Raw genomic sequence first — 56903 nt, 5'->3', positions numbered from 1 at the left:
ACGATTGGAGAACACATCCTTGATCGCACACACGTAAAGCTTTCCCTCGCCGGTGTGGTGTTCGGTGATATCGCTGAGCCACAATCGATTTGGTGCATCAGCGGTAAAATCGCGGCCCACCAAATCGTCGTGAACGGGTGGACCGGATTTGCCGTTCTTTCCGCGTTTGCGCTTGCCGAACGCGCTCCACCAGCCATTGCCCGAACAGATCCGCCACGCCGTCCGCTCGGCCATGGCCTGGCCGGCGTCGCGGGCCTCATCAACGAGGTAGCGGTAGCCGAATTCCGGATCGTCACGGTGCGCATCGAATAAGGCGTTGGCGCGGTAGGCCTCGACGAGTTCGGCGGCGGCGACCGGCTGGGTCAACCAGCGGTAATACGGTTGGCGAGCGAGCTTGAGGACCCGGCACGTCACCGCCACGGGAATCCCGTCGGCGGCGAGCTCTTTCACGAGCGGGTAGAGCCTTTTCCCGGAAGGTTGGCCTGCGACAAGTAGGCCGCGGCCCGGCGCAGGACTTCGTTTTCCTGCTCCAAGAGCCTGATCCGGCGCCGAGCATCGCGCAGCTCACCGGACTCTCCGGTGGTCTTGCCGGGCTTGGTGCCCTCGTCGATGTCGGCCTGGCGCATCCACTTGGTCAGCGTCATCGGGTGGACACCAAAGTCGGTCGCGATCTGCTCGATCGTCACGCCGTCTTCACGGTTGCGGGCGACCCGGACGACATCGTCGCGGAACTCCTGGGGGTAAGGCCTGGGCACAAACACATCCTTCCAGCCTGCCCCTGCTGGGCAAGCCAACTCAGATGTCACCTATTCGTGCAGCAGACCCAATCCCTGTTGCGCGTCGACCTGATCATCCTCGACGAACTCGGATTCGCACCCCTCGACGACACCGCCACCCAGTTGCTGTTCCGCCTCGTCGCCGGCGCCTACGAACGCCGCTCACTAGCCATCGGCTCACACTGGCCCTTCGAACAATGGGGGCGCTTCCTGCCGGAACAGACCACCGCCGTCAGCATTCTCGACCGCCTGCTGCACCACGCCACCGTCGTCATCACCGACGGCGACTCCTAGCGCATGAAAGACGCCCAACACCGAAAGGACAACACCAAGACAACCTCAGAACTACCGCACGGGGTGGATACTTTCATCTGGCCACCAGCGGATACATCTACTTGGCCATTGACACGGCGGTCTTCGCGGGGAGTCGAGCCGAACCGTAGCTCCCGGTAAGGTCAGGAGCAGTTGTCGCAGACCCTTATTCCTTTCGCGGAGATCGCGATGGGTAGTTCGAGAAAGCAAATGTCGCATAGAGCGCGCTGTCGGGGACATGAACATGCCCGGCAGCGAACACATTTGGGCTCACGACATTTTTGGCACAGGTCCGCCGATGTTAAGTCTTCGTCGCACTCCGGGCAGTTCAGTTCGTACGTGTCGTAGTCGTACCGCGTGCGCTGGGCTTGTTCAACGATCGCGAACACAAGACCACCTTCAACAGTGACATCAATACGCACCGCGGTGAAAGCAGATCCGGAGCGATACCGAATGCCATCGCCGCCTGAGAACCGATACGACCCATCGGTCCGCAATGCATGTTCCGCTGCAGATGCGATCGCTGGCTGAATGGTTCCCCGGCCCGGGTTGTATGGCTCGCCAGTCGTCGCACCGAACCACACGCGCCCTTCGAGATCAGTCAGGAGAACTAACCGGTCACCCGACTGGCTCAACGCGCGAGCCAGGCACGCGGTTGCTGATGCGGCAGTATTGAGATATAGGTCGACGCAAGCCTGAGACGTCACTCCCGACGCGAAAGCGCTACTCGCGGTTTCTTCGTCTATCAGCACATCGGCGGCGAAAGCATCGGCGATTGATTCTTCTGCGTACTTGCTAGTCTGTTCGCCGAGCGCGGGTGCGACGTCGAAGCACCACTCTTCGTCGAAGGCGAGTAGGTGGTGAGCAACCTCGTGGAGCAGGGTGAAGTTGTCGCGGCGGGAACCCAGAGGGCGCCAACGAATAGTCGGTGGCTCGGGGTCGTAAGTGGCATCGATCTGACACAACCGAACTCTCGGCCGCGGGTCCTCAATAAAGACAACATCTTCCATCCGTGCGACAGCCGCACGGGCGTCTAAATGGGCCACTTCTGCGGCTTCTGGATACCGGTTCTGGAACAGCATCCTCAAGCGTGGCAATGCCCAGTCGATCGTCGCCGAGCTTTTTCCAAATGCGGTCATTGCTGTAAAGGTGGGTCTTCGTTCAAGAGATCTTGAACAGCTTGGTCCACTCTGGCCTCGACAGATACATCCCTGGAGCTTATCCGCGCCGCGCGTTGTGCTGCCTCCCAGACTTCGGCACGTGAAGTTGCTTCATCCACGTGGCGTCGAGCAGCTAGCTCGACTATCTGCGCCTTGTGCCGTGGATGATCGATTGCAGCCACCTCAATCCCGGCCAGCGGACCGATCAGGGAGCCGGGTGCAACGTCATGCCGCCGCGCGATTGCGAGAACGAGATCAGCCGGCACTACCCGCTTGCCATCGAACAATGCGCGCGCGGAGGCCGGGGCAACTGAGGTTTGTGTGGCGATTTCGCGCATTGTTATGCCTTGCTCGACGAGGGCATCGGGAGAGAACGGGCTTCGTCCGATTCTCGGCTCGGTCCACTCGATATCGCTCAAAGCGACGACGAAATCGCACACTGTTGCAAGAGCGTCTTCGGAGGTGGCATCGTCTCGTGCCCCGACAAGTTCGACGCCGGACGGGATGTCACCTTCGCCGCGAATTGCGGTGTGGAGGCCTCGAATCACTTTGTCCGAAATGGTCATTGGACGAATTCGGTGGGAGAGGAGAGCGTTCGACACACCGGCCTCCGCTTCCGGCCAGACGTTGAAATCGGCGGCCAACCCATCAACTTGGAGACGAAAGCAGGGTGCAGATGCGGCCAGGTGAACATCGGTCACCGGCCAGATCAATACGTAACCCTGTCGAACAGCCGCAATGAGTGCGAGCCCAAGCTCTTCACCATCCCATGCGACCATCCACAGATCACCGACGCTTGGCATCGATGTATCTGCCTTGGCAGCTTCGATGACTGCTACGTCTTTCTCGGTTAACTGCGGCAACAGGCTCAAAGGCGCCACTATTGCCCCTTCCGGCCGAGCAAATCGGTCATCTCCCAGAACCTTGCGAGATCCGCTGCCTCAGCTTCGGGCAGCAGGCCAAGGTACACGAAGTGTGGCGTGCCCCAAAACTTGCGTGAGATCGGGCGTTGGAATCGGTCTTGCCAGAATCCGTCCTTGGTGAAACTCAGGGCAGCATTTGCCGGTGACGCGACTGTTCTGGCGTCCTTCTCGGGATTGGTAGTCCGCCCAAGGGTCATCGCAACCCGTTCCAGTCGCTCGACGACCGCGCATGGCCGAGAGTTGCCCCCGTGCACGTCACTGTTGATGGAAGTCGACGGCGACGCTCGGTACGCTTCTCCTGGTTGAGGGTCGCCATCTGGCACGAGGGCCACGCTATCGGAAGTGTGTGACAGTTCAAGCGACCGCCGCCCCGCCCTCCGGAGGGCGCCGGTTGCGCAAACAATCTGCGACGCTCCGCGTGGCCAGGTATTTCCCGCCGTTAGTCATTCTCCTGGGATGCCCGATCCGCGGCGTGGTAGCAATCACGGTCGACGTGTCTATCGAAGGTTTCAATTGTCCGCGGATACCGAGATCAATTCCGCAAACACCCGAAACCTGTCGGATCCCCCTTTCATAATGGGACGGTCGTACCCGCCGACGGTTGCCGCGCGTGGGTCGCATGGGGTGAACGTACTTAGCTAAGGGGGAGCGTTGATGTTGGCTGACCAACAGTCGGACGAAGGAGTCTTGGTTCGCAAGGCGGTCAACCTCTTCACCTTCCTTGGGCGCACGCAACAGCTGTTGGTCAAGCCGGTGCGTACGGTCGACGCCTTCGAGGAAGCGGTCTGGTTCAGCAACCTGACACATCATTTGGCAGTCCGCAGCAGTCACGCTAGTGCAGATCTCGAAGCCGAAGACCCATTGTTGGAGGTTGACCGAGTGCCTCGGGTCGATCCGCCAAGCCCACCCGAATGGCTGATCGAGTGGGTCTGTGGTCGGTTCGACGACGTCGGCCAGGAACCCTCATTGCGCGAGCAAATCTTCACGGACGTGCCTGAGAAGTGGCTACCGCCAGTGACAGACGAAGACAGTGAGTCCTCGGACGACGAACACGATCAGCGTCGCGTACTCCTCGAGGACGTGCCGAAGGTCGCGCAGGCGTTTGCTGAGTGGATGCCGGTCTGGCGCGCGTGGGCGGAACGTGAGCGGGCGGATGCGGCGGCGCGAGACCTGTACAAGGACCTTTTCGCGATCTATCTGAAGTCGACTGATCACAGCGACGAGTTCGAACTTGTCGTCGGCGTCGGGTGCCTCGCATGGCGGCCGGACGACCACGAACAGTTCCAGCGACACGTTGCAACCGCGCAGATTGCAATAACGTTCGACGAAGCATCGGGAAGGCTCAGCGTCCGCCAGGTTCCCTCACCCCAGTCCGTGGTCATCGAACTCGACATGCTCGACCCGAGCCTGGTCTCGTCCCCAGCCGCCATCGACGAGATCAGGGAGATCGCCGGTGAGTATGCGGGACATGTCCTTGATGTGGCGGCCGTCGGCGACATCTGCCGGCGCCTCATCTTTCGGCTCGACCCGGACGCGGTATACGACGACGACCTACAGGCTCCAACTGGTGTCGCACCGCGGGGAGCGTTCGCGCCAGCGCTGATCCTTCGTCGGCGCACCAATCGCGGGCTCGTCCAGATCTATGAGCAGATCGTCGCGCAGATCCTCGCGACCAACGACGTTCCCACCGGAGTGCTGCCCCTTGTCGACCCCGACCGTCAACCGGAGTCGTCACGATCGACCAGGAAGACTTCCTGCCGCTACCCGTCAATGAGGCGCAGCGTCGCATCATCGATCGGGTCGACAAGACCGCGCAAACCGTGGTGCAAGGCCCACCCGGGACCGGCAAGACGCATACCGCCGCGGCGCTCGTTTCGCATCTCCTGGCGCAAGGCAAGCGGGTACTGATCACCGCACATACCGACCGGGCGCTCCGCGAGGTCCGTGCCAAGCTGCCCCGCGAGATCCAATCACTCGCCGTGTCGGTAATTGGCCAATCCCGATCGGATATGGCCGACTTGCGAACGGCTGTGGAAAATATCTCTCGTCGAGCTGACGAGTTCGAGCCCGACGAATCTCAGAAGGTTGTCGACCAACACTTCGCGAGACTCGACGCGCTTCGCCGACGACGAGCCGAAACCCATTCCCGGCTATTGGCGGTGCGCCAGCTGGAAGTCGAAACCCGCACCTGTTGGCGACGGTTGAAAGTCCGGCCACTCGCGACGGTTGAAAAGTAGGCCACCCAATCAGATTGGATGGGTGATCTCCTTGGAAGACTGGGCGTTGATCCGGCATCTTCACCGCAGCGAGGGTTTGTCGCAGCGGGCTATTGCACGCCAGCTCGGCATCGCGCGTGACACGGTGGCCGGGGCGCTGGCCAGCGATGGTCCACCGAAGTACGAGCGGGCCTCGACGCCGTCGGGGATCAGCGAGGTGGAGCCGCGGATGCGGGCGTTGTTGTCGGCCTACCCGCAGATGCCGGCGACGGTGCTCGCCGAGCGGGTCGGGTGGACGGGTTCGATCTCGTGGTTTCGAGAGCGGGTCCGAGCGATCCGCCCGGAGTATCTGCCTGCCGATCCGGTTGATCGCCTTGACCATCCACCGGGGCGAGGGATTCAGTGTGATCTGTGGTTCCCGGCACCTAGGATCGCGGTCGGGTTCGGTCAAGAGGCGATGCTGCCGGTGCTGGTGATGGTCGCGGCGTTTTCCCGGTTCATCGCCGCGGTGATGCTGCCCTCGCGTTCGACCATGGATCTGGTGGCCGGGATGTGGCAGCTATTGTCGGGCAGCTTCGCAGCGGTGCCGCACGAGTTGTGGTGGGACAACGAGGCTGGGATCGGGCGCCGCGGCCGATTGACCGATCCGGTCACCGCGTTGATGGGCACGCTGGGTGCGCGGCTGGTGCAACTCAAACCCTATGATCCCGAATCCAAGGGGATCGTGGAGCGAGCCAACCGCTATCTGGAGACCTCGTTTCTGCCGGGGCGCAGCTTCACTTCGCCGGCGGACTTCAACAGTCAACTGGGCCAATGGCTTCCGACCGCCAACGCCCGTCGGGTGCGGGTCCTCGATGGTCGTCCGGTCGACTTCCTCGACGCCGATCGAGCCCAGATGCTGACGTTGCCACCGGTGGCGCCGGTCACCGAGACGGTGACCTCGGTGCGGTTGGGGCGCGACTACTACGTGCGGGTGGCCGGCAACGACTACTCCGTAGACCCGCATGCGATCGGCCAACTCGTCGATGTGACCACCACCCTGACCCAGGTGGTGGTGACCCGAGCCGGGCGCGTACTGGCGGCTCATGACCGCTGCTGGGCAGCACGACAAACGCTGACCGATCCCACCCACGTCGCGACTGCCGCAGTGTTGCGTCGACAGTTCCAAACTGGCCCACCAGCGGTGGGCGGTGATCACCTGGTGCGTGATCTGGCCGATTACGACCGCGCGTTCGGTGTCGACTTCGCCAGCACCACAGTCAGTTCCGATGGCGAGGTGGCGTGATCATGGCCGAGGATCCGATCAAATCCGTCCTGCATTACGCCCAGGCCCTCAAGGCGCCGCGTATCCGTGAATCCGCTGCCCGACTGGCTGAGCAAGCCCGCGACGCCAACTGGACTCACGAGGAGTATCTGGCGGCGGTGCTATCCCGGGAGGTCGCCGCCCGCGAGGCCTCCGGTGCGGCGACCCGCATCCGCTCGGCAGGATTTCCGACACGCAAATCGTTGGAGGACTTCAACTTCGATCACCAACCGGCCTTGAACCGGGACATGCTCGCCCACCTAGGCACGGGTGCGTTCCTGACCAAGTCCCGCAACGTGGTGCTGCTCGGCCCACCCGGCACTGGTAAGACCCACCTCGCCATCGGATTGGCCATCAAAGCCGCCCAGGCCGGACATCGCATCGCGTTCGCCACCGCCGTGGACTGGGTCGCTCGCCTTAAGGCCGCCCACAACGCGGGGCGGCTGCCAGCCGAGTTGGTCAAGCTGCGCCGCATCGGTCTGCTCGTCGTCGACGAGGTCGGCTACATCCCCTTCGAACAAGACGCCGCCAACCTGTTCTTTCAACTGGTCTCCAGCCGCTACGAACACGCCTCGCTGATTCTGACCTCGAACCTGCCCTTCGCCCGCTGGGGAGACGTGTTCGGAGACCAAGTCGTCGCTGCGGCGATGATCGACCGCATCGTCCACCACGCCGACGTCCTGACCCTCAAAGGCTCCAGCTACCGACTCAAGGACACCGGAATCGACACCTTGCCCTCCGCCAGAGCCGACAACACGGCACAATAACCACCAACCACGTGGCCTACTTTTCACCGTCGCCCGTGGCCTAGTTTTCGACCGTCGTCAACAGCACCGATGGACCAGAAGAGGGAACGCTCGCAGCAATCGCGTACCGCCACCTGCAAGACGAGCCCCGATTCGATTGGATTCGGGACTTCGACATCGACCCGGATGGGCGCGGCGTGACTGTGTCGAACGCCGAGATCCGTCTTGGCGGCAGATCCTGGTCGATCAGGACGTCATCACCCATGAGGTGGAAGCGGCGGATCGTCTACCCGACTTGGTCCTCGTGCCGACGTCGGACTCGTTCACGACGATGGTGCTACAGGAACGTCAGGCGAACGCGGCCAAGGAGCAATATGGCGCGCTGCTCACCCATGAGTCATTTGATTTTGTCCGGTCCCTCGATCCTGCATTGCGAGACCAGCTGCGGGAACGAGTGTCCGATCTCGCGGAGCGAGCCACTGCACTCGAGCAGCGCCATGAGACGTGGATGAACGAAGCCCTGCGCGACGTCCGAAGTGGAAGGCAGCAGACCTGGATCACGCGGTCGCAACAGGTGAGTACCTTGGCGGCCAACGCAGCCGCCATCATCGATCGCCTTGGACCGACGACCACGGTCACGGTCTCTGGCGACATCAGCGTGCACCAGCATGTAGCGAAAAGCCTTCTTGCTCACGTCGAGGCAGGCGGGAAGATCAAGGTTCAGGCAGACGGAACGCCGAAGCTGGGTGCATTCACTTCGAAGACTGTCAAGCAAGCCGACGGCTTCTTCAAGGATGTGAAGGTAAACGGTGTGCCTGCCGCCACCGTGGAACAACTTGCCGCTGTAATCAATTGGGTCGAGGCGAGTCGCACCATCTCCGCGATGGACCAAGCATGGCCGGTATCGGTGGAGATTCCCGCTGAGGACACGTTCGGAGAACAGGTTCAGTGGCATCGCACCGAGATCGATCAACTGAATAAGGTGCTGGCACTGGGCCGGCAACTCGACATCGAGCGAGCGTGGTTCCAACAGCACTCGTTACCCGTTCCGAATTGGAACGACCTCGACGAGATTCGTCGCTATGCCACCCTGGTCGAAGCGGCGAAGGCTACTGACGAAGCCGCCGCGGCATCACATCCAATCGACCAACTGGTCCGCCAGATCAGTGAAGGCCGACCGCGGCCCAACCTCGTCCCCATCACCGCTGAAATCGTACGCGCCATCGGCGAGCGAGACCTCGAAGGATACAACGTAGCCCGGGCTCGGCTTGAGCATTTGCATCAAGTGGCGGAATCGGTTTCAGAGCGGAACCGCATTCACACGGCATTCACGGAATCTGCTCCACGACTGGCAGCCGCGATCGTAGCCGACCCGGGGGCATCGGAGTGGGACGAACATCTCGCCCTTTACGAAGAAGCGTGGCGTTGGGAGATGACGGGGCGCTGGGTACTTGCGCAGGATGACGAGGACGTCAACGCCTTGAAGGTCAAGCTCACCGACACTGATCGCCAGATCCGGAACGAGGTGGAGCGCCTTGCTGCCGAACGGGCGTGGGCGCACGCTGTCGCACCAGGCCGGCTGACCGGCAGTGCGCGCGCAAATCTCACTCAGTACGCCCAACTCGTTGCATCACTCGGCAAGGGGACCGGCAAGTACGCAGCGAAGAAGCGCGCGGAGATCGCCGAGGCGATGGATCGTTGCCGCTCTTCTGTTCCCGTGTGGATCATGCCCATCTACCGCATCGCAGAGCAGGTTCGAGTCCAGCCCAATCTCTACGACGTCGTCATCGTCGATGAGGCGTCACAGGCCGGTCTGGAAGCCTCGTTCCTTCAGTATCTGGCGCCGAAGATCGTCGTGATCGGAGATGACAAGCAGGTGTCGCCATCGGCAGTGGGCGTCGACCAGCAGCAGCTTCGCGATCTCGCCAACCAGTACCTCGCGACCGACCCATACCGGGCATCGTGGCTGGACCCGAAGCGGAGCTATTTCGACGAGGCCTCAATGAGATTCGGCGGCAGGATCACGCTCGTCGAACACCGGCGGTGCGTCCCCGAGATCATCGGGTTCTCCAACCGAGTTGCCTATGAACCCGAAGGCATTCGTCTGGTTCCCGTTCGTCAGTCGGGGCTGAACGATTGGATCCCATTCGAGTCGTCCATCTCGCGGACGGGTACGAAGCCGATAACAAGACGAACCCTGTCGAGGCCGACGCCATCGTCGATCAGATCAGGAAATGCTTGGCAGAGCCGCAATACGACGGCAAGACATTTGGTGTTATTTCGCTGCTGGGGAAGGAACAGGCACGGCTAGTCGAGCACAAGCTCCTCGATGCTGTATCACCGGAAGAGTGGACAGCCCGCGAGCTACGCTGTGGTGATGCCTCGGACTTCCAAGGCTCCGAACGCGACATCATGTTTCTCTCGATGGTCAAGGCCCCCTCCGAGACGCGGGAGGATGTTGGCGCTCACTGCTACCCAATACGTCCAACGCTTCAACGTCGCAGCGTCGCGTGCCAAGGACCAGATGTGGGTGTACCACTCGATGGCCCGGGAAACCCTGACTAATACCGAAGACATGCGGTACCAGCTTCTCGATTACTGCTATGGCGTGGCCAATAGGGCGCGGAGCGATCGCGATGGTGTCGTGGCAGCTGCGGTGCCTGAGAACGTGCCCGTCGCTCCTTTCGAGTCGCTCTTCGAACAGCGGGTGTACAACCGCATCGTTGACCGTGGTTACACGGTCGAACCTCAGTACCATTCGCTTGGCTACAACATCGACCTCGTCATCATCGGCGCCAAGGGGAAACTGGCCGTCGAATGCGACGGTGACTTCTGGCACGGACCCGACGCATATGAGTCCGACCTCGCGCGGCAGCGTGAACTGGAACGATGCGGTTGGGAGTTCTTCCGCATTCGAGAGTCAGTCTTCTATGCGGATATGGGGGCGTCGCTTCGGAAGCTGTGGGACACGCTTGACGAACTCGATATCCGAACTGCAGACTGGATCGATCCCAGTTTCGACGATGACGTATCGGACGAACTCGCCGACGCGATCGACGACCTTCCGATCGACGAAGCCCTCGCTGACGTTCCCGATGTGGACGGCGTCCTCGGTGAGCTGAATTCGCTAATAGACCAGGACGTGTTGAGTGCAGCAACAGATTCGGCGGATATAGATAACGCTAGTTCCACTGAGTCCGACCCGGAGTCTCGCCCGTCGACTGGCGGGCGACATCGCGCCGGCGAGTCAGTTGTCGAGCTCGAAATGTCTGAGGTTGGGGTGGAAGGCAATGAGGCGAGGACTGGTCTACATAGTCCGGCCGAATCACTAGCTTCAATTGCCGAGAGCCAGTTCGACGTTGGCGATCCCGTAAGTTGCGATCACGATGCCCGTCTCCACGGAGCAACCCTCCGTCCCTACGTGGCGTTTGGCGAGAAGCTCCCCCGGTGAACCAGTCCTCCCTGAGCGACATGGAGGAGCACATCGTCCGAATCGTGGCCGCAGAGGGACCAGTGTTGGGACACCGAATTCACAACGCCTATCGAGATGCTTACGGCGGTCAACGAGTTGGTAGGGAGATCGCTCGGCTCCTCAACCGCGCCATCTCAATTGCGGAGCATCACGGCCACATCGTGTCGGACAACCCATTGCACGACGCGGGCCTGAAGCCGCGGACGTTCCGCCTACCTAGCCAGCCCGGAGTCGTTCCCCGTGAGTTGGGTCCGAGGAGCCTCGATTTGATACCCCCGGCTGAACTGGTGCATCACCTAACGGATCTCTCGCTGGACCCCGATCTGCAGTCAGAGGAGGAGCTATTCCGAGCGGTATTGGACCGGCTGGGCCTCGTCCGTCTCACCGAGAATGCCCGGTCCGTGCTGGCGGCTGCGGCCGCGTTAGTTTCCGATGCGAATCGGGAGTCGTCCACAGCTACGCCAACATGAGCCGCCTGCGACACTCGATGGCTTGGTGGGACAGGGCCAAAAGGCAAGCCCTAGCGTCGGCTCGCAGGGGACGCGTATGACCGCTCTGATCGCGTGGCTCGACGCATCGAGTGAAGATCAGCGGCGCATGCGGGAGATCGTCAACCTATTCAGCGAGCGTGAGAGCCGTGACGAACTGGGCATCGGACAGGTTCGCGACGCGCTGAGCGACGCGCTGTGGCCCGGTACCTCAACCCTGTTCACTCGAGCTCGGTACTTCCTGTTCATCCCGTGGTGCTTCCGCGCCGCGGCAGAAGCACGGAACGACATCGACAAGGCTGCCGCGCTCGCAGACAGGAACGAACGCCATTTGATCGCTGCGCTGAAGGCAGCCAACGAGACGGAAGGCGTCATTGGCGGCAACGTCGGAATGGCGGTGAAGAACCTGCCGTCCGCACTGTATTGGGGCGGGATGCGCACGCATGGCATCCTCAACGACCCCACAATGAGCAGGGATGACGCGATCGCTGCCGAGGTGGACCGCGCCCATTCTCGTCGCCCGGTAGTGGTTGAGTACCAGGATGACGTGGCGGCCTGGCACGGCGGTGGGTTTCATCCCACGTTGCCCCCGGTCCCCGATGGATTCCCGACCGAGGTACCAACAGGGTTCGCGATGTCCCTCAGCGAAGCCGCTTGGCTTCGCGACCGAATGCTCGCGAGCTCTCCTGACACCCTGCTCGACTTCGCGCTCCAGCATCGCCCGGACGTTAACAGTGATGTCCCATGGGAGGACTCAGTACTCAAATCGGCCGAAGGGGAACGGGCCAGCGTGCTCGACGATGCGCGACGGTTCTCCATCCTCATGAACAGTGCCGCCCTGATGTACAACTTATTACTGGCGGAAGCCTACGAGCGCGAAGGCTTCGACCGTGTGGAGTCTCCGGTCGACGACTACCGCAGCCGGCTCGATCGCTGGGCCGCGCAGCCCAATCTGGAGCGTGACATCTCCACGTGGGATCGTGGTGCCTTCTGGTGTCGCGTGCTCGAGCGAAACCCCAACGTCAACCTTCGGTCACGTCGCTTCATCGACGATTGGCTGGATCTACTCAACACCGCGAGCCTCTCTGACCTGGCTCACAACGAATCGGTAAGAACGTTCATCATTCGACGCGAGCGCGAGCACAAGCGAACGCAAGCCAGACTGACGAACAAGCGGCTTCTACAGGCGTGGCTCGGTGCATCGGGCAGTCGTGCACTCGTATACCGCTGGACTCAGATGCGCCAGGTGCTCCACGACATCCACGATGGACTGGAGCGTGCGGATGCTTGAGCCGGACGGTCGAGCCGCACTGACCGAGCAACTTCGGCCCCCGAGCGGATTCCAACTCGCGCATGCGGTGGCAACGACCTTCACGCTCGACTTGACCACGGCGCTATCGGTGCCGCTCGCTTTCGCCGCACACCGCGTGCGGGAGAGCCGGGATCCGATCGCGATCCTGGATGCCGTCCGACGGGCAGCCGACAAGATTGACGTCTTCGCTCAGGCCGGACAAGTCTTCGAGCCGCGCGTCTCCTCCGACTTGTTCGCCTTGCTCGAGCCAATGATCCATCCTGCTATCGCACCCCGTCGGGGCATGCTATTCCACCCGAAGGTCTGGGTGCTGGAGTATGCCGACGGCGATGCGCGAAGCTACCGGATGCTTTGCGCCAGCCGCAATTTGACCAATGGCCGCAGCTGGGACCTCGTTGTGCGGCTCGACGGCATCGCAACCGACGACGCTACGGAACAGAGCGCGCCGCTGGCCGAGTTCGTCCGGGCGCTGCCCGCGATGGCCGTGGTGCCGCTGCCGGGTCTCCGTGAGGCGCGAATCCGGGAGCTTGCGGACACCGTAGCCAGGATCGAGTGGGAATGTCCGAGTGACGTGCGAACAGTACGATTCCATCCATATGGAATTCGCGGCGTAACGCCGGAACCGCTACACGCGCTCTTCGACGGCGTGCGTCATGGGATCATCTCGCCCTTCCTGAGTGACGAGGGAATCCGCCGGATCATTCCGTCACGGTCGCAATCGATCGTCGTACTCGCGCGTCGGGAGCAACTCGAACGACTCGATAGCCGAACACTCGAGCGCATCGACGCGCTGATTCTCGACGATGCAGCCAATGACTGCGATGCTGCGCCAGAAGGGGATCCACAGGACAAGGAATCGGGGGATACGGCGGCCGCGTCTCCACAGGCGGACCCCATGGCGGGGTTGCATGCAAAAGCGTATGTCCTTGACCGGCGTAGCGGATCGCACCTATTCGTCGGATCGGCGAACGCGACCGAAGCGGCGTTTGCAGGCAACGTCGAGATGCTGGTGGAGTTTGAAGGCCCGCAGCCGAAGCTGGGCGTCGTTGCACTACTCGGGGAGGAATCACGTTTGCGTGCGATGACAATCCCGTTCGAACCGCAAGGTGACGCCGAGATTCCGCCGGATGAGGTGGCTGATCACGCGCTCGAGCAGGCATTACGGTCGCTCGCCGCGCGCCGATATTTTGCCCGCGTCGTTGCGGGGGAGGAGTATCCCAATACCCCCGACGGCGACGCTGATGAGCGTCAAACCGCCTACCACATCGTGCTTTCCGCAGACGGGTCCACCAACATTCCGCCAGAGTTAAACGCGCGGGTGACACTGCTGACGCGTCCCGCCAAGGCCAGCGCAGTGCCGGGTGAGCCCGTGGTCTTCGAGCGATTGGCACTCACTGATATCACGCCGTTCATCGTCTTAAGGATCGCAGACGGACGGGGCGTCACTCGGTCGACGGTCGTCACAGCGGCTCTGGAAGGCGACATTCCGGGCCGGCAAGACGCTGTGATCGCCCGACAGCTCGCCGACCGCTCTGCATTCATGCGACTGCTTGCTCTGCTCCTCGCGTTCGATGACGGAGACGGTGTGTTCCATTTCGACCCGTCCGGCGCGTTGCCTGCTGGCTGGGCCGAAGACGGTAGCGGCCTCTTCGAAACTCTCGTAAGAGCTATCGGCGTCGAACACGGTGGTCTCGCCGATGTGCGACGCATCATCGAACACGTGAGGGCTTCAGACGGCCGCCGCCCCGAGGGTGCGCCGTCGGTACTACCCGACGGGTTCAATGAGTTGTGGGAATCAGTCTGGGCCGCATACTCCACCAGGTTAAAAGCAGGTGTTCGATGAATGTGCCCGACGTCGACCGCATCCTCGCGGGGCTCAAGGGATTCCAGCGCGATGCCGTCGAGCACATCGTTGACCGGCTTTACCGAGCACCAAATTCGAGCGGTCGATTCCTGGTAGCCGACGAAACAGGCCTGGGGAAAAGCGTCGTCGCGCGCGGCGTCATCGCATCTACCATCGCTCAACTGCAGAACGCGGCGCACATCGACCGAATCGACGTGGTCTACATCTGCTCAAGCACCGACCTTGCCAAGCAGAACCTCCGCCGCCTCAACGTGACAGGTGACCCGCTGATCGGCATCACAAGCAGGCTCACAATGCTTGCACTCGAGACCACGCGGCTTGCGTCCGATTCGACACTGTCAGGCAAGAAGGTCAACCTCGTATCCTTCACCCCCGGAACCTCGTTCGAGATGGGATGGCAGACAGGTTCGGCGCCGGAGCGACAGCTGCTGCACATCATGCTGAATGGTGCGACAGGCTCGGATCCCGAGTTGGAGCGGGCGTCGGCATTGTTCTTTCAGGGTGGAGTCGCCTCGGTGGATCGCTTCGAGGCCGGCATCGCGGGGATGAGGGCGAAGCTGGGGGCCACTGGGCTAGACGAAGTCATCCAGCGCGAATTCACCGAACTCATCCAAAATTGCGGCTTGCGTGAGCATTTCTACCTCACCCGCGAGCGGCTGCGTGGGCTTTCTGCTCTGCCGCCTGACCTGCGGCGTGAGGTGAACCACCTCATATCAGGCCTACGTGGAGCACTTGCGCAGGCGAGCGTCGAGTCGCTCGAGCCTGACCTGGTGATCCTCGACGAGTTCCAAAGGTTCAGGCATCTGATCGATCCGAACAGCGGCAGCGCCGCGAGCGAACTAGCCCACCATCTCTTCAATTATCGCGATGCGAAGGTGCTGTTGCTGTCGGCGACGCCGTACAAGCCCTACACCACGGTGGCTGGCGACAGCGATGACGACCACTACCGGGATTTCATGACGACTCTTGAGTTCCTAGCCGACGGCGATAGCACTGCGTTGAATCGAATCCGCGCGGGGTTCCGCAACTACCGCCAGGCGATCATCGAAGGTTCCGACGCGGTAACCGAAGCTCTCGAACTTCGTGACGCGTTGCTACCGTTCATGAGTCGATCCGAGCGGCCGCCCCTCGAAGAGGGCCGGGACTTGCACGTCCGCCGCATCGTCAGCAGTGTTCCAACGCCCGACGATTTGCGCGAGTATGCGTCGCTTCAGAGCTTTGCGCGGGAGATCGACTCGCCCGTGAGCCTGGACTACTGGAAGTCCATTCCGTACTTCGCCAGCTTCATGGAGGGCTACCGGCCAGGCGAGCGTGCCCGAATACAATTCGAGACCGGTGCGGCGACTCCAGAGTTGACCTCAACGATCGGTCGACTTCGATCCATCGATCCGCAGGCTGTCAGGAACTATCAGGAACTCGATTACGCCAACGCGCGGCTGCGTGAATTCGCGGCCGAGACGGTCGAGAATGACTGGTGGAAACTCCTGTGGGTACCGCCGTCGATGCCCTACTTGAACCCGGCCGGTGTGTTCTCGCAGTTCTCGGACGGTTCGATGACGAAGCGGCTCATCTTCTCAGCCTGGTCGAGCGTTCCTACCTCCGTGGCGAGCCTGCTGAGCTACGAGGCAGAGCGTCGGATGGTCGCAGGGTCGGGCCTGACGGAAAACACTGCCGATGCTCGGAGAGCCATATCATCACGGTTCGACTACGTGCTCCGAGATGGCAAGGCGGCAGCCATGTCCACTCTTGCGTTGTTCTGGCCACATCCGACGTTGGCCGAAGTTGGTGACCCGCTCACTTTTTTGCATGACGGTCCGCAGTTGTTGGAGGCCGACGTTGTGAGGATGCGGGTCGATGACCGCATCCGGTCCGCCGTCGTGCCGCCGGATGATGATCGATCGGACGCCGCTTGGGTTGCGTACTTCGCCTGGCCGGGCAGCTGGCCAATAGGCCCTCAGCGGCGTTCTGATGCCGCCGCGTACTGGCTTGCGGGGCACGGAGGTGCGACCAAGGATTCGGAAATCGCCGACTCCGGCGGGGCGTTGCGGGAGCACGCCAAAGCGGCACTCGAGCAGCCACCGTCACCGCACTGGCATGAAGACCTAGCGCTACTAGCGCTTCACAGTCCGGGGAACATCGCTTATCGAGCGCTTCTCCGAATCTGCGATGAGATCGACGATGACCTTCGAATAGACCTGTGGCGCAGCGCAGCCCGGCTAGCCAACGGCATTCGAACGCTCTTCAACCGCATGGACGTCATGTTCCTCCTCGATCAGATCTACGGAAAGGAGCAGCCCTACTGGCGGTCAGTGCTGCAGTACTGCGCGGATGGCAATTTGCAGTCAGTACTTGACGAATACTGCTTCCAACTCAAGCTCGAGTTTGCTGGGTCCGGTATCGACGCTGCTGCACTTGCTCAGATCGCAGATCGCGCCATCGAGGCCCTGACGCTGCGCACTTCGCGGTACACCGCGCGGGCCACGGAAGAGCAATTTGCGAGGATCCCGATCACGGTCCGTTTTGCGCTGAGATATGGCGGTGCTGTCGGAGACGCCGAGAGTGTGCGGGCACCGGAAGTCCGCAGTGCCTTTAACAGCCCGTTCTGGCCCTTTGTCCTTGCGTCGACGAGTGTTGGGCAGGAGGGCATCGACTTCCATTGGTGGAGCCACTCCGTCGTGCATTGGAACCTCCCGTCGAATCCTGTCGACTTCGAACAGCGCGAGGGCCGCGTCAATCGCTTCGGCGGTCATGCGGTTCGCAAGAACGTCGCGTCAGCGCATGGTCGGACTGCACTTGCGGCGACACGACCTGGGAAACACCCGTGGCAGAACGCCTTTGATGCTGCCGTTGACCATCCAGAGCTCGGTGAGTTCTCACCGTGGTGGATCTATCCGGGCGACGCTCGAGTCGAGCGGCTCATCGTCCACTTTCCCCTCAGCCGTGAAGACGCCCAGTACGAGCGGCTCAGGGATTCACTCACGCTCTATCGGATGATGCTCGGTCAACCACGACAGGAGGACATGATGGAGCTCCTCCGGCAGCGCGGGATCATTGAAAGTCACGTGGCCCAGCTTGACCTAAGGCCTCCATCGCGCAGTTGAAGGCAACGAATTTTGCGATGGACAACGCACTCACGGTGCGAGCCTCCGGTGCTGAGCCGGACTTGCGACGACGTCTAAGTGCGGTCTATGGCGTGGGGCGAGCGTCTTGATAACGCCACTGGCCGTCGGTCAGGATGCCTACGCTCGCAGAAGCGTGTGACACTGGAAGGGGGTCCTGGTGTGGGTTGAATCTGAAGACGGGATCGGCGACCTGCTTCGCTGCGAGGTTTCGCCAGTAGCGGGAGGTAGCGCCTTTGAGCCCGGAGCGATAAACATCGGCTGGTGGGCGAGACGGGGGATCCGGGTAGGCCCAGACGCGATGGGGCGTGAAGACCTGTTCGCGAGGGCAGCTAAGGCGCGTGAATCCGGTAAGGACGAACACTTCATCGACCTCTTCTGGCACATCCTCGCATGGGGAGTGGTAGGTAATTTTCGCAATGCGTCCCAGATCGTGCAAAAAGCGATTGACGAGGGCCCGGCGCATCTCCTGGCGGCGCTGCGGCCGGCGGCTGAATCAAGTTACCTCGGTGACATTGAGGGCGGGTATCGGGCGTTCATCGACAACCCAATCAGCCGGTTCAACTACGCATTCTTCAGCAAATTTCTCTACTTCACGGGCAGTCGCTTGTCACGGGATGCCCGCTGCCTCATTTTTGACGACCGCGTCGCGTCCGCCCTCCTCGCGATCACCGGTGAGTCCTATGTTCCAGGCGGGCGACGACCGTGGAATGCGTACGCAAAGTACTGCCGTGATGTACATGGATGGTCGAATCGGTACGGAGTCGAGGCCGACGAAATTGAATGGCGCCTGTACAAACTGGGACAGCTGATCGGCTTTCGAGCTAACTGGCTCGCCGCCGAGGTTTCGTTGTACCGCGAAGGCCTTACGCCAGTGACATTCGATTCGATCGTTGAGCGGGTGGCTCATCGCCGGAGTGCACCTTGAGCGAGTACTGTGACCCGAGCAAATTTCGCTAGATCGGTTGGGAGAGAACGGCATACGTAGCCAACGTCTCTTGAGGCAGAGGTCGGCGAAGACAACCCGCGGTGCGCCGGCGATCATCACTATGTGGAGCCCGGGGCGTCTACCGCGGAGTCCACATTGAGTTAACGCAAGCCATTTACATGATTTTCCCCACAGTTCAAACATGTTGTGCAATAGTGGGATTGAGCAGATATCAACGACTTCCAATGAATGAGGCTGGGTCCGCTACAAACGCGGGATGATCCAACCAACCCACTCCGCGTCTACCGCCGATACGGCCCGTGCGTGCTCCAGCCATTCATGTGGGGCCCAAGTTCATCATGGCTGGCGGAAGTGACACGGAGGAGGCGGAGCGGCCCGCTTAGCGGATCGACGTGGTCGGCATGCTGTCGAATCCACGCCGCCCATTCGGTGGCTTCCGTTCGTGCTGGATCGTCGACTTCTTCCGTTCGCGACTCGATGTCGTCGGCATACATTCGCATTGCCGCCGCAGCTTGGCGACGGTCAAGCTGCTCACCCAGTTGAGCAGCGTTGCGGTCGTACGCGACTTTGACGAAGGCCTCCTTCTTGGCTTCCTCCCAGCGGACCTCGCGGATCGCGTGGCGGCGCTGCTCCTCCTTGCGAGACCACTCCGATTCCGCCTCGGCAATTTCGAGTGCGCGGATCAACGTCGGCAACTGGTCCTCTATCGGCGAACCAGGCTCGTCGCGTATCGACAGGAGCGTCTGGTCGTCCCACTTTTTCGACAATCTCACTTCCAGCTTGGCTGACGGCTCGAAGTGCCTGTTAGCGATGGTCCGAGTTGTACTTGTGTAATAGTCCGTCTCCGTGACGAAGGCTGTCACGCGTCTTCCACGCTCGTCTAGCTCCCGGATCGAGACGACTAACTCTTGCGACGGAAGCCGGACGATCAGATCGGGATCGGGCAGGTTTCGTCCGTATCCTTCGTTGCGTGGTCGGCCGGTTACCTTCCACCCAACTGTTATCGAGGCCGTAACCAGCGCCTGCAAAAACCGGGCGGCGCGCCCGACCTCGGCCTTTGAGACAAGCGCCTTCTTGTCTCGAAATGCCGCAACCGCCGGGTGCGGGTTGCGGAGCTGTCCGGGGACAGCGAAAGTGCGCAATGAAGTTAGGACCGCGAAGTCCGGCTCCAGGTAGATCGTGACACCGAAGACAGGGTCCATGCGCGTCGGCTCGTGTGCCAGGCGTTGGCCAACAGGGAGCGCACCTGACAACCGGAGGTTGTTACACAGCTTCGCGACCTCATCAGCAGTAACCCCCGTCCCGACGTCGAGCCGTCCGCCTGCCGCAATTACCCTGCCCAGCAGCTCAACCGCCCGCTCGCGAAGTTGCGCCTGCTCGCGTTCCTTCTGCGCCTTGGTTTCCGCTTCACGACGAGCCCGGTCCCGCTCAACCTCGACCCGCCGCGCCTCGGCCTCGAGCATCCGGGTGCCCTCCGGGGTGATGCTCGCATTCCACGTCGCGCTCTTGCCCGTCACGCGCACCAGGCCGCGATTATGCAGACTCCGCGCCGACACACGATATGAAGTGCCCTCGTACACACCGTTCTTACATCCGCCCGATACCCACCGCAAGAGGTCGAACTGGGCCACAGTCAGGCGAGGCGCGGCATTGGCCACAGCTACTTCCTTTCAAGTTCGGGGTTTGAAGGTGGTGAAGTCGAGATAGCTCCCACCTGCTACGCACGCGCTACGCAAGGTACCGGCGGAGCGAGTGGAGTCCGGCCCCCGGCCGGAAGCCCCGCTTTCGCAGCCGCGGGACGCCAGCCGTGGCCGAAGGTCTGCCGGGTGATCGGCTTGTCCAACAGCGTTAATACCAGCCCACCGGACTCGGCGGGCCGAACGCCGGCCCGCCGCCGTGACCAGCTGGCGGTCGACGTTCACGGTGCGATCGAGGACCAAGGCCGCGAAGTGAAGCGTTGTCGCATCGTCCCCATCGGCTCGCCTGCCCACTCCGACATAACGCACAACGTACGTCTATGAGGCGAAAGGCTCGGTTGACCGGAGACGCAACTTGTCAGCCGGCTTCCTCGCGAGCGGCAGCGGTCGCGGCGCCCGTCGAGCGCGTGTGCATGGGGACAGAACCTTCTCTCGGATGAAGTTTGCGCCGAGCAGTTCACATTGAGTTCACGCGGGCCGATTTTGCGGATGAAACCGCACGTCAAACGTGGTGCGCGATACTGGGATTGAACCAGTGACCTCTTCCGTGTCAGGGAAGCGCTCTCCCGCTGAGCTAATCGCGCTGGGGGATCGAAATCGGAGGTGGAGACGGGAATCGAACCCGTGTGCACGGCTTTGCAGGCCGTTGCCTCACCACTCGGCCACTCCACCGCTGGGATTGATGCCATTTGCACCTTCGAGCGGATGACGGGATTCGAACCCGCGACCCTCACCTTGGCAAGGTGATGCGCTACCAACTGCGCTACATCCGCGCGCAACGGGCGAGATCGTCGCCCGGTGCGAAGCACGACGATAGTCCAGTGAGCGTGCCCACACAAATTCCTTGCTCAGAGCGTGTCGAAGAGGGCCCGGGACCGGCCCTCGAACACCTGGGCCACCCGCCCCATGTGGCGGTCATGCTAGTGTTCGACGTCGTTCGCCTCTCGGCGCCGGTCCCGTGGCTCAGTGGAAGAGCGTCCGCTTCACACGCGGAAGGTCGCTGGTTCGATCCCAGCCGGGACCACACCTCCAAACTTCCCTCTGAGGCCCGGTCGCAAGCTGACCAACCCCGGGTCACGAATTCATACCTGACCGCGACACTCGGCAGTTGCACCCGAAATCGAGCCTGCTCACCGCATAACCTGTCAGGCGCTTGGGCGGATTGTGGGCACCGCGGGGCCGAGGAGTGCGGACGTGAGCGAACTGGACCGGCGGAGGTTTCTGGTCGCCGTGGCCGCATCCGTCGCGGCGGCAACGATGCCGATGGCGCACGCCGACGTGCTCGGCTCGGCGCCCAATCCAGGTGCCCCGCTGCCGCCCGACCTGTTGCCGCCGCCCGACCCCGGTTCGCGGCTACCACTGCCGCGAGGCACGGTCCTGAAGCAACTTCCCGGAAACGGTGACCTGTTGGCATGGACCGTCGATGACGGCGCCGACACCGCGGTCGTGCGGGCCTACACACAGTTCGCCAAGGACACCGGCGTGCGGCTCACCTACTTCGTCACCGCCGGCTATCGCTCCTGGACCGACAACGCGGCGCAACTCAGACCGCTCGTCGAATCCGGGCAGATTCAGTTGGCCAATCACACCTGGACCCATCCGGATCTCACGAGGCTCGCGCCGAGCCAGATCGCGGGCGAACTGAAAGGCACTGACGCCTTCCTGCGCAACACCTATGGCGTGGACGCCGCTCCGTACTTCCGTCCGCCATACGGCCACCACAACGCCGCCGTCGATGCGGTCGCCGCCGATCTGGGCTATCAGAATCCCACCCTGTGGAGCGGCGACCTCCGAGACTCCGCCCTGCTTCCCGAGGACGTCATCGTCCGGCTCGCCTACCAGTACTTCGCGCCGCAGACCATTGTGATCGGCCACCTCAACCACGCTCCCATCACGCACGTCTACGGACAGCTGGTCGACATCATCCGGGCGCGCCGGCTGCGCACTGTAACCCTCAACGACGTCTTTCTGCGCTCCGAGATGCCGCGTAGCACAACACGATTGAGCGGTTAATACGCACACCGTTGCGCACCTGATTCGGCACGGGTTGACTGGACGCAGGGGTATCACCCCGACACAGAAAGACGAATCCGATGATTGAAATGTTGCCGGATATGCCGGAGGGAGTCACCGGTATCCGCGTGTCGGGCCGACTGCGCGGCGACGAGCTTCGCGAGATCAAGCCCAGCCTGCAGGAGCGGCTGGACACCGGCGAGGTGAGGATCGTCGAGGTCATCCCGTCGGACTACGAGGGCTTCGGGCCTGGCGGATTGATCGAGGACCTCAAGCTCGGCTTCGGCACCGTCTTGCCGCACCACTCAGCGTTCAAACGGATCGCGATCGTCACCGATCTGGATTGGGTCGCGCACGTGCTGCACGCGCTGGCGTGGATCGTTCCGGGCGAGCTTGCCGTGTTCGGTCTCGACGCGCTGGAGCAGGCCAAGGAGTGGGCGGCCGGCTGAAGGGCCGAAAGTGCAGACCTGCAAGAATTCAGGCTCGGTGAAGTCGGCGACTGGTCAGGGGCGCGAAAAGGAGACGGCATGGCGGTCATAGTGATTCTCGAGCTCCAGTTCAAGCCCGAGTCGGTGGCTGCCGGCCGGGAACTGATGAGCCGGACGCTGGAGGTCACCCGCGCGTTCGACGGAAACCTCCAAACCGACGTGTGGGTCGACGAGGACGACGAAGCGCACTGGTTGATCTACGAGGTCTGGGACTCCGTCGAGCACGACGAGGCGTACCGCCGCTTCCGCGCCGGTGAGGGCAAGGTGACCGAGCTTCCGCCGCTGTTGGCGGCGCCGCCGAACAAGAAGAGATACACGACCGCTGACGTCTAGCGCAGGCGAGGCGACGCGGTTTGGCATACCGTCGACCGCATGAGCTTCAACGAAGGCATCGGCACGCTCAAACTCGAATGCCCGCAGGCTCACCCGGTGGGCAGGATCATGCGCGAAACCGCACATCAGTCGACGCAGTACGACCCTGGGGCCGTCGTCGGGCCGCGCCGGTTCTGGCCGGCGGAAAGCGAGCAGACGCGCTTCACGGCGCACTGCCGATTCTGTGACAAGACGGTCGGCGAGAACACCGCGACGTTGCGGGAGAAGTTCGCCGAACTGCTCGCGAACACCGGCGAGACCTATCGCACCACGACGCTGCCGTATCTCTGAGGTCTCAGCGCTTCAACGCGTCGATTCCGTTGTAGAGCACCATCGCACCGATCACCACCAGGATCACCGCCATCAGGGCGGCGTTGTTCTTTTCCATCCAGTCTTTGAGCCGTGCCATCGTGTCGTCCAAACGGGTACCCGCGGCCGCATACGCCAGGATCGGAATGGCGACCGATGACGCGGCGATCACGACGAAAAACGTTGCGGCCAGCCAGACATCGATGTGGTCGAGCCCGCTGGCGCCGATCGCCAATCCTGCTGGGATGCAGATGAACAGCACGTCAGGACGTGCGACCACTAAAGCCACACCTGTCAACGCCGCGCGGGTGGGGGTGATCGTCGCGAACGACCGCATCCAGGCCGGCGATTCGGTGTGGCCCTGCCGGGTCAGCCAGCGGTAGATGCCGAACAGGATGAGCGCCGAGCCCAGGACGATGCGCAGCCAGGAAGCCCAGCTCGGTGGCGACTTGTGCAGCCCGCCGAGCAGCCCCGAGGCCCCGACGCACACAGCGGTCAGTGCTGCCAGTCCCAGCGCCCATCCGGCAAGGAAAGCCAGCCCGCTCGGCCGCGGTTTCGGCGCCTGCAGCACCAGGACCGCCGGGATGATGGTGATCGGCGAGACCGCGACGACCAGTCCGAGTGGAATCAGCCCGGTGAGGACCGAGCCCCAGCTTCCTGCCATGGGTAGCCAATGTAGTGCACGGCAGGGCATCGCACAGGTTAAAGCCGACGCACCGGACACCGGGAGCGGGGGAGCGCCGAGGACCTCCAAGTGGAGCCTGGGCTCCTATTCGGTTCCCCAAGTGCCGCAATGGATTTGCGGCGCATACCGCACACCGCGCTCCTATCGAAAACAAATAATCGCCATCCGCCGGGGTAATGGCGAACCGGATTGGCGCGACGTCGGGTTGCGCTTCCATGGTCTCACCTGAAAAAGCAAGCGGCACAACGGATCCTAGCCGACTCGAGATCCGGTCCAGCGTTCCGGAATTCCCCTCTTATTAAGCGGCCGTCCAATAGTCGGTGGCGTTGATTGCCAGTGCTGATATAGCCGACTGTTTATTGATTTCGTAAGGTTCATGAGGAAACGTCTACGAAAGCGCACGCCACCACGTCCATAGCACGTCTATCGAGCACGGAGATTTCATGACGCTGACCCGCAGACACCCGCTGGGCGTCCTCGTCGCGATAGTGGCGAGCCTCGCCGCGGTCGCTTCTTTCGGGGCCCCGACGGCGCAAGCCTTCTACGTCAAGTACCACGAGACCATCACCCGCAACGCCCTGCCCGCAGACCAGGTCAGCCAGCTGGCCATCAACCAGATCCTGGTCGGCCCGCCGCCCGGCGGTGGCGCCATGGGCAGCGATGTTTTCGCCACCGACGAGTTCCGGCACTTGGACAACTCGATCAACCCGATGGACATCTGCAACCGAGCCCGCCAGGCGTGGGACGTCTTCTCCCCGGTTGTGCTCAGCGGCTCCGTCCTCAACGGCAACGTGGAGGTCGACGGACCCGGCGCCCGCGCCGCGTTCGGGGCGCTGCTGCACACCCAGCAGGACTTCTACGCCCACTCCAACTGGGTCGAGGAGAACGTCGCCATCGGCCAGCTGGACCGGCTTGCGCCGCCGATCTTCCCGACCTGCAACCCGGCCGACTTCCCGGCCGATCTGCACACGGGCTACTACAACATCGACTTCTCCCAGCAGTTCCCCCTGGAGGGCTGCCCGGCCGGCGGTCCGCCGCCCGGGTTCCAGGAGTGCCACACGGCCCTGAACAAGGACGGCCCGCACACTCCGCGTGGCGCACAGGTCATCCCCGGCACGAACATGACGATGTATGAACTGGCAGCGAAACTGGCCACCGAGGCCAGCACCAACCTGTACACCACGGTGCGTGACTGGGTCGCCAATGAGAACGGCCAGAACGCCGCGGTGCAGCTGTTCCAGCAGGGTGGTCCGATGCCGTCGCTGAACAGCCTTCCGCACATCCCCAACATCCCGAACATCCCCTACACCGGCAGCTAGGGCTGATCAGCGGGTGCTCGGATCGCTCCAGTCGATCCACTCGCCGTGGGCGGCCACCCCGAGCACACCGCTGATTCCGGCCTGGTCGAAGGCCGCGACGAAGTCGTCGGTGCCCTCGGTGAAGTGAGCCCAGCCGTCCACGTGGGCAGGTATCACCAGCGCGGCGCCCAGGATTTCGGCGGCGGCCGCCGCGCGGGCCGACGTGAGCGTCAGCGGGCGGCCGTGCTCCTTGCTGGGCACGCTGGCCGCACCGGCGAACAGCACCGCGATGTCGACGCGGCCGATCCGCTCGGACACCTGCCTGACCACGTCGATCGAGGCGTTGTCGCCGCTGAGATAGACAGTGGGTAGGCCGCGGCCGGACAGCACGAACCCGGTCACCTCGCAGTTGACGTGACCGCTGGCGTCCCGTTCCCCGTCAGCGGGGCCGTGGATCGCTGGAACCGCTTGCACCACAAGGCGATCCGATCCGCCGGGCAACTCGAAGGACTGCCAGGGAGCCAACCCGAGAGACGGTGGCCCCAACCTGCCGGCGCCCCCGGGGTGGGTGAGAACCAGGGGAGCGGTCAAGGCGAAGCGGCGTCCCGCGTCGTCCAGGTTGTCGGGATGCTCGTCATGGCTGATCAGCACCACGTCGACCGGGCCCAGCGCTTCGGCGCTGACGGCGGGTCCGACGGTCTTGGTCAGGTAGGCGTGTGGTCCGGCAGGGTCGAAGGTCGGGTCCATCACGATCCGGTGACCGCCGATGTCGACCACCGTCGTCGGACCGCCCAGAACACTGATCGCACAGTCGCGCCGCTGAGGGGTCACTGGCATGAGTCCACTCCGGATCAAACACTGATTCGTTGGTGAGTCTAGGGTTTTCGGGTGTCGGTTTCCCACATGATCTTGATCGGACTGGCGGGACTCGGGGCCGGCGCGATCAACGCGCTCGTCGGATCGGGCACCCTCATCACGTTTCCGACGCTGGTCGCGCTGGGCTACCCGCCGGTCACCGCCACCATGTCCAACGCGATCGGCCTGGTGGCCGGCAGCGTGTCGGGAACCTGGGGCTATCGCAGGGAACTGCGTGGGCAATGGGGGCGGCTGCGGTGGCAGATCCCGGCGTCGCTGGCCGGGGCGGTACTGGGTGCCTACCTCCTGCTGCATCTGCCCGAACGCGTCTTCACCCGAATCGTGCCCGTGCTGCTGGTGCTGGCTTTGATCCTGGTCGTCATCGGTCCGCGGATCCAGTCGTGGGCACGCCGACGCGCCGAGGACGCAGGCCGCTCCGCTGATCACATCACGCCGACTCGAATGGCGGCGCTGGTCATCGGCACCTTCCTGGTGGGCGCCTACGGCGGCTATTTCACCGCGGCTCAGGGCATCCTGCTGGTCGGCGTGATGGGCGCGTTGCTGCCGGAATCGGTGCAACGCATGAACGCGGCAAAGAATCTACTCACGCTTATTGTGAATGTCGTTGCCGCGGTGAGCTATACGCTGGTCGCCTGGGAACGGATCAGCTGGCCGGTAGCCGGGCTGATCGCGGTCGGCTCGCTGATCGGGGGATTGATCGGGTCACGCTATGGACGACGGCTGTCGTCAAATGCGCTGCGCGCCACCATCGTGGTGGTCGGGTTGATCGGGCTGTACCGGTTGCTCGCCGTGTAAACGCGACCGCGAAGACATACGATTCGGCAATGCCGGTTACTCCTGATGACGCAATAGCCGCGATCCGGGGCGCCGGCGGTGCCTGCCCCGGTTATCGGGCCCTGCACGCCAAAGGCACTCTGTACCGCGGCACCTTCACCGCAACGCCGGAGGCGGCGGGGCTCTCCCGCGCACAGCATCTCGACGGCTCGCCGGTCCCGACACTGGTGCGGTTCTCCAACGGCTCGGGCAACCCGGCTCAACCGGACGGTGCACCGGGCGTGCGCGGCCTGGCCGTGAAGTTCACTCTGCCCGACGGCAGCACTACCGACGTCTCCACGCAGACCGCCCGCCTGTTCGCCGCCAGCGGACCCGACGGATTCGTCGACCTGCTCAAGGCGCTGCGACCCGGCCCGACCATGCCGGCCCGGCTGGCCCGCCTCTTCGCGACCCGGCCGGCCCTGCTGCGTGCTCTGCCGGTTCTGGCCGCCGCCGGCAAGACCCCGGCAAGCTACGCCACCATCGAATACCACGGATTGCATGCTTTCCGCTGGGTCGCCGCCGACGGCAGCGCGAGATTCGTTCGCTACCATCTGATCCCGGCTGCCGGGGTAGAGCACCTGTCGCTACTGGCGTCCCGCAAAAGGGACCGCGACTTCCTCACCGACGAACTGAACACGCGCCTCGGCAACAGCCCGGTGCGGTTCGATTACCGCGTCCAGATCGCCGGACCCAACGATTCGACGGTGGATCCGTCGGCGCCCTGGCACAGCGCGGACACGGTCAGCGTCGGCACCATCGAGATCACCGGCGTCGACACCGAGCGCGAACACGGCGGCGACATCGTTGTCTTCGACCCGATGCGCGTCACCGACGGCATCGAACCCTCCGAGGACCCGGTGCTGCACTTTCGCACCTTGGCATATTCGGCGTCGGTCAAACTGCGGACCGGCGTCGACCGCGGCGCCGAGGCACCCGACCCCGAATAGGCATAAACATGATGGGGGCCCGGCAACCTGGGCCCGGGACGTTCAACGAATCCGCAGCCACCGCCTTCGACAACGCCACCGCCTCGTTAATTGATCATCACTGGCGCAACAGGATTCAACTGACTGTCGCCGCCGCGGCGTCCTCGATGACGTCCAGCGCCACGCCGCGGCGTTGCCACGCTCGACGTTGCCGCATCGCTCCGTTGCCGAGCGCGGTGACGCGGTCGAGTTCGTCGACGACGTGGTGGTATTCGTCCAGGGCGTCCAGTGCCGGGCGGACCCGGTGCACCAACGCGCCCAGCAACTCGCGCACCGGCACCGCCCCGCGCCCGCCGACCAGATCCAAGGTGCTGCCGGCCAGCCCGTCATGCGCGGCCTTCCAGTACGCCGCACGCAACGCGGCCGGCGGCAACCGGTCGACGGTGCGATCGCGCTCGTCGACCGCGGTCATCACGGCCGCCCGGATCAGCGTGGCCAGCAACACGGTCTCGGCGGCGGTCGCCGGCACATCGGCGACCCGCACCTCCACGGTCGGAAAATCCGCTGACGGGCGCACGTCCCAGTAGACCATCCCGGCATCCAGGATCACCCCGGTATCGACCAGCATCCCCACCGTGCGGTCGTATTCCTCAACCGAGGCGAAATACGGCGGCGCACCCGCGACGGGCCAGCGCCGCCACAACACACTGCGCCAGCTGGCATAGCCGGAGTCGCTGTTGCGGTAGATCGCCGAATTCGCGGACAGCGCAAGCAAAGTCGGCAGCCACGGGCGCAACCAATTGCCGGCGTGGACCGCCGCACCGCGGTCGGGCACCGCCACGTGGACATGGCACCCGCAGATGCCCTGCTCATGTGCCACCATCCCGAACCGCTCGCCGATCTGGCGGTAGCGGGGGGTGTCGGTCACCGGGAACTCGTGGGGAGTGACGGGAGGCAGCCCCAGGGCCAGCAGGCGCACGCCGACCGCCTCGGCGGCCTGCGTGGCTGTGCGTCGCAGCTCGGTGAGCTCTTCGTGCAACTGTGCAGAGGTGGTCGCGACGCTGGACGTCGTCTCCACCTGGCAGCTGGCCAGCTCTACGTCGAGCTCGACGCCGTGGCGTGCGGCTTCGGCGGCCACGTCGCGATTGCGCGGAGCGGGCTCGCCGGTGTCCGGGAGGACCAAAAGAAATTCTTCTTCCACACCGACCGTCGGGAGGTCGCCCTCCGAGCGCCGCGTGCTCATGCTCCGCAACCTACCCGGCTGATGACCGGGCAAACCTGCTCTCAACCGGTGTTATGCATGGGAACTTGGCCATGTCGGCGATTTCCCAGTACGAACGCGGTTAGTTGGGGACAATGGCCTCGAAGGGAACCGGAGTTCGGCCCTCACGGGGTCTCTGGGGTGGGTTCAGTGAGCGTGCGCGGCACGGTCCGATGAAGGAGCGATCTAGCAGTGTTAAGTCCCCGGTTGCAGGAACACGACTACGTCCTCGATTCGACCGAGAACCTGGTCGCCCAGGACGGCATCGAAGCCGTGACGATCCGCGCGCTCACCAAGGCCACCGGTGTCTCCAACGGCGCCATCTACCGCACTTTCGAATCCCGCGGCGGCCTGCTGGGCCGGGTCTGGATCCGGGCCGAACGTCGTTTTCTGGATCAGCTGACCAGTCTCGTCGAGGAGGCGAAGGCACAGCCTGGCAGTGAACCCCTGGATGCGGTCTATGCCGCCGCCGAGACCTCGCTGCTGTACCCGGACTTGTACCCGGGTTCGTCTGCATGCCTGATGACGGTGCGTCGCGACGACGTCGTCAGCCAACCGATGCCCGCCGATATCGCCGAGCACCTGCGGGGCCTCGAGCGCGAACTCGCCGCGGTCATGGCCCAGCTGGCCGAAGGCCTCTGGGGGCGCAGCGACGACAGCGCAGTCGACCTGATCGCCACCTGCATCATCGATCTGCCGAAGTGGATCGGTCTGCGCGGTGGACGGTACAGCCTGCCCATCCTGCGCGAATACCTGCGCGCGGCGGTGCGATCGGTACTTGAAGTGGGACCCCCGCCGGCCGGGGCAGACCGCGAGTTGGCGACCAGCGGCGCTCGCCACGGCGCGGCGTAACCGTCGTCAGGAAATCGCGAGGGCGTTGTCCACGGTCGGGAAGATCGGCAACTCCGCGGTCAGTCCGCAGGCAGCCACGATCCGGCTGACGATCGGCGCGTGGGTCACCAGCCGCAGTTCGACGCCGCGATTGCGGCACTGTTCGGCGGCCTCGCTGAGCACGCTGTAGGCGCAGCAGCCCATGAAGTCGACGTCGATGACGTCGACGACGAACGGTCCGGGTGCCGTGGCCGTGGCGGCCGCTTCGGTGACCAGCTGGCGCCAGGTGTTTTCGTTGCAAGCGTCGATTTCACCGCCGGCGTGGATCACCACCGCGTCGCCACTGCGATCGGTGATCGCACGCAGCGTGCTGCGGGGCTCGCCGAGTTGGTAGACCAGGCGGGTACTGAGTGTGAGATGTGAGGAAAAAGATTCTGCGATGACCAGGCTCATGGTGCACTCCTAATCGACTGGCGCAAGTCGCGCCGCGATGGATGCCCGTCCTGCATATCTGAAGACAGACAGATAAATCGCCCTGTAGATACCATTTCTATAACAAGACAGGTCTGTCTGTCTACATGGCTGGGGTAAGAGTACGGTAAGTCACGTTATGACAACGCCCGACGTCACGGGCCCCGGGGGTCCCGCCGTGCCCGCCCGTGAACGGATATTGAATGCCGCCTACGACTTGTTCGGCCGCCGTGGAATCAGGGCGGTGGGCACCGAGGAAGTGATCGAGCGTGCCGGGGTGGCCAAGGCGACGCTCTACCGGCACTTCGCGACCAAGAACGCGCTCGTCCTGGCGGTGCTCGAGCGGCGGGAGCAATTGTGGACGCACGGTCTGATCGAGAAACGCTCCGCGTCGCTGGGCAGCACGCCCGAGGAACAGTTGCTGGCGATTTTCGACGTCCTGCACGAGTGGTTCCACAATCGGGACGGCTTCGAGGGCTGCTCTTTCATCAACGTGCTGCTCGAGTTGGGCGCCGACCATCCGGCCGGCAAGGCGAGCATCGTCCATATCAACAACGTGCGTGAGATCGTACGCACGCGGGCGGTGGCCGCGGGTCTGCGCGACGTCGAGGATTTCGCGCGGTCCTGGCAGATCCTGATGAAGGGCGCGATCATGCTCGCGGCCGTCGGCGACACCGACGCCGCCCTGCGATCGCGCAGCATGGCCCGCGGCCTCATCGATCAGCACCGCCCACCCGACGGCATTCGCCCCGAAACGGACCGCGAAGAGGCGGTCGGTTAGGTCAGGCGGCCTTTTCCGCAGCCTGGGTTCCGGTCTTGCGGTAGTGCTCTTCCTCCAGTTCGGCGATCGCGCGAGACGTGCGTTCGCGCAACAGGATCGCCGCGGTGATGCCGCAGATGACGGCGATGACCAGGGCCACCCAGGAGAACCGGGACATCCAGCGCTCGGCGGCCACGCCGGCGTAATACACCAGGGCGGTGGTACCCCCGGCCCAGCAGATGCCGCCGCCCACATTCGCCGCCAGGAAGCGCGGGTAGGGCATCTTCAACGCCCCGGCCAGCGGCCCGGCGAAGATGCGCAGCAGGGCGATGAAGCGGCCGAAGAACACCGCACGAACACCCCAGCGGTTGAAGGTCCGCTCGGCCAGTGCCACATGCCCAGGACCGAAGTGCTTCGGGAATCTGCGGCCCAGGCGGTCGAACAGCGGCATCCCGAAACGCCGGCCGATCGAATAGCCGATCGAGTCGCCCACCACGGCGCCGATCACCGCGGCCGCGCCGACGCCGATGGGGTTGACCCCGATCTCGTGATGCGACGACATCAACGCGGCACTGACCAACACGATCTCGCCCGGCAGCGGAATGCCCAGGCTTTCCACTCCGACGACGCCGCCGACCAGCAGGTAGATCGCGAGCGGCGGGATTGAATGCAGCAGGGCGTCCAGATCCATGGATAAAGAATGCCTGACCGCCGCCGGATACGCGGCACAACGCCGTCAGCGAATACTGTCGTGACGTCAAGACTCAGGACAGCTCCGGAGGTCCCGTTGGAATTCAACCTCGCGCAGATCATTTCGGCGGTGGCCGCCGCCAACCCGGACCGCGACGCGATCGTGTTCGGCGACCGGCGATTCACCTTCGCTCAGACCGAGGAACGGGCCCGGCGTTTCGCACGCGCGCTGCACGACTGGGGATTGGGCGCCCACCGGGAACGCGCCGAGTTGGCGCCGCATGAATCGGGCCAGAGTCACCTGGGGCTGTATCTGGCCAACTGCAACGAGTTCCTGGAAGCGATGATCGGGGCCTACCGGGCCCGGGTCGCTCCGTTCAACGTCAACTACCGCTACGTCGCGGACGAGTTGGTGTACCTGATCGGCAACGCCAACGCGGATGCGCTGGTCTACCAGGCGCGTTTCGCCCCGACGTTGGCCCAGGCTCTGGAACGCGCGTCGAAGCCGGTTCGACTGATCCACGTCGACGACGAGTCCGGCAACGCGCCGCTTCCGGGGGCGGTGCGCTACGAGGAGCTGCTGGCCTCTGTTTCCGACGAACCGTTGGACGTGGTGCCCTCGCCCGATGATCTCTACATGCTCTACACCGGGGGCACCACCGGTATGCCCAAGGCGGTGCTGTGGCGTCAGCACGACATCTTCATGAATGCGATGGGCGGCCGGACCTTCGGCACCGGCGAACCGGTGCGCAGCCTGGAGGAGATCGTGGAGCGCTCCCGGCCCGACGGCCCCGGATCCATGACGGCCGCACCGTTGATGCACGGGGCGGCGCAGTGGGCCGCGTTCATCAACTTGTGTGCCGGGCGGCCGTTCGTGATGGCGCCGACGACCACCCATCTGGATCCGGCCGAAGTATGGGCGCTGGCCAGCCGGGAGCGAGTGGTGTCGTTGTCGATCGTCGGCGACGCTTTCGGCCGTCCGCTCCTCGATGAACTGCAGACCGGCTCCTACGACCTTTCCGGGCTGTTCGTGCTGGTCACCGGTGGGGCGGCGTTGAGCGCTCCGCTGAAGCAGCGGTTCGTGGAAGTGCTGCCGCACCTGACGATCCTGGACGCCGGGGGCTCCTCGGAATCGGGCGCCCAGATGGGGCAGGTCTCCAGCGCGGCGCAGCATGCCTCGGGCAGGTTCGCACCCAATCCGGGTGCGGTGGTGGTCAGCGAGGACCTGACGCGGATCCTGTCGCCCGGCGACGACGAGATCGGCTGGCTCGCCCAGCAGGGCCCGATCCCGTTGGGCTACCTCGACGATGCGGCGAAGACGGCCCGGACGTTCCCGGTCATCGACGGCATCCGGCACTCGGTTCCGGGCGATCGGGCCCGGTGGGACGCCGACGGCCAGATCGAACTGCTCGGCCGGGATTCGGTGACCATCAACTCCGGTGGGGAAAAGATCTTCGCCGAGGAGGTCGAGGCCGCGATCAACGAGCATCCCGCCGTCTACGACGTCGTGGTGACCGGCCGTCCGAGTGAGCGGTGGGGCAACGAGGTCGTCGCGCTGGTGCAGCTGGTGGATGGCGCACACGCCGACGCGGAGGGCATCATCGCCGAGGCCGCGCGTCACATCGCGCGCTACAAGCTGCCCAAGGCGGTGATTTTCTGCGCCAAGGTGCAGCGGTCACCGTCCGGCAAGGCCGACTATCGGTGGGCGAAAGAGCAAGCTGTACAAGCTAATTGAAGAATCCTGATTTGTCGTTGCTCTTGTTCCAGCCACCGGAGCTGCTGTCGCCGGAGTTGGCGACGCCCGAGCTGCAACTGCCCGAGTTGTTGATCCCGTTGTTGTAAGAACCGGTGTTGTAGAAGCCGGACAGTGCGTAACCGGTGTTGTGGAACCCGACGTTGCCCCGGCCGTCGGAGTTGTGCCAGCCCGACGTGTAGCCGAAGGCGTCGGCGGTGCTGTTCTGGAATCCCGACGAATCCGAGCCGGTGTTGTAGAAGCCGGACAAATTGCTGCCGACATTGCCGAATCCTGAATTCGAAACGCCAACAGGGGTTTCCGAACTGCCGAAGCCCGTGTTGAGACTTCCGGAATCGAACAGCCCGGTGTTGGTGTTGCCCGAGCTGAACAGACCGGTGTTCCAGTAGCCGGAGTCGAATGCGCCGGTGTTGACCGATCCCGCGTTCCAGAAGCCGGTGTTGGTGGTCCCGGCGTTGCCGAATCCCCAGTTGCCGTTGCCGGAATTGAAGAAGCCGACGTTCTGGCGAAGGCGGCGTAAAAGCGCCGGTCCTGAGCCGGCATCTGGGCAGCGATCAAGTGGGGCGGCAACAGGATCCGGCAGAACGGCTGTTGCATCGCGGAAAGGCAAGCGCCACAAAGATATTGAGACCTGGACTCGCCGCCGGATGAAAAGGGGGCGCCGCGTTGCCAACCAGTCTTGATTCCCCGACCACTCTGCAACGCGACGCTGGCCAACCGTATCGAGAATCACGAGGCCGTAGGTGCGTTTTGGCCGAAAACCGTCGTGGGAAGTATCCGCGTGGTGGGCCGGGTGGCTTCGTGCTGGAATGTTCATCCGCAGTGGGCCCATCGGGTCTAAAATCTGGTCCCGTCGCCAGGCCTGTCGGGAGGTTACTGATGTCGTTTGTCATCGCGGTACCTGAGTTGGTCTCGACGGCAGCCGGCGATCTGGCGGGTATCGGGTCGGCATTGTCGTCGGCCGGCGCGGCGGCTTCGGTACCGACTACCGGGATCGTCGCGGCGGCCGAGGATGAGGTGTCGACGGCGATTGCGGCGTTATTCGCGGCGCACGGGCACGCTTACCAGGCCCTCAATGCGCAGGTCGGGGCTTTCCACGAGCAGTTTGTGCGGTCGTTGGCCGCCGGGGCCGCCGCGTACGCCGCCGCCGAGGCGGCCGGCGCGTCGCCGCTGCAGAGCTTGCTCGGGTTGATCAACGCTCCGACCCAGACGTTGCTGGGGCGCCCGCTGATCGGCAATGGTGCTGACGCACCGGACTTCTCGGGGGCACCCGGTGGTGCCGGCGGGTTGTTGTTCGGCAACGGCGGTCGCGGTGGTTCGGGCGCGCCAGGCCAGGCCGGCGGTGCCGGAGGAGACGCGGGCCTGATCGGCAAAGGCGGGATCGGCGGTGTGGGCGGGGCCGGCGCGGTCGGTGGGAGTGGCGGTACCGGAGGGACTTTGTTCGGCGACGGTGGCGCCGGCGGGCGAGGTGGGTCCGCCGTCGCGGGGGTGCTCGGTGGGACTCCCGGCACCGGAGGCCACGGCGGCAATGCGAACTGGTTCGGCTCCGGTGGTGCGGGAGGGCAGGGCGGGACGGGTCTGACCGGCGCCGCGGGGGTCAATCCGACGCCGACCGGCACAGCCGCGCCGGGCAGCAGTCCTGGCAGCGCGCCGATTACCGTCAGCAACCCCGGCGCTGGCGTCACGGTCGTCGGGAGCGGTGGAGGTGTTGGCAGCGACGGGACTGCCGGTCAGACGGGCGGCACCGGCGGGACAGGGATGGAGCCGATCATCACGGTCGATCCGCCCGGCATCGGAGGGACTCTCACCGTCTCCACCGGCGCCGGTGGCAATGGCGGCCTGGCCGGCGTCGGCGGCGACGGAGGCGCCGGCGGGACTGGTGGCAGCTCCCTGGTCGTGAACAGCAGCCCGGTCACGGGTGCCACCAGCGTCTTCGGGGGGGCCGGCGGCAATGGCGCTCCGGGTGGGCCCACCGGCGGTGCGGGTGGCGCAGGTGGCCTGGGCGGGTTCGCGAACAGCCCCTACGCGGGTACCGCGACCGGCGGCAACGGCGGCAGTGGTGGTGCGGCGAGTACGGCGGCCGGCGCCGCGGGCGGTATCGGTGGCACCGGCGGCGCAGGCGGCACCGGCGGCCACGGCGGGCTGTTCCTAGGCAACGGGGGTGCCGGAGGTGCCGGCGGCGTGGGCGGCACCGGCGGGGCCGGGGCGGCCGGCTTTGCGGGCGGCGACGGCGGCGGTGGCGGCTCCGCCGTCAACAGCGCGACCGGTACTGCGGTCGGTGGAAACGGAGGGACCGCGGGCCACGGCGGGATCGGCGGGACGGGCGGTACGGGTGGCGCCGGCGGCCTCGGTGGGAACGGTGGGGCGGCCGGCTTCATCGGAATCGGCGGTGCCGGTGGCGTGGCCGGTGCCGGGGGAGTCGGCGGCGTCGGTGGCATCGGTGGTGCGGGCGGCGACGGCGGCGGGGGCGGGGGAGTCTCGATCACGGCCAGCCCCGCGGGGGCGCTCGGCGGCCAGGGCAACAACGGCGCCCTCGGTGGTGACGGCGGCGTCGGCGGTGCGGGCGGTGCCGGCGGAACGGGCGGCGGCAGCGGGGGAGCCGGTGGCCTGCTCGGGTGGGCCGGGGCAGCAGGGGGCGCTGGCGCCGGTGGCTCGGGCGGCGCCGGCGGCCAGGGCGGTGTCGGCGGCAGCGGCGGCAACGGCGGGGACGCGACTACCGGTGGCGCGGTCGGTTCGGGCGGCAACCTGGCGCTGGGCGGACAGGGCGGACTTGGCGGTGCCGCCGGAGGTCCCGGGGGCAGCGCCGGTGGCACCGGCCTCCTGGGTGTGCCGGGCAGTAACGGGAAGGCCGGACAATTCGTTTAGGCTCGGCGGAATGCGGAATGAGGTGCCGCAGTATCCGATCGAGTCGGTCGACAACGCGCTGAAATTGCTGCTTCTGCTCGGTGAGCAGCCGCAGATCCGGCTCAGCGAGGCCACCCGATACCTGGGGGTCGCGTCGTCGACCGCGCATCGGCTACTGGCGATGCTGGCTTACCGCGGCTTCGTCCGCCAGGATCCGGATTCCAAGGCGTACCTTCCCGGTCCGGCCCTGACCAGCGTGGCCTTTGCGATCTTCGGCCGCATCGACATTCCGCGCGCCGCCATGCCGGTGATGCGTGGTCTCAGCGAGCGACTCGGCGAGTCTATTCACGTGGGGATGCTCGATGGCGCCAACGTCCGCTTCGTCGCCGCGATCGAGGGTCCCAAGGCGGTTCGGGTGGCCTCCCGGTTGGGGCGCACGATGCCGGCCCACTGCACCTCGACCGGCAAGGCCCTACTGGCTGGATTGCCGGAAGACGAAGTGCGGCAACTGTTTCCGCATAAAATGCTGGAACGCGTCACGGAGCGCTCGATCGTTGACCGGACCCGGCTCGAGACCGAACTGGCTCGCATCCGCCGGCAGGGCTACGCCACCAACCGCGAAGAGAGTGAGGAGGGCGTCGCCTCGGTTGCGGTGCAGATCCCGATCCGCGCGCCCGGGTTACGGCTGGCGCTGAATGCCGCCGCGCCGCAGGGCCGTCTGCCAGCGTCGAAGTACGCGGCGGTGGCGGCCGCACTGATTGAGGCGGCCGAAGAGATCGGCGATCAGCTGGGCTGAGCGTTCAGGCGCGCGACCTCGTGCCGCCAGGCGGACTCGATGTTGAAGCCGGACCCCAAGTCCGGCAGGTCATCCCAATCCTCGTCGTCGATGTCGCGCAACGTGCCGCCGGCGGCGCGCACCCGCAACGACATGCGGGCCAGCGCGTCGACGCTGATCGCCTGCAACACCGCCTGTTCGACGCTGCCCGCGGCGCTGGTGATGCCGTGGCCGCGGCAGATCACCACCGGCCGGCCGCCCATGGCGGCCACCATGTCCTGGCCCAGCCGTGCATTGCGGATCAGCACGGCCCTTTCATAGACCGGCACGCCGCCGCGAGCCAGCCACGCGCCGGGGATATCGAAGGCGCCGTAGATGGGCCGGATCGCGATACCGGCCAGATCGGCGGCGACGACCGCGGGCGGGTGCAAGTGTGCGACGGCCCGGTGACCGGCCCCGGCCCGCAGGGTTTCGAGGTGGATGGGCAGCTCGTTGGGCACCCGGTAGCCGTCGAGTTCGCCCGGGGCGCCCTCACTTCCGTCGAAGGTGATGAGGCGGATGTCGCCGGGCCGGGTGAAGGCCACCCCGGTGTCGGTGTCACTGCGACATCGGATCAGCAGATGCTCGTCGTCGACCCGCAAGCTCAGATGTCCCAGCATGCCGTCCACCAAGCCGCGGGCCGCCGCGACCCGACAACCCTGTGCCACCAGCGCGCGCTGGGATTCCAGGCTCATCTCGGCGAGCCCAGACGGATTCCGCCGTCGGGGTGAACCGTCTCGCCGGTGATACCGCGAGATCGGTCCGAGGCCAGGAACACGTAGCTCCACGCATGGTCGGAGCCGGCCAACGCGACGTTGAGCGGGGTGCGGGCGGCCAGATCGGTTGCCCGGCCGGGGGAGTCGTCGAGGCGGACGTCGTCGAGTCCGAGGCTGGCAAGCCCGCGCAGGTCGGTGTTCAGGGTCCCGCCCGGTGCCACTCCATTGACCCGGATCTGGGGGGCCAGGTCGTGCGCCAACGCCGTCACCAGGCCGCGGACCGCGAACTTCGACGGCACGTAGAGCACGCCGCCGCGCCCCGGGTAGTAGGCGGAGGTGGATTCCGTCAGCACGATGCAGGGGCCGGTCCCGTTTCGCAGCGCCGGCAATGCGGCTTTGACCGACTGCAGGTGGCTGAGCACGTTCGTGCGAAACAACTCGTCGAACGCGGCGGAGAGGTCATCGGCATCGATATCGTCGATCCCCCGGTAGAAGTCGAACACCCCGACGCAGTTGACCAGCGTGTCCAGGCCGCCATGGGCGTCCACCGCGACGGTGACGGCATGCTCGTTGTCGGCGCGACTGGTGGCGTCACCCCGCACGACCGGGACGTCGGGCAGTTCCGCGCCGAGGCGCTGACACTTGTCCCGATCCCGTTCCAATACAGCAACTTTGGCGCCCTCGGCAATGAACGCATCGACCACCGCCCGCCCGATTCCCGAACCGGCGCCGACCACCAGGGCCCGTTTGCCGTCAAGCCATCCGGTCATCGCCGTCCTCTGGCTCGTCAGGCAGCAGCGGGGCCTGTGAGTTGCCGACCATGGCCGTCAGCGTACGGGGGTTCTGCCAGGTGAGAGCCTCGACCTCGAGGGCGTCCAGCGTGATCTCCCGCCCACTGCGGGGGCAGCGGATCAGTAGGCGCGACCCGTTGCGCGTATCGACCCGCTGCACGACGACCTCGGTGAATTCGTTGGCCACCGTGATCGGCTCGCCCACCGGGTTCACAGGAAGACCGCCAGGTTCTGCATGCGCAACACCGATTCGTCAGCAATGATGCTGCGGCGGGCCAACTTCCAGCAACCCTGGTCGTCATCCCGGCGCAGCACGTCTTCGCGGCCGCAGGACAACAACGCGGACTCGTTGACGTCGCCACGACTGCGGAACAGCAATTCCGCCGATTCGACGAGCAGGTGCGCCGGATCCTGTTCGAAGGTGCGCACGTTGGTGATGAAGTGCCGCAGTCGCGACGGGGGATCCTCGGCCCATACGTGCTCGGTGGCCATCCGGGCCACCCGCTGAGTCAGCGAATACTTGTCCTCGTCGAAGTGGGCCATACCCGGCGAGGTGTCGAATCCGGCGCCGCGGGCCGTGGTGACGCGCACCGGCATCACGTAGCGGATGTCGTCGGTCATGGTGTCCAGCCACGCCTCATACTGTTGCGCGTCCAGTAGATACGCCTCGTCGACCAGAAACTGGTGCGCCTGCTGATGCCGGATATCGTTGAACGGCAGAGCGTTTCTCATACGGACTCCAATTGCCGGGCCCACAGTTTGAGCAACTCGCGCTGGTTGTACTCGTTGTAGCCGACCTGCGCCCGGCCCGGCCCGTGGAACGACTCCGCGGGCAGCGCCTCGATCACCGGACTGTCGTCGGAAAGCAGTCCCATCCGGCTGTTCAGCAGCAGTCGCCGGGCCATCGAGCCCCCCGCCGTGGTCGTCAGTGAGACCCAGTTCTCCACGTCGTCCTGCTCGAACATCCCGGTCGACCCGAAGCACATCAGGTAAGCCTTGTACGAGTCTTTCTTGAACTGTTCGGGCGCGGCCGAGTCCACGGCGAACCACGAACACACTTCGGTCTCGTTCTCGCTGATCGGTTGCCACTGCCGGATAGAGATGAAGGGCAGCACCTGCTCCCCCTGGGGGAGTTTGGGCCAGTTGTGCACGAAGCTGAGGTTGGGGAAACAGGTGGCGGCCGAGAACATGAAGCCGTCCTGCGCCACCACTTGCTGCTGGGCGGGCGACCACACCGATTTGATGCGGGCGATCATCTCGTCGGGGTAGCCCACGTAACGCATGCGTTCATCGAAGTCGCCGGGCGGCAGCTTGTAGGTGGTTCCTCCGCCGCTGCCGGCCCAGTAGGTGGCTCCGTCTTTGCGCTTCTGCGCCTTGGGTTCCCGGAACAGACCGATCTCGACGATCGAGGCGTGAGTGTGCGGCGTGTGGTACATGTCGCCGGAGAAGTTCTCCGCGCCGATCTTCCAATTCGCCTTGATCCGCCACCGCTGGGGACCCCTGACCTGCAGGCCGTGGGAGCTCTGCCGGGTGTAGAAGTCCAGATAAAACGCGAAGTCACCGAGGAATTCGCGCAACGGCGGCGCGTGCGGGTCCAGACTGATGAAGATCAGTCCGTTGTAGGTGTCCAGATTCGGTGCGGGCAGCAGTGTTTGGCTTTTGTCGAAGCCCTCGTCGCCGCCGTAGGCGTCGCGGTGGAACGGCAGGCCGGTGAGACGCCCGTCGTTGCGGTAGGTCCAACCATGGTATGGGCAGCGGAAATTGGAGGCGTTGCCCATCTCGGCGCGGCACACCTGCATCCCGCGGTGCAGGCACATGTTGAAAAGGGCCCGCACCCGCCCGTCCGAGTCGCGGGTGATGATGAACGAATCATCGAGCACGCGGCGCACCACATAGTCTCCGTCGTGCGGGATCTCGGACTCGTGAGCCACGAACATCCACGCCCGGTTGAACAGCCGTTCCTTCTCCAGCGCGAACAGGTCGGCGTCGTTGTAGATGTGCGCCGGGATCATGCCCCGACGGACGTGCTCGAAAAGTTGGTCGGTCACCCGCACCTGCCCTTCGCCCCGGGTGTATCTCTGTCCTACAGAGAACCATTCTGCCCTGCGGCCACAGCAGTTCAAACGGCAACTCACAGGCGGCTTACATTCAAACCTCGGCGCGTAAGGGGAATTCTGGAATTTGTGGCCGCGACGGCCGACGTGCCAGGGGAGGACAACATGCGAAAGGTCGGGCCACGGGTGCTGGCCACGATCGAACGGCAGGACTGGCTCGATCGGCCCAGTTACCGTCTCGAGCACATCCTGACGCTGCTGTTCAACGCTCTGGGCGGGATGCGTGACCGGGTGATGAACGCGCTGAACGGCGTCTGGCTCGGGCACCCGGTGCACCCGCCGTTGGCGTCCCTGGCCAGTGGCGCACTGGGGACGACGGTGGCACTGGACGCACTGAGCCTGGTACCGGGACGGCGCCCCGCGGCCGACCGGAACACCGCACAGATCGCGTCTCATGCGCTCGGCCTCGGGATTGTCGCCAGCATCGCGTCGGCCGTCACCGGGGTATCCGATTGGCAGCACACCCACCGGGAGGACCGTCGGGTCGGGCTGGTGCACGGCGCGGTGAATTCGTGCGCGACCTTGCTCTACGGACTGTCCTGGCGGGACCGCCGGCATGGCCGCCGTCTCCGGGGAGTCGGCCTGGCGGCAGCGGGTTACGCCGTCACGCTCGGCGGCAGCTATCTCGGCGGAGCGTTGGTGTTCGATTCCGGCATCGGCGTCGACCGGTCCGGTGCGCGGTTGCGCAACAGTCAGTGGACACCGGTGTTGCCGGCCGGGGCGCTCAACGGGAAACCGGTTCGCGTCGAGGTCGGCGGCGTGGGACTGGTTGTCTGCCAGGGCGATCCGGGACAGGTGGCAGTGTTCGGAGAGTTCTGTCCGCACCTGGCGGCGCCGATGGCCGACGGTTGGGTAGATCGCGGGCGGATCGTATGTCCCTGGCACGGCTCGCGATTCGCGCTGGAAACAGGAGAGGTGTTGCGCGGCCCCTCGGCGGCCCCGTTGCCATGTTACGAAGCCCGGGTGATGGAAGGAAACGTAGAAGTGCGCGGAGTGGCCCATTGAACGCATACGAAGTGCTCAAGGAGCACCATGTGGTGCTGAAGGGATTGGGGCGCAAGGTCAGCGAGGCGCCAGTGAACAGCCAGGAGCGGCATGAGCTTTTCGACGAGATGCTGCTGGAACTGGACATTCACTTCCGCATCGAGGACGACCTGTACTACCCGGCGCTGGCGGCAGCCAGTGAGCTGATCGCGATCGCCCATGCCGAGCACCGTCAGGTGGTGGATCAGCTGGGCGTGCTGCTGCGCACCCCGCAGAGCGCGCCGGCTTACCAGCAGGAGTGGAACACCTTCAAAACCGTGCTCGAGGCGCATGCCGACGAGGAAGAACGCGACATGATTCCCGCGCCCGCGCCGGTGCAGATCACCGACGCGGAACTCGAGGAGTTGGGCAACAAGATGGCGGCGCGGATCGCGCAGTTGCGTGGTTCGTCGCTGCACAAGTTGCGGACCCGCGGCAAGGCGGCGCTGCTGAAGGCGATCTAGGACGATCTAGGACGATCTAGGACGCCGGCCGTCTGCCGATTCCGGCCATCATGATCGGCGTGAATACCCGGACGGCTTCGCCGAAGCGGGCAGCTGCAGCGGCGGCGTCCGCCTCCGAGATCAGTCCGGCCTCCACCACGGCCGCGCGCAGACTCTCGAAGGACAGGCTGAAGAAGTCGAAACCGGCTGTGTTGGAGTCGATCACCTTCGCCCGGCCTTCGCCGCGAACTTCTGTCAGCCCGGCGGCGGCCAGATCGGCGACCACGCGGCGGCCGTAGCGCGGTTCGAAGCCGGACTGCTGCATGAACGTCAGGATGGCATCGGTGACAAGGTCGAGTTGAGCGTCGACCGCGTCGAAGCCGAACGGTGTCCAATCCAGATCCTCGATCACCATCCATCCGCCGGGCCGCAACGTCGCGGCCAGGCGCTCGATGATCTCTCGCCGGTCCGGCAGGTGTTCGAGCACCAGCCGCGAGTGGACCAGGTCGAACTGCCCTTCGGGCAACTCGTCCGTGCGAATGTCGAGGCGCCGCACCTCGATGGTCTCGCCGGCCAGCGATTCGATGAAGCGGGTGTCGATGTCGACGGCCACCACGCTGGCCCCGCGACTGGCCATCCAGTGCAGCAGCGATCCACCACCGGCGCCGACTTCCAAACAGCGCCAGGGCTTTTCAGAGCTACGAAGGCCGAGCTCGTCGAGCAGAGCCTGGGTGCCCGGGTCCCACAGGCTCTCCATGGCGCCCAACCGGGTGCGCTCCTCGGCGAAGCCCTGGTCGTACACGTAATCGCTCGGCATGGCGCCAAGGGTATCGGTCAGCGCGCTCCCTGGTCAGCTGTCCGAGCCGGACGCGCCTTGACTGCCGGTGCTGCCGTTCGCGCCGTTGCCGCCGACGCTGCCCGCGTTGGCGTCGCCCCCCGAGGCGCGACCGCCCGCACCTCCGGAACCGCCCGCGCCGGCCGCGCCACCGGCACCTCCGGCGCCGGCCGCGCCACGGCTCCCGCCGTCACCCGCTGAGCCGAGCAGCCCTCCGGCTCCCGCCGTTCCGGCCGCGCCTCCGGTTCCGCCGGTTCCGCCGGCGCCGCCCTTGCCGCCTGCTCCGCCGGTACCTCCGGTGCCGCCGGTGGAATCGTTGTCTCCGGTGCCGGCCGCGGTGGCGTTGCCGCCGGCCCCGCCGGCCCCACCGGCAGCGCCGACTCCGCCGGCGCCCCCGATGCCTCCTGTCCCGCCGTGTCCCGCATCGCCGCCATTGCCGATCAGCATTCCGCCGCGCCCGCCGTTGCCGCCGTCGCCGCCGGCTCCGCCGGTGCCGCCGACGCCCCCGGTGCCGCCGGCGCCCCCGGTGCCGCCGACACCGCCGGTCGCCTGCCCGATGCCGGGGGCGGCTGCGCTGACGCTCGCCGCACCTCCGGCACCACCCACACCACCTGTCGCGCCGGTGCCGCCCGAACCGCCGATGCCGCCGGCGCCGCCCGCGCCGCCGTCCCCACCGTCTCCGAACAGCAGCCCGGCATTGCCGCCGGCGCCGCCGTGACCGCCGGTACCCGCGACGGTGGCGTTGCTGCCCAGGCCGCCCGCCCCGCCCTGGCCGCCCGCGCCGCCCTTGGCGACAAACAAAGAGTTGCTGGTACCTGAATCGCTGCCGGTGCCGCCGCTGCCGCCGGTGCCGCCGACCTGGCCTGCGGCACCAGCAGTTCCGGTGGCGCCGTCACCGCCGGTGAACAGCCCGGGCACCGTGCCCGCTTTGTCACCGCCGGCGGAGCCGGTGGCCGCGGGCCCGCTGACAGGGGTGGCCACGCCCGTCCCGGGCAGGCCGGAGCCGCCGTGCCCGCCGGCGCCGCCACTGCCGAACAGGTTCGCGCTGCCACCGGCGCCGCCGTTGCCCGCCGCGCCACCGTTGAAACCAGTCGCCGCCGCGCCGCCGGTGCCACCGGCGCCGCCGTTGCCAAACAACCAGCCGCCCGCACCCCCCTGACCGCCGGCCGCCCCGAAGCCGCCACCGCCGCCGCGTCCGCCGTTGCCGAACAAGCCCGCGTTTCCGCCATTGCCGCCGGTCAAGCCGGAGGAACCCGGCTGGGTGTAGCCGGCGCCGCCGTTGCCCCACAGCAGGCCGCCATTGCCGCCCGCCGGGTTCGACGCGGTTCCGTCGGCGCCGTTGCCGACAAGTCGCACACCGAACAGTTCCAGGCCGGGTTCGGCGGCGGTGAGGCCGGCAAGGTTGGTGGCCTCGGCGCTGGCGTAGGACGCCACGGCGTCGTGCAGAGTCTGGACGAACTGACTGTGAAACGCCGACACCTGCCTGCTCAGCGCCTGAAATGTCTGGGCGTGCGTACTGAACAGCGCGGCGACGGCCGAGGAGATCTCGTCGGCGCCGGCCGCCGCGATGTCGGTCGTGGAGTGCGCCGCCGACGCCCGTGCCGCGTCGATCGATGACGCGATTGCGGTGAGATCGCCAGCGGCGGCGCCGATCAGGTCCGGTGTGGTGAAGAGGTACGACATCGCTGAAACCTTCGTTGCCCGCAGAACGGAATGATTCATCGCTACTGAAGGTTTTAGACGATTATGAAGAAATCTTCAACCCTATCGCTGGACGCCGATTGTTAGTCCCGCGCCGGAACGCGGCGCGGCCAGGCAGGGCGGGGTGACGCCGTGCCTGGCCGCGCTGATTGAGGGTGTTGCCGGCCTTGGTCAGCCGTTGTTGCCGGACGCGCCTTCCTGACCGATGCTGCCGGTGGAGCCGTTCACTCCGGGTAGGCCCGATGCCGCATTCCCGCCGGTAGCCGTGCCTACGACGGAGGAACCGGTGCCTGGTGTTCCGGCCGCGCCGCCGTCACCGCCGACCCCGCCTACGCCGCCGGTGCCGAGGGCACCGGCGAGGCCGAACAGCCCGCCCGCACCCGCTGCGCCGGCCGCGCCGCCATCGCCTCCGGTGCCTCCGTCGCCGCCGGTGCCGCCCGTGCCGCCATTGCCGCCGAAACCGCCGTCGGACGCGTTGCTCGGGCTCGCTCCGGTGATTGACGCGTTACCGCCGCCTCCACCCGCGCCTCCGACGCCCCCGGTTCCGCCCGCGCCACCGATGCCTCCGGCCCCGCCGTAGCCTGCATCTCCGCCGGAGCCGAACAGGAATGCGCCGCGACCGCCGGCTCCTCCGGCGCCCCCGTTGCCGCCGTTGCCTCCGGTGCCGCCCGTTCCGCCGGTGCCGCCGGTGCCGCCCTGTCCGCCGACCGCCTGACCGCTTGCGGAGAAGTTGGCTACGGTGCTGACCGTTGCGGCGCCGCCGGTGCCGCCGACGCCGCCGTCGGCGGCCGTGCCGCCGGATCCACCGACTCCGCCCACGCCGCCGTGACCGCCGTTCCCGCCGTCGCCGTAGAAGAGTCCCGCGTTGCCCCCGGCGCCGCCGTGGCCACCGGCGCCCCCGGCGCCGGCAACACCGGCATCGGTGCCGGCACCCCCGAGGCCCCCGTGGCCACCGACGGCTCCCTGGGCGAGGTAGGCGGCGTTGGGGGTGCCGCCGCTGCCCGAGAAGGCACTTCCGCCGATTCCGCCGGTGCCGCCGACCTGGCCGACAATTCCAGGATCGCCAGGGTCGGGCGAGCCGCCATAGACGATCGGGGGGCTGCTCCGCCCGAGGATGCCGCTCCATTGGCGCCGGTCGCGGCGGTCCCGTTGTTCGGCGTGATGGCGGCGGTCCCGGTCAGGCCGGTGCCGCCGTTGCCGCCGGCGCCGCCGCTGCCGAACAGGATCGCGTTTCCACCGATGCCGCCGGCACCCGCAGCGCCGCCGTTGATGCCGGTCGCCGCGGCGCCGCCGATGCCGCCGGCACCGCCGTTGCCGAACAGCCATCCGCCCGCGCCGCCACTGCCACCGGCCGCACCGTAGCCACCGCCGCCGCCGGCCCCGCCATTTCCGAACAATCCGGCACTACCGCCGTTACCCCCGGCCAAACCGGAGGCGCCCGATTGCGTGTAACCGGCACCGCCGTTGCCCCACAGCAGACCGCCTTTGCCGCCGTTGGGGTTCGCCGCGGTCCCGTTGGCGCCGTCGCCGATGAGGAGCAGACCGAACAGCTCCAGGCCGGGCTGTGCCGCGGCGATGTTCGCCAGGTTGGCGGCTTCGGCGCCGGCGTAGGACGCCGCGCTGGAACTCAGCGTCTGCACGAACTGGCTGTGGAACACCGATGCTTGGGTGCTCACTGCCTGAAAAGTGTTGGCGTGCATGCTGAAAAGGCTTGCGACGGCCGCCGATACCTCGTCGGCGCCGGCCGCCAATATGCCGGTGGTGGAGCCCGCGGCCGCGGCCCTGGCCGCGTCGATCGATGACGCGAGCGAGGTCAGGTCGCCGACCGCGCTTCCCACGAAGTCGGGGGCGGTGATCACAAATGACATAGGTGTCCTTCCGACGGAGCAGCCGAGAGTGAAATGCCAAACGAATTTGCCAGCGTCGCGGAACTTAGCATCGTGTCCTGTCCCGGGTTGGCATTTTTGCGAAACTGTCAAAACGGGTGTCGTGGCCCGGCGAGTGACAGCGGGTAGCCTCACGCTGTGTGAAGGCCGGGGAGCGCGTCGCGTCGCAGCGTGACATCTCGGCGGAGATCGCGGCCATCTCGGCCGGCCGTCAGCCAAACAGCGCCGGCGCGATGCCGCGCCTGAACTACCCGCCCTATCGCAGTAGCACCCTGCGGCACCCGGACAACCCGCTGTTGGCGGTCGACCCCGACGAGATCGAGCGATCGGCACCGTGTTTCGGCCCTCAGGACGTCGATCCGCTTGACGCCGACCTGACAGCCGGGCACCCGGGCGAACCGATCGGGGAGCGCATCATCGTGACGGGACGGGTTCTGGATGAATCCGGCCGGCCGGTCGCCGGACAGTTACTGGAAATCTGGCAGGCCAATGCCGGCGGACGTTACCGCCACCAACTCGACCGGCACCCTGCCCCGCTGGACCCGAACTTCACCGGTGCCGGCCGGTGTCTCACCGGCCCCGATGGTTCCTATCGCTTCACCACCATCAAGCCCGGCCCCTACCCATGGCGCAATCACCACAACGCCTGGCGCCCTGCGCACATCCACTTCTCGGTATTCGGAACCGCTTTCACCCAGCGCCTGGTCACTCAGATGTATTTTCCGGGCGACCCCCTGTTCGGCCTGGACCCGATTTTCCAGTCGGTCCTCGACCCCGTGGCACGGCAACGACTGGTCGCCCACTACGACCATGACGTCACCGAACCGGAGTATGCGACCGGCTACCGCTGGGACATAGTTCTGCGCCGGTGTTCCGCCGATGACTGAATACCGTTGCACCCCAGGACAAACCGTTGGTCCCTTCTTCGGCATCGGGCTGCCGTTCGCGCGCGCCGCTGAGTTGGTCCGCGACGAGTTTCCCGGCGCCGTCGAACTGCACGGCACTGTGTACGACGGGGCCGCGGCCCCGGTGCCCGACGCGCTGGTGGAGATTTGGCAACCCGACAACGCCGGCCGCATTGCGCGGGCGTCCGGTTCGCTGCGCCGCGACGGATCGACCTTCACCGGCTGGGGCAGGGCGGCGACCGACGCCGACGGACACTACGCGTTCACCACGGTGGCTCCGGGCTCGGCGAACGCGCGCCCGCCGTTCTTCGCCCTCACCCTCTTTGCCCGGGGGTTGTTGGATCGGCTCTTCACTCGCGCGTACCTGCCGGACGCCGACCTGGACGCCGTCCCGGAGTTGGGCGGTCTGGAACCGCGGCGCCGGATGACGATGCGCTGTGTCGCTGAAAGTGATTCCGGCCGAGAGCGATACCGTTTCGATGTGCACCTGCAGGGTCCTGACCAGACGGTGTTCCTGGTGTACGGGGACGGTCCGACGTGACCAACCTGCTGTGGCCGGGTGACCAACGAGCCGGCGAGCACATGAGCGATCAGGCGCTGTTGCAGTCCATGCTCGCGGTGGAGTCCGCGTGGTTGGGCGCCCTCGGGACTGCGGGCCTGGCACCGGTCGCGACTGCCGACCTGCGGAACCTGGTGGGGGAGCAGGACTGCGAGCGGATCGCGGCCGGCGCCGAGGACGGCGGCAACCCGGTGATCGGCCTGGTGGCCTTGCTGCGCCAGCGCACGGTGCCGGCGTTGAGTCCGTGGATCCACCGGGGGCTGACCAGCCAGGACGTGATCGACACCGCCCTGATGTTGGCGCTGCGAGGCGTCATCACAGGACTGGGTGCTCAGCTGGCGAGACAGATCGACGCACTGTCCGCTCTTGCCGCTGCGCATCGAGGCACCCCGATGGTCGCCCGCACACTGACCCAGCATGCCGCGCCCACCACGTTCGGCGCCAAGGCGGCCGGCTGGCTCAATGCCGTTCTGGACGCCCGTGACCGGCTCGACGGGCTGTCCACTCCGGCTCAGTTCGGCGGTGCCGTCGGAACCTGTTCGGCCACGGTGGAATTGGCCACCTTGGGCACCGGTGCCGCTGACCCGGCCGAGCTCGCCGAAAGCGTCGCGCGCACTGCCGCAACGATGCTGGGACTCGACTATCGTGCGCCCTGGCATACCGCGCGCGGGCCGGTCACGGTCGCCGCTGACGCCCTGGTGGCGTGCACGGACAGTTGGGGCCGCATCGCCTCCGATGTCGTCACCCTGGTGCGCCCGGAAATCGGTGAAGTGAGCGAACCCGCCACCGCGGGGCGCGGAGGCTCGTCATCAATGCCGCACAAGCGAAATCCCGTGTTGTCCATTCTGATTCGGCGGGCCGCGATATCGGCGCCACCGCTGGCCGCCACCTTGCACCAGGCGGCCGCGCTGGCCAACGACGAGCGCCCCGACGGCGCGTGGCATGTCGAGTGGGATACCTTGCGCACCCTGGCCCGACGGACTCTGGTGGCGGGTTCGCAGTGCGGCGAACTGCTGGCCGGATTACAGGTGCACGCCGGACGGATGGCCGAAAACCTGGATGCGACAGACCTTCTCGGCGAGCAACGCGCCATAGCCGAACTCACCGGCAAGGAGCCGTCGCCGACCTACTTCGGCGCGATCGACCGGTTGATCGACGAGAGCTTGCGGCGGGCGCGGCACGCCGTCGGCGGTTAACCGGGCTTCTGCGCGACGATGGCCACCGCGGCCAACCTCTCGCGGTGCCTGCGGAAGGTGCTTCGCATCGCCAGCACCCGCCTGCGCGCGTCCGGTTGACTGAGCACATTCTTACCGAATCGGATTGCACCCCATAGTCCTTCGTCGGCAATCACCCGTCGCGGTGCCAGCAGTGCCATCGGTGCCGTCGCGACGTGGCGCACCACCAGTCCGTGGCCGCCCAGCAGTTCCGACCACTCCGCCACTGTCAACGGGCGCGCGTTGACTCTGATGGCGCGGGCCAGCGACTGCCGGACGTCGGTGGTGACCTCTTCGGGTAGATCGTCGGGGGTCAGGGCAAGCTCGTGGATCGCGTAGCGTCCGCGCGGCCGCAGTAACCGGGCGGCCTCGGCGACGATGGCGTGCTTGGCCGCATCGCTCTGCATGGTCAGCATCGCCTCGCCGATCACCACGTCGGCGCTGGCGTCGGGCAGGCCCGTGTCGGCCGCATCGGTGACCTTCACTTCGCCGTGACCCGCCACGACACCGCGTACCAGGTTGGCCGCGTCCGCGTCGGCTTCCGCGCCGACGTACGACCTGGGCCCGCGGGCGATGATCTCCGCCGCGGTCCGGCCCAGCCCCGGAGCCAGCTCGATGACATCGGCGTTGGCTACCTCGGCGCGGACCAGCAGGGTGCGGGTGAACTCGACGCCCCCCGGGCGTAGCACCCGCTTGCCCAACCGGGCCAACAGCCAGTGTCCGGGGACGTGCTCGTCGTCCCGGCTGGAAAGCGGAAGGGGGTCTTTGTCGGAAGTCATGATGGAGTCTGTTGCTGCACTGTAAGGTAACGCAGCCGGTGCACGGGGTGGGCGCCCGTCCGGGATTTGTACAAATTTACTTGTGTAAACTCGTTAGTCCACGCCGCACGCGCTCGGGAAGGGTTGGGTGACTCGCCATGGCAGATCCTGATTCGGGGCCGGAGTCGACCGGTCGCCGTCGCGCGGTACTGCGGATCCTGCGCTCGTCCCGCACGCCCCTGAGCATCGTCGCGATCGCAAAAAAGCTTGCGGTGCATCCCAACACCGTGCGTTTTCACCTGGACACGCTGGTCGCCGAGGGCCGGGTGGAGCATGTGCAGCCGAGTCGCCGCGGCCCCGGTCGCCCGCCACTGATGTTCCGCGCGGTGCCGCAGATGGATCGCGACGGTACCCGGCAATACCGGCTGCTGGCCGAAATCCTCGCCATCGGCCTTGCCTCCGAACCTGATTCGGACGCCCGGGCAGTGGCGGCCGGCCGGGCGTGGGGCGAGCGCCTCGGATCCCCCGGACCCGATCCGGACGCTGAGAGGTCCATCGCCCACCTGGTCGACGTACTCGACGACCTGGGTTTCGAGCCGGAGATCCGCGACGCCGGCGGCCACCCGCAGGTCGGACTGCGGCACTGCCCGTTTCTCGAGCTCGCTGAACGGCAATCGAGCGTCATCTGCCCCGTCCACCTCGGGTTGATGCGCGGCGCTCTGGAGACGTGGGCGGCGCCGGTGACCGTCGAGCGCCTGCAGGCCTTCGCCGAGCCGGACCTGTGCCTGGCCCACCTGGCGCCCGCGGGAGTGCAGCGGTGAGTTTGGGACGCGCCACGGAAGTGGCCGTCACGTTCGTGTGGCTCGGCATGGTGCTGGCCATCTCGTTCCTGGAAGCCCCGCTGAAGTTCCGGGCGCCGAATGTGACGCTGCAGATCGGACTGGGAATCGGCCGCCTGGTATTTCGCGCGCTGAACACCGTGGAGGTCGCGTTCGCCCTGCTCATCGGGGCGCTCGTAGTGGCCGGTCCCACGCCGGCACGGATCACGGTGGCGTTTTCGGTCGCGGCGGTGGCCCTGGCCGTGCAATTGATCGCGGTGCGGCCCCGCCTGACCCGGCGTTCCGACGAGGTGCTTGCCGGCTTGGAGGCACCGCGTTCGCGGGCCCATTACGCCTATGTCGGTCTAGAGGTGGTCAAGGTGGTGGCGTTGCTCGTGGCGGGGATACTGCTACTGAACAACTGAAAGGTGAGGGCATGGAATCCATCTCGCTGAACGACCTGGCGTCCGAGAAGCTGGCCGAGGCGCGGCAGTCCAACAGTGGCCGCGCCGCCCACACCATCCACGGCGGACATACCCACGAACTGCGCCAGACCGTGCTGGCCCTGATCGCCGAACACGAGCTGTCCGAACACGACAGTCCCGGCGAGGCGACGTTGCAGGTGCTGGCGGGTCACGTGCGGCTGACCGCCGGCGACGATGCGTGGGAGGGCAAGGCCGGTGACTACCTGGCCATCCCGCGAGTGCGCCACGCCCTGCTGGCGGTGCAGGACTCGGTGGTGATGCTGACCGTGCTGAAGTCTCAACCCGGCGCTTCACACTGACCGTGCTGAGCTCCCCCTGGTCGCGGGACTTCGGTTTGCGGGTACCGATCGTCAACGCACCCATGGGTGGGGTCGCGGGAGGCCGGCTGGCGGCGGCGGTGACCGCGGCCGGCGGGTTGGGGATGGTTGGGATGGGCAGCACCGCGACTCGGTCGTCGCTGGCGGCTGAGCTGCGTGAGGTGCGCGGGCGGTACGGGATCGGGCTGGTGGACTGGGTGATGCGACGCCAGAGCGGGCTGCTTGATGACGCGCTCGCCGCTCGGCCCGCGCTGTTGTCGATCAGTTTCGGCACTGACCTGTCCTGGGTCTCGGCCGCGCGCGATGCCGGAATACCCACCGCCACACAGGTTTATGACGCGGAAGACGCCCGCCGAGCGGCAGACGCGGGCGTCGACGTACTGGTGGCGCGCGGGGCCGAAGGCGGCGGTCACGGCGAGGTGCGACTGGCGACGCTGCCGTTGCTGGACGTGGTGCTGGACGTGGTGTCGCTGCCGGTCCTGGCGGGTGGCGGGGTCGCCTCACCGCGCAGTCTGGCCGCGGTGCTGGCCGCGGGAGCCAGCGGGGCATGGGTGGGTACCCGGTTGGCCGCCTGCCCGGAGGCGCTGACGGGGGCCCCCGGCCGTCAGGCTCTGATCGCGGCGGCCGCGACCGACACGCGGGTCACCCGGGTATTCGACGTCGCCGCCGGCCTGCCGTGGCCGGAGAGATTTCCGTCGCGGGTGCTGGCCGACGATTTCGTCGCGCGCTGGTCCGGTCACGAGGAGGCACTTGCCGGTGACCCGGACGCCTGCATCGGGCACCCGCCGCCGGTCGACGCGGGCCAGGGTGTCGGGATGATTCGCGACGACGCCACGGTGGGTGAGGTCATCGAAGTGATGTGTTCGGGTGCGGAGCAGTTGCTGTCGCGGTGGGCGACCTAGCGGGGTCTCACACCCCGCGCAGATAGCGCTTGGCGATTACCCGTTGCGCCACCGTCACGAACGGCCCGCCCAGTTTGCTCAACAAGGTCGCGGGCCGCGAGAACGCGGATACTTCGGCGTACACCGCGTCGTTGCCCGGGTCGTAGCGGACGGCGAAGCGTTCCTCGCCGGATTCCGGATGGCCGGGCAGCGTGCCGTAGGCAAAACCGCGGACGTCGGGCTCTTCGATCACATACACCACCCGGCACGGGGCCCGCAGCACGCCCAGCATCGTGACTACCACCACGGACGAGACGGCGACGGTGTCGGTGCTGGCGGTCACCCGCAGCCCGGCGCCGCGTTGCATTCCCCAGTGCATGAGGGCCTTAGCCGCGTGCTCGAACCGGTCTCGGCCGGTGCCGATCTGAGCCGACACACTCATGTGGTCGTAGCCCGGCGGAAGCTGATCGGCGGCCGTCGCGCCCACTTCCTGATAGGTCAGCTGTTGCTGGGCGAGCGTGCGCAGGTCCACCCTGCCCAGCTTGCCACTAATCCGCTCAAGATCCGCCGCCGGATCCTCCGGTGCCGCCGGCACCGCCGCTGCCACCCGCGCCGCTGAAGCCGTCGGGGGGAAGCCGTCCTGCCCCGTCCGGCCGGCGCTGCCCGGTTGCAGGTTGCCGAGGATGTTGCCGTCGCCGCCGTTGCCGCCGTCGCCGCCCTTGCCGCCCGGTGAGCCGCCCTGTCCGAATGGCGGTAGCGGACCAGTGCCGCCCGCTCCGCCGGCGCCGCCGTTGCCGCCCTTGCCGCCGGCCCCGGTCAGGCCCGCCCCGCCGTCTCCGCCGTCGCCGCCGGTCCCGCCCGTTCCGTTGACCTCACCGCCGAGGCCATCACCACCTCGTCCGCCACTGCCGCCGCGGCCGCCCGTGGTGGTGCCGGTCCCGCCTGCCCCGCCGTCCCCGCCGTTGCCGGGGCCCTGCGATCCTTTCCCGCCGTCGCCACCGTCGCCGCCGGAGCCGCCGGCGCCGACCTGGCCGTAGCCTCCATGGCCGCCCTGTCCACCCAGACCGCCCGTACCGACCAGCCCGCCGGCACCGCCGTCACCCGCGTCGCCGCCGTGACCGCCCGTCGCACCGTCGCCGCCGGTGCCGCCCCAGCCACCCATGCCACCCTCGCCGGAGAGGCCGGCGCCCCCACCGTCACCCCCGCGACCGCCGTTGCCGCCCGCTTGTTGCACGCCGGCCGCGCCCGTCTTGCCGGCTGTGGAGCCGGCACCCCCGACGCCGCCGACGCCGCCCTTGCTTGCATAGCCGCCGTCGCCGCCGTAACCGCCGCCGTAACCGCCGGCCTTCCCATCGGTGCCATTGCCGCCGTTGCCCGCGGTGCCGCCGTTGCCGCCGTCGCCGCCGGCCCCGCCGACGCCCTGGATTCCCGCCTTGCCGGTGGCGGCTTGCGCGGCTCCTCCGGCGCCCCCGGCGCCGCCCGCGCCGCCGTCTCCGCCGCGCCCGCCGCTGCCGCCGCTCTGACCGGTCACGCCGGCGCCGACTCCGTCCATGCCGTCCACACCGTTTCCGCCGGTGCCGCCGATCCCGCCGGCGCCGCCGCCACCACCCACCCCACCGTTGCCCGCCAGCGCGCCGCCCTTGCCGCCCGCCCCGCCGACGCCGCCCGTCCCACCGGCACTGGCATCGTTACCTCGCATGCCGGGGGCGCTGCCGTGTTTGCCGTCGACGCCGTCTGCGCCGGCACCGCCAGTGCCGCCGGTTCCGCCGTTTCCGACCTGTCCGCCATCACCACCTCGGCCGCCGGCGGCTCCGGTACCGCCCGGCGTGGTCGCGGCCGCACCGGTGCCGCCCGTTCCGCCGTTGCCGCCGCCGGTGGGGACGCCGCCCGCGGCACCTTGCTTGCCGGTGCTCGATCCGGTGCCACCGGCTCCTCCGGAGCCGCCGGTTCCGGGATTGCCGCCGTCGCCACCCCGGCCGCCGACACCGCCGTTGACCATCAGGTCGCCGTCGCCGCCGCGGCCGCCGTCACCGGCTGTTCCTCCGGTGCCGCCTGCACCGCCTGCTCCACCAGTGCCTTGGCTGCCGCTCTTGCCCGAACCGGCCAGCGCCTGTCCGCCCTGGCCTCCGTCACCACCTTTACCGCCGGTGCCTCCGACACCGCCTCCGCCACCTTTACCGCCGGTAGCGCCGCCGGCGGTGGCGTCGAGTCCCTGAGCTCCTGTGCCGCCGGTGCCGCCGACTCCGCCGACACCGCCGCTTCCGCCGGCGCCGCCGTTGCCGGACAGCGATCCGCCCAGGCCGCCGGCACCTCCGGCGCCACCGGCCCCGCCGATGTTTCCCGAGCCTCCCGACGCCCCTGGCGTGGCACCCCCCGGACCCTGCTGACCTTGGCCGCCCGCGCCGCCGTTGCCTCCGGCGCCGCCGTTGCCGACCAGACCTCCGTTGCCGCCCTGGCCGCCGGCGCCGCCGGTGCCACCGGGCGTACCGGCAAACCCGCCGTTGCCGCCCTTGCCTCCATTGCCCCCGCTGGTGGGAGACATGCCGGTGGCGCCCTGTTTGCCGGCACTGGAGCCGGATCCGCCGAGGCCGCCGGTGCCGCCGGAGCCCGGATCTCCACCGTCGCCGCCGGCGCCACCCGCACCACCATTGATGTTCGTCGCGCCGTTGCCGCCGTCGCCCGCAACACCACCGGTGCCGCCCGCTCCACCTGCGCCGCCAGCGCCCTGGCTGCCGGCCTTGCCCGTCGCGGACTGGGCAATGCCACCGGCTCCGCCGGCACCGCCGCCGCCGCCGAATCCGCCCTTGCCGCCGTCGCCGCCGTCGCCACCTGCCGCGCCGAACGAGCTGCCGTCGGCGCCGCGTCCGCCGGTGCCCCCGGTTCCGCCGGTTCCGCCCGTTCCGCCGGTGCCGCCGGCCCCGCCGTTGCCGGCCAGGGTTCCGCCCTTGCCGCCCTGGCCACCGGCTCCACCAGTGCCCCCGACTCCGCCCGTATTCCCGGTGCTGCCGGGGGAGGTGTCGGCGCCGGTGCTGCCGGTGCCGCCGGTCCCGCCGGTGCCGCCATTGCCGCCGTTGCCGACCAGACCGCCGTTGCCGCCCCGGCCGCCGGCCGCGCCGGTACCCCCGGGTGTGGTGGCGTTCGCGCCGGCACCGCCCGCACCACCGTTGCCGCCACTGGTGGGGGCGGTGCCGGTAGCTCCCTGCTTGCCAGTGCTGGAGCCGGCCCCGCCGGCGCCGCCGGTGCCTCCTGCGCCCGGATTACCGCCGTTGCCGCCCGTGCCGCCGACGCCATTGTTGACCGCCCAGGTGCCGTCCGCGCCAACCCCACCGTCGCCTGCGCCTCCGCCGGCGCCGCCGGTCCCGCCGGCCCCGCCCGCGCCCTGGGTACCGGTCAGTCCCGAAGCAGCCAGTGCCTGTCCGCCAGCTCCGCCAACGCCGCCCCCGCCCCCGGTTCCGCCGCGCCCGCCACTGCCTCCGGTCTGGCCTGATCCATCGGCGTTGATCAGGCCAGGAAGGCCGGATTGACCGTTGCCGCCCACGCCGCCGACCCCGCCGATGCCGCCGGTTCCGCCGGCACCGCCGTTACCCGCTCGAGCGCCGCCATTGCCACCGACGCCGCCGGTGCCTCCGGTCCCGCCGGTCTGACCGGGGTTACCCGAGTCGCCGAAGGCGACCGCCGAGTCGCCGGCTACCCCGGTCCCGCCGGTACCGCCGGTGCCCCCGGTGCCGCCGTTGCCGACCAACCCGCCGTCGCCGCCCTTACCCCCCGCTGCGCCGGTGCCTGCCAACGTGGTCGCGTTGGCACCGGCGCCGCCCCGGCCGCCGTTGCCGCCGGTGACGGCGTCGTTGCCGGTTGCGCCGGTCTTGCCGGTGGTGGAGCCGGTGCCGCCGGCCCCGCCGGTGCCACCGGTGCC

51 protein-coding genes, 4 tRNA genes and 2 pseudogenes (2 of these 57 running past the window's edge) are annotated in these 56903 nt (G+C 66.6%); 34 read left to right on the top strand and 23 right to left on the bottom strand.

Annotation, left to right across the window (positions count from 1 at the left end):
• Window positions 1-755 (bottom strand): IS3 family transposase gene (locus ACNQS7_RS07345; protein ID WP_095764036.1). Its coding sequence is split into 2 segments (ribosomal slippage): window positions 1-468 and window positions 471-755, totalling 1164 coding nucleotides (it extends 411 nt beyond the left edge of the window); the frame shifts between segments, so codons are not numbered across the junction.
• Between the two features lie 69 nt (window positions 756-824).
• Between ACNQS7_RS07345 and ACNQS7_RS07340 the strand changes: the two are divergent.
• A pseudogene (locus ACNQS7_RS07340) lies at window positions 825-1070 on the top strand (ATP-binding protein); the annotation flags it as partial.
• A 161-nt stretch (window positions 1071-1231) separates the two neighbouring features.
• Here ACNQS7_RS07340 and ACNQS7_RS07335 read toward each other — a convergent pair.
• Together ACNQS7_RS07335 and ACNQS7_RS07330 are read right to left on the bottom strand one after the other, a co-directional pair.
• On the bottom strand, window positions 1232-2227 hold the full coding sequence (locus tag ACNQS7_RS07335) for an ImmA/IrrE family metallo-endopeptidase (RefSeq protein WP_418012045.1): 996 nt from the start codon (window positions 2225-2227) through the stop codon (window positions 1232-1234).
• On the bottom strand, window positions 2224-3129 hold the full coding sequence (locus tag ACNQS7_RS07330; protein ID WP_418012044.1) for a hypothetical protein: 906 nt from the start codon (window positions 3127-3129) through the stop codon (window positions 2224-2226). Before ACNQS7_RS07330 ends, ACNQS7_RS07335 begins: the two co-directional genes overlap by 4 nt.
• Window positions 3130-3825: 696 nt before the next feature.
• Between ACNQS7_RS07330 and ACNQS7_RS07325 the strand changes: the two genes are divergently transcribed.
• The 11 genes from ACNQS7_RS07325 (at window position 3826) to ACNQS7_RS07275 (ending at window position 18619) form a co-directional block, all read left to right on the top strand.
• Window positions 3826-5079 carry a hypothetical protein gene (locus tag ACNQS7_RS07325; protein WP_418012043.1) on the top strand — a complete coding sequence of 418 codons (1254 nt, stop codon included), beginning with the start codon at window positions 3826-3828 and terminating at the stop codon, window positions 5077-5079.
• Window positions 4992-5408 (top strand): AAA domain-containing protein, encoded by a 417-nt coding sequence (locus tag ACNQS7_RS07320; protein WP_418012042.1) that lies wholly within the window; start codon window positions 4992-4994, stop codon window positions 5406-5408. Before ACNQS7_RS07325 ends, ACNQS7_RS07320 begins: the two co-directional genes overlap by 88 nt.
• Before the next feature lie 22 nt (window positions 5409-5430).
• Window positions 5431-6672, top strand: a complete 1242-nt coding sequence (gene istA, locus ACNQS7_RS07315; RefSeq protein WP_418011579.1) for an IS21 family transposase — start codon at window positions 5431-5433, stop codon at window positions 6670-6672.
• A gap of 2 nt (window positions 6673-6674) precedes the next feature.
• Entirely contained in the window at window positions 6675-7457 is a 783-nt protein-coding gene (istB, locus tag ACNQS7_RS07310; protein ID WP_411716700.1) for an IS21-like element helper ATPase IstB, read from the top strand.
• A 136-nt stretch (window positions 7458-7593) separates the two neighbouring features.
• Entirely contained in the window at window positions 7594-9747 is a 2154-nt protein-coding gene (locus ACNQS7_RS07305; RefSeq protein WP_418012041.1) for a hypothetical protein, read from the top strand.
• Entirely contained in the window at window positions 9651-10001 is a 351-nt protein-coding gene (locus tag ACNQS7_RS07300; protein WP_418015923.1) for a hypothetical protein, read from the top strand. Before ACNQS7_RS07305 ends, ACNQS7_RS07300 begins: the two co-directional genes overlap by 97 nt.
• Window positions 9892-10887, top strand: a complete 996-nt coding sequence (locus tag ACNQS7_RS07295; RefSeq protein WP_418012040.1) for a hypothetical protein — start codon at window positions 9892-9894, stop codon at window positions 10885-10887. The genes ACNQS7_RS07300 and ACNQS7_RS07295 overlap by 110 nt, the downstream gene beginning before the upstream one ends.
• Before the next feature lie 567 nt (window positions 10888-11454).
• The gene (locus tag ACNQS7_RS07290; RefSeq protein WP_418012039.1) at window positions 11455-12687 is read left to right on the top strand and encodes a DUF6361 family protein; all 1233 of its coding nucleotides are present in this window, start codon (window positions 11455-11457) and stop codon (window positions 12685-12687) included.
• Window positions 12662-14551 (top strand): phospholipase D family protein, encoded by a 1890-nt coding sequence (locus tag ACNQS7_RS07285; RefSeq protein WP_418012038.1) that lies wholly within the window; start codon window positions 12662-12664, stop codon window positions 14549-14551. Before ACNQS7_RS07290 ends, ACNQS7_RS07285 begins: the two co-directional genes overlap by 26 nt.
• Window positions 14548-17673, top strand: coding sequence for a helicase-related protein (locus tag ACNQS7_RS07280; RefSeq protein WP_418012037.1), 3126 nt, complete (start codon window positions 14548-14550; stop codon window positions 17671-17673). The genes ACNQS7_RS07285 and ACNQS7_RS07280 overlap by 4 nt, the downstream gene beginning before the upstream one ends.
• Before the next feature lie 319 nt (window positions 17674-17992).
• The gene (locus tag ACNQS7_RS07275) at window positions 17993-18619 is read left to right on the top strand and encodes a hypothetical protein (protein ID WP_418012036.1); all 627 of its coding nucleotides are present in this window, start codon (window positions 17993-17995) and stop codon (window positions 18617-18619) included.
• A 302-nt stretch (window positions 18620-18921) separates the two neighbouring features.
• Here the strand turns inward: ACNQS7_RS07275 and ACNQS7_RS07270 are convergent, their stop codons facing one another.
• The 4 genes from ACNQS7_RS07270 to ACNQS7_RS07255 all read right to left on the bottom strand — a co-directional run bounded on the left by ACNQS7_RS07270 (window position 18922) and on the right by ACNQS7_RS07255 (window position 21110).
• Entirely contained in the window at window positions 18922-20298 is a 1377-nt protein-coding gene (locus tag ACNQS7_RS07270; RefSeq protein ID WP_418012035.1) for a hypothetical protein, read from the bottom strand.
• Window positions 20299-20846: 548 nt separating this feature from the next.
• A tRNA-Val gene (locus ACNQS7_RS07265) sits at window positions 20847-20921 on the bottom strand.
• A 17-nt stretch (window positions 20922-20938) separates the two neighbouring features.
• Window positions 20939-21009, bottom strand: a tRNA-Cys gene (locus ACNQS7_RS07260).
• A 28-nt stretch (window positions 21010-21037) separates the two neighbouring features.
• Window positions 21038-21110: transfer RNA gene (locus ACNQS7_RS07255), tRNA-Gly, on the bottom strand.
• 179 nt (window positions 21111-21289) lie between these two features.
• Here ACNQS7_RS07255 and ACNQS7_RS07250 point away from each other — a divergent pair.
• From ACNQS7_RS07250 to ACNQS7_RS07230, 5 genes are all read left to right on the top strand, one after another.
• A tRNA-Val gene (locus tag ACNQS7_RS07250) sits at window positions 21290-21361 on the top strand.
• 179 nt (window positions 21362-21540) lie between these two features.
• Window positions 21541-22350: a polysaccharide deacetylase family protein gene (locus ACNQS7_RS07245; protein ID WP_418015922.1), complete on the top strand. Its 810-nt coding sequence runs from the start codon at window positions 21541-21543 to the stop codon at window positions 22348-22350.
• 80 nt (window positions 22351-22430) lie between these two features.
• Complete coding sequence (locus tag ACNQS7_RS07240) at window positions 22431-22799, top strand: STAS/SEC14 domain-containing protein (RefSeq protein WP_055581985.1); 369 nt, start codon at window positions 22431-22433, stop codon at window positions 22797-22799.
• Window positions 22800-22877: 78 nt separating this feature from the next.
• The gene (locus ACNQS7_RS07235; protein WP_055581986.1) at window positions 22878-23171 is read left to right on the top strand and encodes a putative quinol monooxygenase; all 294 of its coding nucleotides are present in this window, start codon (window positions 22878-22880) and stop codon (window positions 23169-23171) included.
• A gap of 39 nt (window positions 23172-23210) precedes the next feature.
• Window positions 23211-23501 (top strand): hypothetical protein, encoded by a 291-nt coding sequence (locus ACNQS7_RS07230; protein ID WP_418012034.1) that lies wholly within the window; start codon window positions 23211-23213, stop codon window positions 23499-23501.
• 4 nt (window positions 23502-23505) lie between these two features.
• On the opposite strand, the gene ACNQS7_RS07225 is transcribed toward ACNQS7_RS07230, so the two are convergent.
• Window positions 23506-24183, bottom strand: a complete 678-nt coding sequence (locus tag ACNQS7_RS07225; protein ID WP_418012033.1) for a GAP family protein — start codon at window positions 24181-24183, stop codon at window positions 23506-23508.
• A gap of 464 nt (window positions 24184-24647) precedes the next feature.
• Between ACNQS7_RS07225 and ACNQS7_RS07220 the strand changes: the two genes are divergently transcribed.
• The gene (locus ACNQS7_RS07220) at window positions 24648-25523 is read left to right on the top strand and encodes a hypothetical protein (RefSeq protein WP_418012032.1); all 876 of its coding nucleotides are present in this window, start codon (window positions 24648-24650) and stop codon (window positions 25521-25523) included.
• Between the two features lie 6 nt (window positions 25524-25529).
• On the opposite strand, the gene ACNQS7_RS07215 is transcribed toward ACNQS7_RS07220, so the two are convergent.
• Window positions 25530-26333: an MBL fold metallo-hydrolase gene (locus ACNQS7_RS07215; protein ID WP_418015921.1), complete on the bottom strand. Its 804-nt coding sequence runs from the start codon at window positions 26331-26333 to the stop codon at window positions 25530-25532.
• A 57-nt stretch (window positions 26334-26390) separates the two neighbouring features.
• On the opposite strand from ACNQS7_RS07215, the gene ACNQS7_RS07210 reads away from it, so the two are divergent.
• Together ACNQS7_RS07210 and ACNQS7_RS07205 are read left to right on the top strand one after the other, a co-directional pair.
• Window positions 26391-27173: a sulfite exporter TauE/SafE family protein gene (locus ACNQS7_RS07210; protein ID WP_418012031.1), complete on the top strand. Its 783-nt coding sequence runs from the start codon at window positions 26391-26393 to the stop codon at window positions 27171-27173.
• A 29-nt stretch (window positions 27174-27202) separates the two neighbouring features.
• Window positions 27203-28141, top strand: a complete 939-nt coding sequence (locus ACNQS7_RS07205; RefSeq protein WP_418012030.1) for a catalase family peroxidase — start codon at window positions 27203-27205, stop codon at window positions 28139-28141.
• A 115-nt stretch (window positions 28142-28256) separates the two neighbouring features.
• On the opposite strand, the gene ACNQS7_RS07200 is transcribed toward ACNQS7_RS07205, so the two are convergent.
• Complete coding sequence (locus ACNQS7_RS07200) at window positions 28257-29363, bottom strand: glutamate--cysteine ligase (protein ID WP_418012029.1); 1107 nt, start codon at window positions 29361-29363, stop codon at window positions 28257-28259.
• 210 nt (window positions 29364-29573) lie between these two features.
• On the opposite strand from ACNQS7_RS07200, the gene ACNQS7_RS07195 reads away from it, so the two are divergent.
• The gene (locus ACNQS7_RS07195) at window positions 29574-30233 is read left to right on the top strand and encodes a TetR/AcrR family transcriptional regulator (RefSeq protein ID WP_418012028.1); all 660 of its coding nucleotides are present in this window, start codon (window positions 29574-29576) and stop codon (window positions 30231-30233) included.
• 6 nt (window positions 30234-30239) lie between these two features.
• On the opposite strand, the gene ACNQS7_RS07190 is transcribed toward ACNQS7_RS07195, so the two are convergent.
• Complete coding sequence (locus ACNQS7_RS07190; RefSeq protein WP_418012027.1) at window positions 30240-30665, bottom strand: anti-sigma factor antagonist; 426 nt, start codon at window positions 30663-30665, stop codon at window positions 30240-30242.
• A gap of 157 nt (window positions 30666-30822) precedes the next feature.
• On the opposite strand from ACNQS7_RS07190, the gene ACNQS7_RS07185 reads away from it, so the two are divergent.
• On the top strand, window positions 30823-31464 hold the full coding sequence (locus tag ACNQS7_RS07185; protein ID WP_418012026.1) for a TetR/AcrR family transcriptional regulator: 642 nt from the start codon (window positions 30823-30825) through the stop codon (window positions 31462-31464).
• Between the two features lies 1 nt (window position 31465).
• On the opposite strand, the gene ACNQS7_RS07180 is transcribed toward ACNQS7_RS07185, so the two are convergent.
• Window positions 31466-32134 (bottom strand): DedA family protein, encoded by a 669-nt coding sequence (locus ACNQS7_RS07180; RefSeq protein ID WP_418012025.1) that lies wholly within the window; start codon window positions 32132-32134, stop codon window positions 31466-31468.
• 96 nt (window positions 32135-32230) lie between these two features.
• Between ACNQS7_RS07180 and ACNQS7_RS07175 the strand changes: the two genes are divergently transcribed.
• Window positions 32231-33868 carry an acyl-CoA synthetase gene (locus ACNQS7_RS07175; RefSeq protein ID WP_418012024.1) on the top strand — a complete coding sequence of 546 codons (1638 nt, stop codon included), beginning with the start codon at window positions 32231-32233 and terminating at the stop codon, window positions 33866-33868.
• On the opposite strand, the gene ACNQS7_RS07170 is transcribed toward ACNQS7_RS07175, so the two are convergent.
• Entirely contained in the window at window positions 33861-34496 is a 636-nt protein-coding gene (locus ACNQS7_RS07170; protein ID WP_418012023.1) for a pentapeptide repeat-containing protein, read from the bottom strand. The two genes, ACNQS7_RS07175 and ACNQS7_RS07170, sit on opposite strands and share 8 nt — an antisense overlap.
• Window positions 34497-34765: 269 nt before the next feature.
• On the opposite strand from ACNQS7_RS07170, the gene ACNQS7_RS07165 reads away from it, so the two are divergent.
• Window positions 34766-36751 carry a PE family protein gene (locus tag ACNQS7_RS07165; RefSeq protein WP_418012022.1) on the top strand — a complete coding sequence of 662 codons (1986 nt, stop codon included), beginning with the start codon at window positions 34766-34768 and terminating at the stop codon, window positions 36749-36751.
• A 22-nt stretch (window positions 36752-36773) separates the two neighbouring features.
• Window positions 36774-37526 (top strand): IclR family transcriptional regulator, encoded by a 753-nt coding sequence (locus tag ACNQS7_RS07160; protein ID WP_418012021.1) that lies wholly within the window; start codon window positions 36774-36776, stop codon window positions 37524-37526.
• Here the strand turns inward: ACNQS7_RS07160 and ACNQS7_RS07155 are convergent.
• From ACNQS7_RS07155 to ACNQS7_RS07135, 5 genes are read right to left on the bottom strand one after another with little or no spacing between them, the layout of a single operon-like run.
• Window positions 37514-38239 carry a class II aldolase/adducin family protein gene (locus ACNQS7_RS07155; RefSeq protein WP_418012020.1) on the bottom strand — a complete coding sequence of 242 codons (726 nt, stop codon included), beginning with the start codon at window positions 38237-38239 and terminating at the stop codon, window positions 37514-37516. The genes ACNQS7_RS07160 and ACNQS7_RS07155 overlap by 13 nt on opposite strands.
• Complete coding sequence (hcaB, locus tag ACNQS7_RS07150) at window positions 38236-39030, bottom strand: 3-(cis-5,6-dihydroxycyclohexa-1,3-dien-1-yl)propanoate dehydrogenase (protein ID WP_418012019.1); 795 nt, start codon at window positions 39028-39030, stop codon at window positions 38236-38238. The genes ACNQS7_RS07155 and hcaB overlap by 4 nt, the downstream gene beginning before the upstream one ends.
• Window positions 39014-39265, bottom strand: a complete 252-nt coding sequence (locus ACNQS7_RS07145; protein WP_055576542.1) for a hypothetical protein — start codon at window positions 39263-39265, stop codon at window positions 39014-39016. Before ACNQS7_RS07145 ends, hcaB begins: the two co-directional genes overlap by 17 nt.
• Window positions 39262-39783: a 3-phenylpropionate/cinnamic acid dioxygenase subunit beta gene (locus ACNQS7_RS07140; RefSeq protein WP_418012018.1), complete on the bottom strand. Its 522-nt coding sequence runs from the start codon at window positions 39781-39783 to the stop codon at window positions 39262-39264. Before ACNQS7_RS07140 ends, ACNQS7_RS07145 begins: the two co-directional genes overlap by 4 nt.
• Complete coding sequence (locus ACNQS7_RS07135; RefSeq protein WP_418015920.1) at window positions 39780-41063, bottom strand: Rieske 2Fe-2S domain-containing protein; 1284 nt, start codon at window positions 41061-41063, stop codon at window positions 39780-39782. The genes ACNQS7_RS07140 and ACNQS7_RS07135 overlap by 4 nt, the downstream gene beginning before the upstream one ends.
• A 207-nt stretch (window positions 41064-41270) precedes the next feature.
• Between ACNQS7_RS07135 and ACNQS7_RS07130 the strand changes: the two genes are divergently transcribed.
• Both ACNQS7_RS07130 and ACNQS7_RS07125 read left to right on the top strand, forming a co-directional pair.
• Window positions 41271-42170: a Rieske 2Fe-2S domain-containing protein gene (locus ACNQS7_RS07130; protein WP_418015919.1), complete on the top strand. Its 900-nt coding sequence runs from the start codon at window positions 41271-41273 to the stop codon at window positions 42168-42170.
• A complete protein-coding gene (locus ACNQS7_RS07125) occupies window positions 42167-42652 on the top strand; it encodes a hemerythrin domain-containing protein (RefSeq protein ID WP_310785811.1) in 486 nt (161 codons plus the stop codon). The genes ACNQS7_RS07130 and ACNQS7_RS07125 overlap by 4 nt, the downstream gene beginning before the upstream one ends.
• 16 nt (window positions 42653-42668) lie before the next feature.
• Here ACNQS7_RS07125 and ACNQS7_RS07120 read toward each other — a convergent pair whose 3' ends face one another.
• The 3 genes and pseudogenes from ACNQS7_RS07120 to ACNQS7_RS07110 form a co-directional block, all read right to left on the bottom strand.
• Window positions 42669-43448: a class I SAM-dependent methyltransferase gene (locus ACNQS7_RS07120; RefSeq protein ID WP_418012017.1), complete on the bottom strand. Its 780-nt coding sequence runs from the start codon at window positions 43446-43448 to the stop codon at window positions 42669-42671.
• 33 nt (window positions 43449-43481) lie between these two features.
• On the bottom strand, window positions 43482-45149 hold the full coding sequence (locus ACNQS7_RS07115; RefSeq protein ID WP_418012016.1) for a PE family protein: 1668 nt from the start codon (window positions 45147-45149) through the stop codon (window positions 43482-43484).
• Between the two features lie 189 nt (window positions 45150-45338).
• A pseudogene (locus tag ACNQS7_RS07110) lies at window positions 45339-47035 on the bottom strand (PE family protein).
• A 158-nt stretch (window positions 47036-47193) separates the two neighbouring features.
• On the opposite strand from ACNQS7_RS07110, the gene pcaH reads away from it, so the two are divergent.
• Genes pcaH through ACNQS7_RS07095 form a run of 3 tightly spaced genes read left to right on the top strand, consistent with a single transcriptional unit; the run spans window position 47194 to window position 49713 of the window.
• Window positions 47194-47940 carry a protocatechuate 3,4-dioxygenase subunit beta gene (gene pcaH / locus ACNQS7_RS07105; protein ID WP_418012015.1) on the top strand — a complete coding sequence of 249 codons (747 nt, stop codon included), beginning with the start codon at window positions 47194-47196 and terminating at the stop codon, window positions 47938-47940.
• The gene (gene pcaG / locus ACNQS7_RS07100; RefSeq protein WP_418012014.1) at window positions 47933-48499 is read left to right on the top strand and encodes a protocatechuate 3,4-dioxygenase subunit alpha; all 567 of its coding nucleotides are present in this window, start codon (window positions 47933-47935) and stop codon (window positions 48497-48499) included. The genes pcaH and pcaG overlap by 8 nt, the downstream gene beginning before the upstream one ends.
• Window positions 48496-49713, top strand: coding sequence for a lyase family protein (locus ACNQS7_RS07095; RefSeq protein ID WP_418012013.1), 1218 nt, complete (start codon window positions 48496-48498; stop codon window positions 49711-49713). Before pcaG ends, ACNQS7_RS07095 begins: the two co-directional genes overlap by 4 nt.
• On the opposite strand, the gene ACNQS7_RS07090 is transcribed toward ACNQS7_RS07095, so the two are convergent.
• Complete coding sequence (locus ACNQS7_RS07090) at window positions 49710-50510, bottom strand: class I SAM-dependent methyltransferase (protein ID WP_418012012.1); 801 nt, start codon at window positions 50508-50510, stop codon at window positions 49710-49712. The genes ACNQS7_RS07095 and ACNQS7_RS07090 overlap by 4 nt on opposite strands.
• 137 nt (window positions 50511-50647) lie before the next feature.
• Between ACNQS7_RS07090 and ACNQS7_RS07085 the strand changes: the two genes are divergently transcribed.
• The 4 genes from ACNQS7_RS07085 to ACNQS7_RS07070 are packed head-to-tail and all read left to right on the top strand — an operon-like array spanning window position 50648 to window position 53011.
• Window positions 50648-51310: a helix-turn-helix transcriptional regulator gene (locus tag ACNQS7_RS07085; protein WP_418012011.1), complete on the top strand. Its 663-nt coding sequence runs from the start codon at window positions 50648-50650 to the stop codon at window positions 51308-51310.
• Window positions 51307-51732: a hypothetical protein gene (locus ACNQS7_RS07080; protein ID WP_418012010.1), complete on the top strand. Its 426-nt coding sequence runs from the start codon at window positions 51307-51309 to the stop codon at window positions 51730-51732. The genes ACNQS7_RS07085 and ACNQS7_RS07080 overlap by 4 nt, the downstream gene beginning before the upstream one ends.
• An 11-nt stretch (window positions 51733-51743) precedes the next feature.
• Window positions 51744-52091 (top strand): cupin domain-containing protein, encoded by a 348-nt coding sequence (locus ACNQS7_RS07075; protein WP_418012009.1) that lies wholly within the window; start codon window positions 51744-51746, stop codon window positions 52089-52091.
• A 2-nt stretch (window positions 52092-52093) separates the two neighbouring features.
• Complete coding sequence (locus ACNQS7_RS07070; protein WP_418012008.1) at window positions 52094-53011, top strand: NAD(P)H-dependent flavin oxidoreductase; 918 nt, start codon at window positions 52094-52096, stop codon at window positions 53009-53011.
• A gap of 7 nt (window positions 53012-53018) precedes the next feature.
• Here ACNQS7_RS07070 and ACNQS7_RS07065 read toward each other — a convergent pair whose 3' ends face one another.
• Window positions 53019-56903, bottom strand: partial view of a DUF1990 family protein gene (locus ACNQS7_RS07065; protein WP_418012007.1) — the 3' portion only. The gene runs 2526 nt beyond the window's last position; the window shows 3885 of its 6411 coding nt (coding positions 2527-6411); its start codon lies beyond the right edge, outside the window — the gene reads right to left on this strand; it ends in the stop codon at window positions 53019-53021.

Source organism: Mycobacterium sp. 23 (genome assembly GCF_048287075.1).
GTDB classification, from domain to species: Bacteria; Actinomycetota; Actinomycetes; order Mycobacteriales; family Mycobacteriaceae; genus Mycobacterium; species Mycobacterium gordonae_B.
This window is presented reverse-complemented; position numbering and strand designations above follow the sequence as displayed.

Coding starts and splice junctions, on each gene's coding strand:
- ACNQS7_RS07335 (WP_418012045.1), bottom strand. CDS start 2,227: ATGACCGCATTTGGAAAAAGCTCGGCGACGATCGACTGGGCATTGCCA.
- ACNQS7_RS07325 (WP_418012043.1), top strand. CDS start 3,826: ATGTTGGCTGACCAACAGTCGGACGAAGGAGTCTTGGTTCGCAAGGCG.
- istB (WP_411716700.1), top strand. CDS start 6,675: ATGGCCGAGGATCCGATCAAATCCGTCCTGCATTACGCCCAGGCCCTC.
- ACNQS7_RS07295 (WP_418012040.1), top strand. CDS start 9,892: ATGTTGGCGCTCACTGCTACCCAATACGTCCAACGCTTCAACGTCGCA.
- ACNQS7_RS07290 (WP_418012039.1), top strand. CDS start 11,455: ATGACCGCTCTGATCGCGTGGCTCGACGCATCGAGTGAAGATCAGCGG.
- ACNQS7_RS07285 (WP_418012038.1), top strand. CDS start 12,662: ATGGACTGGAGCGTGCGGATGCTTGAGCCGGACGGTCGAGCCGCACTG.
- ACNQS7_RS07280 (WP_418012037.1), top strand. CDS start 14,548: ATGAATGTGCCCGACGTCGACCGCATCCTCGCGGGGCTCAAGGGATTC.
- ACNQS7_RS07275 (WP_418012036.1), top strand. CDS start 17,993: ATGGGGCGTGAAGACCTGTTCGCGAGGGCAGCTAAGGCGCGTGAATCC.
- ACNQS7_RS07240 (WP_055581985.1), top strand. CDS start 22,431: ATGATTGAAATGTTGCCGGATATGCCGGAGGGAGTCACCGGTATCCGC.
- ACNQS7_RS07235 (WP_055581986.1), top strand. CDS start 22,878: ATGGCGGTCATAGTGATTCTCGAGCTCCAGTTCAAGCCCGAGTCGGTG.
- ACNQS7_RS07230 (WP_418012034.1), top strand. CDS start 23,211: ATGAGCTTCAACGAAGGCATCGGCACGCTCAAACTCGAATGCCCGCAG.
- ACNQS7_RS07225 (WP_418012033.1), bottom strand. CDS start 24,183: ATGGCAGGAAGCTGGGGCTCGGTCCTCACCGGGCTGATTCCACTCGGA.
- ACNQS7_RS07220 (WP_418012032.1), top strand. CDS start 24,648: ATGACGCTGACCCGCAGACACCCGCTGGGCGTCCTCGTCGCGATAGTG.
- ACNQS7_RS07205 (WP_418012030.1), top strand. CDS start 27,203: ATGCCGGTTACTCCTGATGACGCAATAGCCGCGATCCGGGGCGCCGGC.
- ACNQS7_RS07200 (WP_418012029.1), bottom strand. CDS start 29,363: ATGAGCACGCGGCGCTCGGAGGGCGACCTCCCGACGGTCGGTGTGGAA.
- ACNQS7_RS07190 (WP_418012027.1), bottom strand. CDS start 30,665: ATGAGCCTGGTCATCGCAGAATCTTTTTCCTCACATCTCACACTCAGT.
- ACNQS7_RS07185 (WP_418012026.1), top strand. CDS start 30,823: ATGACAACGCCCGACGTCACGGGCCCCGGGGGTCCCGCCGTGCCCGCC.
- ACNQS7_RS07180 (WP_418012025.1), bottom strand. CDS start 32,134: ATGGATCTGGACGCCCTGCTGCATTCAATCCCGCCGCTCGCGATCTAC.
- ACNQS7_RS07165 (WP_418012022.1), top strand. CDS start 34,766: ATGTCGTTTGTCATCGCGGTACCTGAGTTGGTCTCGACGGCAGCCGGC.
- ACNQS7_RS07155 (WP_418012020.1), bottom strand. CDS start 38,239: ATGAGCCTGGAATCCCAGCGCGCGCTGGTGGCACAGGGTTGTCGGGTC.
- hcaB (WP_418012019.1), bottom strand. CDS start 39,030: ATGACCGGATGGCTTGACGGCAAACGGGCCCTGGTGGTCGGCGCCGGT.
- ACNQS7_RS07140 (WP_418012018.1), bottom strand. CDS start 39,783: ATGAGAAACGCTCTGCCGTTCAACGATATCCGGCATCAGCAGGCGCAC.
- ACNQS7_RS07135 (WP_418015920.1), bottom strand. CDS start 41,063: ATGATCCCGGCGCACATCTACAACGACGCCGACCTGTTCGCGCTGGAG.
- ACNQS7_RS07130 (WP_418015919.1), top strand. CDS start 41,271: ATGCGAAAGGTCGGGCCACGGGTGCTGGCCACGATCGAACGGCAGGAC.
- ACNQS7_RS07120 (WP_418012017.1), bottom strand. CDS start 43,448: ATGCCGAGCGATTACGTGTACGACCAGGGCTTCGCCGAGGAGCGCACC.
- ACNQS7_RS07115 (WP_418012016.1), bottom strand. CDS start 45,149: ATGTCGTACCTCTTCACCACACCGGACCTGATCGGCGCCGCCGCTGGC.
- pcaG (WP_418012014.1), top strand. CDS start 47,933: ATGACTGAATACCGTTGCACCCCAGGACAAACCGTTGGTCCCTTCTTC.
- ACNQS7_RS07090 (WP_418012012.1), bottom strand. CDS start 50,510: ATGACTTCCGACAAAGACCCCCTTCCGCTTTCCAGCCGGGACGACGAG.
- ACNQS7_RS07085 (WP_418012011.1), top strand. CDS start 50,648: ATGGCAGATCCTGATTCGGGGCCGGAGTCGACCGGTCGCCGTCGCGCG.
- ACNQS7_RS07075 (WP_418012009.1), top strand. CDS start 51,744: ATGGAATCCATCTCGCTGAACGACCTGGCGTCCGAGAAGCTGGCCGAG.